This is a genomic window from Melioribacter sp., from assembly GCF_049325435.1.
Classification (GTDB): Bacteria; Bacteroidota; Ignavibacteria; order Ignavibacteriales; family Melioribacteraceae; genus Melioribacter; species Melioribacter roseus.
Window position 1 is genome coordinate 1 of record NZ_JBMOLD010000003.1, and the last position, 57,671, is coordinate 57,671.

47 protein-coding genes and 1 tRNA gene (1 of these 48 running past the window's edge) are annotated in these 57,671 nt (G+C 40.1%); 36 read left to right on the plus strand and 12 right to left on the minus strand.

The window, feature by feature from the left end; translation table 11 throughout:
• The first annotated feature begins 191 nt into the window (after positions 1 to 191).
• The gene (hemB, locus tag ACOYVE_RS03085) at positions 192 to 1,166 is read left to right on the plus strand and encodes a porphobilinogen synthase (RefSeq protein ID WP_422880737.1); all 975 of its coding nucleotides are present in this window, start codon (positions 192 to 194) and stop codon (positions 1,164 to 1,166) included.
• A 1,191-nt stretch (positions 1,167 to 2,357) separates the two neighbouring features.
• Complete coding sequence (locus tag ACOYVE_RS03090) at positions 2,358 to 3,656, plus strand: MFS transporter (RefSeq protein WP_422880738.1); 1,299 nt, start codon at positions 2,358 to 2,360, stop codon at positions 3,654 to 3,656.
• A gap of 19 nt (positions 3,657 to 3,675) precedes the next feature.
• Here the strand turns inward: ACOYVE_RS03090 and ACOYVE_RS03095 are convergent, their stop codons facing one another.
• Positions 3,676 to 4,182, minus strand: a complete 507-nt coding sequence (locus tag ACOYVE_RS03095; RefSeq protein WP_422880739.1) for a PaaI family thioesterase — start codon at positions 4,180 to 4,182, stop codon at positions 3,676 to 3,678.
• A gap of 162 nt (positions 4,183 to 4,344) precedes the next feature.
• Here ACOYVE_RS03095 and aspS point away from each other — a divergent pair, with 162 nt between their 5' ends.
• The 11 genes from aspS (at position 4,345) to ACOYVE_RS03150 (ending at position 20,115) form a co-directional block, all read left to right on the plus strand.
• Positions 4,345 to 6,114, plus strand: a complete 1,770-nt coding sequence (gene aspS / locus ACOYVE_RS03100; RefSeq protein WP_422880740.1) for an aspartate--tRNA ligase — start codon at positions 4,345 to 4,347, stop codon at positions 6,112 to 6,114.
• A gap of 808 nt (positions 6,115 to 6,922) precedes the next feature.
• Positions 6,923 to 7,306, plus strand: coding sequence for a hypothetical protein (locus ACOYVE_RS03105; protein WP_422880741.1), 384 nt, complete (start codon positions 6,923 to 6,925; stop codon positions 7,304 to 7,306).
• Positions 7,307 to 7,382: 76 nt separating this feature from the next.
• The gene (locus ACOYVE_RS03110) at positions 7,383 to 7,769 is read left to right on the plus strand and encodes a hypothetical protein (RefSeq protein ID WP_014855279.1); all 387 of its coding nucleotides are present in this window, start codon (positions 7,383 to 7,385) and stop codon (positions 7,767 to 7,769) included.
• Between the two features lie 86 nt (positions 7,770 to 7,855).
• Positions 7,856 to 9,199: a type II secretion system F family protein gene (locus ACOYVE_RS03115; protein ID WP_422880742.1), complete on the plus strand. Its 1,344-nt coding sequence runs from the start codon at positions 7,856 to 7,858 to the stop codon at positions 9,197 to 9,199.
• 30 nt (positions 9,200 to 9,229) lie between these two features.
• Positions 9,230 to 11,017 (plus strand): GspE/PulE family protein, encoded by a 1,788-nt coding sequence (locus tag ACOYVE_RS03120; RefSeq protein ID WP_422880743.1) that lies wholly within the window; start codon positions 9,230 to 9,232, stop codon positions 11,015 to 11,017.
• Positions 11,018 to 11,045: 28 nt separating this feature from the next.
• Positions 11,046 to 12,272: a type IV pilus twitching motility protein PilT gene (locus tag ACOYVE_RS03125; RefSeq protein WP_422880744.1), complete on the plus strand. Its 1,227-nt coding sequence runs from the start codon at positions 11,046 to 11,048 to the stop codon at positions 12,270 to 12,272.
• A gap of 1 nt (position 12,273) precedes the next feature.
• A complete protein-coding gene (locus ACOYVE_RS03130; protein ID WP_422880745.1) occupies positions 12,274 to 13,827 on the plus strand; it encodes a hypothetical protein in 1,554 nt (517 codons plus the stop codon).
• Positions 13,824 to 14,711, plus strand: coding sequence for a hypothetical protein (locus ACOYVE_RS03135; RefSeq protein ID WP_422880746.1), 888 nt, complete (start codon positions 13,824 to 13,826; stop codon positions 14,709 to 14,711). The genes ACOYVE_RS03130 and ACOYVE_RS03135 overlap by 4 nt, the downstream gene beginning before the upstream one ends.
• Before the next feature lies 1 nt (position 14,712).
• Positions 14,713 to 15,957 (plus strand): type II secretion system protein GspD, encoded by a 1,245-nt coding sequence (locus tag ACOYVE_RS03140; RefSeq protein WP_422880747.1) that lies wholly within the window; start codon positions 14,713 to 14,715, stop codon positions 15,955 to 15,957.
• A gap of 31 nt (positions 15,958 to 15,988) precedes the next feature.
• Positions 15,989 to 19,444, plus strand: coding sequence for an ATP-binding protein (locus ACOYVE_RS03145; RefSeq protein ID WP_422880748.1), 3,456 nt, complete (start codon positions 15,989 to 15,991; stop codon positions 19,442 to 19,444).
• Positions 19,441 to 20,115, plus strand: coding sequence for a response regulator transcription factor (locus ACOYVE_RS03150; RefSeq protein WP_422880749.1), 675 nt, complete (start codon positions 19,441 to 19,443; stop codon positions 20,113 to 20,115). The genes ACOYVE_RS03145 and ACOYVE_RS03150 overlap by 4 nt, the downstream gene beginning before the upstream one ends.
• On the opposite strand, the gene ACOYVE_RS03155 is transcribed toward ACOYVE_RS03150, so the two are convergent.
• Both ACOYVE_RS03155 and ACOYVE_RS03160 read right to left on the minus strand, forming a co-directional pair.
• A complete protein-coding gene (locus tag ACOYVE_RS03155) occupies positions 20,112 to 21,194 on the minus strand; it encodes a hybrid sensor histidine kinase/response regulator (RefSeq protein WP_422880750.1) in 1,083 nt (360 codons plus the stop codon). The genes ACOYVE_RS03150 and ACOYVE_RS03155 overlap by 4 nt on opposite strands.
• 1 nt (position 21,195) lies before the next feature.
• On the minus strand, positions 21,196 to 22,539 hold the full coding sequence (locus ACOYVE_RS03160; RefSeq protein WP_041356225.1) for a sigma-54-dependent transcriptional regulator: 1,344 nt from the start codon (positions 22,537 to 22,539) through the stop codon (positions 21,196 to 21,198).
• A 302-nt stretch (positions 22,540 to 22,841) separates the two neighbouring features.
• Between ACOYVE_RS03160 and ACOYVE_RS03165 the strand changes: the two genes are divergently transcribed.
• The 11 genes from ACOYVE_RS03165 (at position 22,842) to ACOYVE_RS03215 (ending at position 32,371) form a co-directional block, all read left to right on the plus strand.
• A tRNA-Lys gene (locus tag ACOYVE_RS03165) sits at positions 22,842 to 22,913 on the plus strand.
• Positions 22,914 to 23,423: 510 nt separating this feature from the next.
• A complete protein-coding gene (locus tag ACOYVE_RS03170) occupies positions 23,424 to 23,732 on the plus strand; it encodes a hypothetical protein (protein WP_041355786.1) in 309 nt (102 codons plus the stop codon).
• Between the two features lie 297 nt (positions 23,733 to 24,029).
• The gene (locus ACOYVE_RS03175) at positions 24,030 to 24,821 is read left to right on the plus strand and encodes a hypothetical protein (protein WP_014855267.1); all 792 of its coding nucleotides are present in this window, start codon (positions 24,030 to 24,032) and stop codon (positions 24,819 to 24,821) included.
• A complete protein-coding gene (locus ACOYVE_RS03180; protein WP_014855266.1) occupies positions 24,818 to 25,315 on the plus strand; it encodes a type II toxin-antitoxin system VapC family toxin in 498 nt (165 codons plus the stop codon). The genes ACOYVE_RS03175 and ACOYVE_RS03180 overlap by 4 nt, the downstream gene beginning before the upstream one ends.
• Before the next feature lie 298 nt (positions 25,316 to 25,613).
• Positions 25,614 to 26,198, plus strand: coding sequence for a hypothetical protein (locus ACOYVE_RS03185; RefSeq protein WP_014855265.1), 585 nt, complete (start codon positions 25,614 to 25,616; stop codon positions 26,196 to 26,198).
• Positions 26,191 to 26,592, plus strand: a complete 402-nt coding sequence (locus ACOYVE_RS03190) for a hypothetical protein (protein WP_041355784.1) — start codon at positions 26,191 to 26,193, stop codon at positions 26,590 to 26,592. Before ACOYVE_RS03185 ends, ACOYVE_RS03190 begins: the two co-directional genes overlap by 8 nt.
• A gap of 160 nt (positions 26,593 to 26,752) precedes the next feature.
• On the plus strand, positions 26,753 to 27,406 hold the full coding sequence (locus ACOYVE_RS03195; protein WP_014855264.1) for a hypothetical protein: 654 nt from the start codon (positions 26,753 to 26,755) through the stop codon (positions 27,404 to 27,406).
• A 579-nt stretch (positions 27,407 to 27,985) separates the two neighbouring features.
• Positions 27,986 to 29,095: a carbohydrate binding domain-containing protein gene (locus ACOYVE_RS03200; protein WP_041355782.1), complete on the plus strand. Its 1,110-nt coding sequence runs from the start codon at positions 27,986 to 27,988 to the stop codon at positions 29,093 to 29,095.
• Between the two features lie 194 nt (positions 29,096 to 29,289).
• A complete protein-coding gene (locus ACOYVE_RS03205; RefSeq protein WP_041355780.1) occupies positions 29,290 to 30,258 on the plus strand; it encodes a hypothetical protein in 969 nt (322 codons plus the stop codon).
• A gap of 193 nt (positions 30,259 to 30,451) precedes the next feature.
• Positions 30,452 to 31,432 (plus strand): integron integrase, encoded by a 981-nt coding sequence (locus ACOYVE_RS03210; protein WP_014855261.1) that lies wholly within the window; start codon positions 30,452 to 30,454, stop codon positions 31,430 to 31,432.
• Positions 31,433 to 31,642: 210 nt separating this feature from the next.
• The gene (locus ACOYVE_RS03215; protein WP_422880751.1) at positions 31,643 to 32,371 is read left to right on the plus strand and encodes a cytochrome b/b6 domain-containing protein; all 729 of its coding nucleotides are present in this window, start codon (positions 31,643 to 31,645) and stop codon (positions 32,369 to 32,371) included.
• A 303-nt stretch (positions 32,372 to 32,674) separates the two neighbouring features.
• Here the strand turns inward: ACOYVE_RS03215 and ACOYVE_RS03220 are convergent, their stop codons facing one another.
• Genes ACOYVE_RS03220 through ACOYVE_RS03245 form a run of 6 tightly spaced genes read right to left on the minus strand, consistent with a single transcriptional unit; the run spans position 32,675 to position 40,115 of the window.
• Positions 32,675 to 33,571: a cation diffusion facilitator family transporter gene (locus tag ACOYVE_RS03220; RefSeq protein WP_014855260.1), complete on the minus strand. Its 897-nt coding sequence runs from the start codon at positions 33,569 to 33,571 to the stop codon at positions 32,675 to 32,677.
• A gap of 13 nt (positions 33,572 to 33,584) precedes the next feature.
• Positions 33,585 to 34,388 carry a cation transporter gene (locus ACOYVE_RS03225; protein ID WP_041355778.1) on the minus strand — a complete coding sequence of 268 codons (804 nt, stop codon included), beginning with the start codon at positions 34,386 to 34,388 and terminating at the stop codon, positions 33,585 to 33,587.
• 1 nt (position 34,389) lies between these two features.
• Complete coding sequence (locus ACOYVE_RS03230) at positions 34,390 to 34,731, minus strand: P-II family nitrogen regulator (protein WP_014855258.1); 342 nt, start codon at positions 34,729 to 34,731, stop codon at positions 34,390 to 34,392.
• A gap of 44 nt (positions 34,732 to 34,775) precedes the next feature.
• Positions 34,776 to 37,871: an efflux RND transporter permease subunit gene (locus ACOYVE_RS03235; RefSeq protein WP_041355776.1), complete on the minus strand. Its 3,096-nt coding sequence runs from the start codon at positions 37,869 to 37,871 to the stop codon at positions 34,776 to 34,778.
• A gap of 13 nt (positions 37,872 to 37,884) precedes the next feature.
• Positions 37,885 to 38,826, minus strand: coding sequence for an efflux RND transporter periplasmic adaptor subunit (locus ACOYVE_RS03240; RefSeq protein ID WP_014855256.1), 942 nt, complete (start codon positions 38,824 to 38,826; stop codon positions 37,885 to 37,887).
• A gap of 23 nt (positions 38,827 to 38,849) precedes the next feature.
• Complete coding sequence (locus tag ACOYVE_RS03245; RefSeq protein ID WP_422880752.1) at positions 38,850 to 40,115, minus strand: TolC family protein; 1,266 nt, start codon at positions 40,113 to 40,115, stop codon at positions 38,850 to 38,852.
• 740 nt (positions 40,116 to 40,855) lie between these two features.
• Between ACOYVE_RS03245 and ACOYVE_RS03250 the strand changes: the two genes are divergently transcribed.
• The 12 genes from ACOYVE_RS03250 to ACOYVE_RS03305 all read left to right on the plus strand — a co-directional run bounded on the left by ACOYVE_RS03250 (position 40,856) and on the right by ACOYVE_RS03305 (position 54,210).
• Entirely contained in the window at positions 40,856 to 41,428 is a 573-nt protein-coding gene (locus ACOYVE_RS03250) for a TetR/AcrR family transcriptional regulator (protein ID WP_014855253.1), read from the plus strand.
• A 173-nt stretch (positions 41,429 to 41,601) separates the two neighbouring features.
• Positions 41,602 to 41,730: a hypothetical protein gene (locus ACOYVE_RS03255; protein WP_264358293.1), complete on the plus strand. Its 129-nt coding sequence runs from the start codon at positions 41,602 to 41,604 to the stop codon at positions 41,728 to 41,730.
• Between the two features lie 48 nt (positions 41,731 to 41,778).
• Positions 41,779 to 42,672, plus strand: coding sequence for an MBL fold metallo-hydrolase (locus ACOYVE_RS03260; protein WP_081489438.1), 894 nt, complete (start codon positions 41,779 to 41,781; stop codon positions 42,670 to 42,672).
• A 14-nt stretch (positions 42,673 to 42,686) separates the two neighbouring features.
• A complete protein-coding gene (locus tag ACOYVE_RS03265; RefSeq protein WP_014855251.1) occupies positions 42,687 to 43,709 on the plus strand; it encodes an aldo/keto reductase in 1,023 nt (340 codons plus the stop codon).
• Between the two features lie 58 nt (positions 43,710 to 43,767).
• On the plus strand, positions 43,768 to 44,718 hold the full coding sequence (locus tag ACOYVE_RS03270; protein WP_014855250.1) for an SDR family oxidoreductase: 951 nt from the start codon (positions 43,768 to 43,770) through the stop codon (positions 44,716 to 44,718).
• Between the two features lie 21 nt (positions 44,719 to 44,739).
• Complete coding sequence (locus ACOYVE_RS03275) at positions 44,740 to 45,252, plus strand: hypothetical protein (protein WP_014855249.1); 513 nt, start codon at positions 44,740 to 44,742, stop codon at positions 45,250 to 45,252.
• Positions 45,253 to 45,273: 21 nt separating this feature from the next.
• The gene (locus ACOYVE_RS03280) at positions 45,274 to 45,939 is read left to right on the plus strand and encodes an NAD-dependent epimerase/dehydratase family protein (RefSeq protein ID WP_014855248.1); all 666 of its coding nucleotides are present in this window, start codon (positions 45,274 to 45,276) and stop codon (positions 45,937 to 45,939) included.
• A 249-nt stretch (positions 45,940 to 46,188) separates the two neighbouring features.
• Positions 46,189 to 47,394 (plus strand): dicarboxylate/amino acid:cation symporter, encoded by a 1,206-nt coding sequence (locus ACOYVE_RS03285; protein ID WP_014855246.1) that lies wholly within the window; start codon positions 46,189 to 46,191, stop codon positions 47,392 to 47,394.
• Between the two features lie 51 nt (positions 47,395 to 47,445).
• A complete protein-coding gene (locus tag ACOYVE_RS03290; protein ID WP_014855245.1) occupies positions 47,446 to 50,232 on the plus strand; it encodes a glycoside hydrolase family 2 protein in 2,787 nt (928 codons plus the stop codon).
• Positions 50,233 to 50,489: 257 nt separating this feature from the next.
• Positions 50,490 to 52,331, plus strand: a complete 1,842-nt coding sequence (locus ACOYVE_RS03295; RefSeq protein ID WP_422880753.1) for a glycoside hydrolase family 2 protein — start codon at positions 50,490 to 50,492, stop codon at positions 52,329 to 52,331.
• A 15-nt stretch (positions 52,332 to 52,346) separates the two neighbouring features.
• The gene (locus ACOYVE_RS03300; RefSeq protein WP_422880754.1) at positions 52,347 to 53,483 is read left to right on the plus strand and encodes a DUF6544 family protein; all 1,137 of its coding nucleotides are present in this window, start codon (positions 52,347 to 52,349) and stop codon (positions 53,481 to 53,483) included.
• Positions 53,484 to 53,595: 112 nt separating this feature from the next.
• Positions 53,596 to 54,210, plus strand: a complete 615-nt coding sequence (locus tag ACOYVE_RS03305) for a hypothetical protein (RefSeq protein WP_422880755.1) — start codon at positions 53,596 to 53,598, stop codon at positions 54,208 to 54,210.
• A 48-nt stretch (positions 54,211 to 54,258) separates the two neighbouring features.
• Here ACOYVE_RS03305 and ACOYVE_RS03310 read toward each other — a convergent pair whose 3' ends face one another.
• The 3 genes from ACOYVE_RS03310 to ACOYVE_RS03320 form a co-directional block, all read right to left on the minus strand.
• Positions 54,259 to 55,194 (minus strand): T9SS type A sorting domain-containing protein, encoded by a 936-nt coding sequence (locus ACOYVE_RS03310; protein WP_014855241.1) that lies wholly within the window; start codon positions 55,192 to 55,194, stop codon positions 54,259 to 54,261.
• 128 nt (positions 55,195 to 55,322) lie between these two features.
• Positions 55,323 to 57,200 (minus strand): InlB B-repeat-containing protein, encoded by a 1,878-nt coding sequence (locus ACOYVE_RS03315; protein ID WP_014855240.1) that lies wholly within the window; start codon positions 57,198 to 57,200, stop codon positions 55,323 to 55,325.
• Positions 57,201 to 57,262: 62 nt separating this feature from the next.
• Positions 57,263 to 57,671, minus strand: the end of a protein-coding gene (locus ACOYVE_RS03320; RefSeq protein WP_014855239.1) for a TonB-dependent receptor. It continues 1,856 nt past the right edge of the window; the window shows 409 of its 2,265 coding nt (coding positions 1,857-2,265); its start codon lies off the right edge, out of view; its stop codon occupies positions 57,263 to 57,265.

Below are 57,671 nucleotides of genomic sequence, written 5' to 3' on the forward strand. Positions count from 1 at the left end.
TTTTTGTTCCTATTATTTGTATTTTGCATAAGAGACTCCTTTTAGTTTTTTTAGTTGCCTAAACCAAAAATTACTAATTTTTCAGGAGTCTCTCTTTTTTATTTTCAACTAAAAATGAATTTACACCATCATATATTAAATTATGTTAAAAAATTAGAATATTTTAACGCTGTATTCAAAAAGGAGAAGTTATGGCTACCTACCCAATCAAACGTTTAAGACGATTAAGATACAATCCTATTGTGAGGGATTTAGTACGCGAGACCAAAATAAGTAAAGAAGATTTGATTTATCCTTTGTTTGTAGTGCCTGGCGAAAAGGTTAAAAAAGAAATTGGTTCAATGCCAGGTGTGTATCAAATGTCAATCGATATACTTGTTGAAGAATGCAAAGAACTGGAACAACTGGGCGTGCCTGCTGTAATTTTATTTGGCATTCCGGAACATAAAGACGAAAAAGGTTTGGACGCGTACAATCCCGAAGGCATTATTCAACGCGCCGTCCGGGCAATTAAAAAAGAAGTTAAAAACCTTCTGGTGATTACCGACGTATGTCTGTGCGAGTATACTTCTCACGGACATTGCGGACTGCTTGACGGCGAAAAGATTCTCAATGACGAAACCGTTGAACTGTTAGCCAGAGAAGCTCTGACGCACGTTCAGGCGGGAGCCGATATTGTAGCTCCTTCCGATATGATGGACGGCAGAGTGGCCGCTATCAGAAAAATACTCGACGAGAACGGTTTTACTGAAATTCCGATTATGAGTTATGCGGTTAAATACGCTTCGGGATTTTACGGACCATTCAGAGACGCCGCCGAATCCGCTCCGGCATTCGGCGACAGGAGATCGCATCAGATGGACGTGGCTAATGCGCTCGAAGCTCTAAGAGAAGCGGAAACCGATATCGAAGAAGGAGCGGATATCATAATGGTTAAGCCCGCAGGCGCGTATCTCGACATTATATGGCGCGTTAAAGAAAAATTCGGAATGCCGACGGCGGCTTACCAGGTGAGCGGCGAATATTCGATGATTAAAGCCGCAGGAAAAAACGGCTGGCTCGACGAACAAAGGGTAATGCTCGAATCTTTGATCGCGATCAAACGCGCCGGCGCCGATATGATACTTACTTATTTCGCTAAAGACGTCGCCCGTCTGTTGAAGTGATTTTATAATTTGTAAAAATTTTCAGAGATTACATTCGCTGCCCCGGTTTTCAAGCCGGGGTTATTTATAATAAAGGATTCATGAATTGAACATCATTTATTTTACAATATATTAGCAAACTCACAAAAACAAAAATTGATACGGTCATTTTGAGGAATCCCGCTACTGACGGGATGACGAAAAATCTGTTTGTATTTTTTATTAATGCGCATATCTTTTTTGAGATTCTTTACCCGCCGATAGCGGATTCAGAAAGACATATAGTATTAATTTTCCTTTCACCATTGTATTGAATACTGCAAACGCTGTAATTTGTCTTTCTGAGGAGATCCGACGTAGACGGAACGACGAGGAATCCGTATGCCAGATTCCTGAGATACTTCCCCCGCATTCTGCGGGGTCAGTATGACAGATCACTAATCCCTGATCCCTAATCCCTAATCCCTAACTCCGGGGAATTCGACAGAGGCGGTATCGACGAATCTGTATGTCAGAGATTCTTCACCCGTCTGCGACGGGATTCAGAATGACAAAATAGTACTAATTTTAATCCTCACATTTAGAACGACAAACGCTATAAAGTGTCATTCTGAGGAGTCCCGGCGTAGACGGGACGACGAAGAATCCGAGTGACTATTTTGATATACTTAACTAACCAGGAGATGCTTCCCCCGCTGGCGGGACGAAGTAATTTCACCGGCATGCATTTGAGTTTGCTTCGTCGCTCGCTCCTCGCAAAGACGGGTTTTATTCAGATTTGCATTCCCTGCATTCTGCGGAGTCGTACAGACTTCCTTTCGCTATTTGTCATTACGAGCCCCGTTTACAACGGGGCGAAGTAATCTATAGTGACATTAATTAGCGTTTGCTTCCCCCGCATTCTGCGGGGTCGCAAAGACAAGGGCGTTTGTAGCGCTGAAGTGCGGGCGCCTGCCTACCGGTAGGCAGGTTCTTAGTGTAGACGTGCCGGCGTTCTATGTTGTGTAACATTGAACGATAAACCACGAACTCCCAAACGACGAACCCAAAAACTCCTAATCCCTGATCCCTGATTACACAACGAACGTTGAACTCCCAAACTAAGAACCCCGAAACTCCTAATCCCTAATCCCTGGCACCTAATCCCTACCTTCCCAACCATCTCTCCCTGCAATTTATTATTTTTACGTTTTCTTTTAAGAATATTATAGTATGTCTGAAAGTAAAACGGAATATCCAATAATACCGCCGGAAGACGGCAGCGCCAGGAGAATTTTGCCCTCCATAAAAAACAATTTCCGGCTGAAAAATACATTTGCCGCTCTCCGGCACAGAAATTACAGAATCTGGTTCTGGGGGCAAATGATTTCGTTGTTCGGTTCGTGGATGCAGAACACGGCGCTCGCATTCTTTGTATATGAACTGACGAAATCGCCGGCGTTTCTGGGATATGTAGGATTTGCAGGAGGAATACCCGCATGGATTTTAACTTTTTATGCGGGCGTTGTCGCAGACCGTTTCGACAGAAGAAAAATCCTTATTTATACTCAATCTGGTATGATGTTTCTGTCATTGATTCTTTCGCTTCTTACAATTTCGGGAATTATTGAAAGCTGGCATATTTTACTTATATCTGCCGGAATGGGCACGATGAATACATTTGACGCTCCGGCTCGTCATGCTTTTGTAAACGAAATGGTCCCGCGCGAGGATATGGTTAACGCAATCGCTCTCAATTCTACAATGTTTAACACGGCAACTTCTATCGGTCCCGCATTGGGAGGAATAATCTATGCTCTGCTCGGTCCGGCGGCATGTTTTGTAATTAATACCGTCTCCTTTATGGCTGTTTTGATCGGGCTATTGCGTATGAATGTTAAGCCGATAGAAAAAGCAAAAGAGCGCAACTCGGTGTTTAAGGATATTAAAGAAGGATTCGGATATTTGTTTGCTCAAAAGACCATAATGGCTTTTGTCTTGATTGTAATTACCATCAGTCTGTTCGGAATTTCTCTTGTTACTATATTTCCTGCATGGGCGGTAAATATTCTAAATGGCGACGCAACCACAAACGGATTTATGCAATCTGCCAGGGGAGTGGGAGCCGTAACCTTTGCGTTAATAATTGCAACCGTAAATAAATACGTCGTAAGAGGAAGGATTCTATCCTATGCCGCGCTGGCGGTTCCGATTGTAATTATCGTTTTTTCATTCAACAGGTCGTTTGTCATTACGTTGCTGTTGCTGGCGCTGCTGGGCGGCTTAATGATTGTAATATACAATCTTTGTAACGGTCTCATTCAAACGCTCGTGGAAGAAAAGTTTCGCGGACGTATAATGAGTCTTTATACTTTTTCGTTTTTAGCCTTTGCCCCGCTGGGTTCACTTTTAATCGGAAGCGAAGCCGAGCTGGTGGGAATACCGACAGCCGTACAGATTAACGGAATAATTCTGCTTTTGATTTTCTCGTTTATTATCTATCGGTTTCCGCGATTGAAGAAAATTATATAAACATTCGACGAATCCTTAATCAAATTTCAATTTCATCGGGATCGTCTTCTTTTTCTATTATCTTCCATTCGTTTTCTTCCGGATCGAAATCGGCAATTCTTTCGAGCGGAACTTTGAAATATTTGCCGTAAGCCGTAGCCGCCGTTTCGCCGTTTTGCAAATAAATTTCTCCCGTGCCTTCGAAAATTCGGTTGTTTTCTTTTGTTATTCTGCCGACTACTTTCAATTCTTCGTTTAAAGGAATCGGCTTTTTGAATTTAACGTTGAGTTCAATCGTCACGCCCCAAACTTCAGTGTCGTATTTATTCAGGATAGCCCTTCCGATGGTTTCGTCCAGAACCGCGCTGGCTACGCCGCCGTGTAGTCTGCCGGGATAACTCTGATGCTCTTCGCACGGCTTGAATAAAGCAATCAATTCCTGACCTTCGGTAACGTAAAAATGCGCTTTTAGTCCCAGATCGTTTTTCATACCGCACACAAAGCATAACTTTGAATTTTTCTGTTTGCCCACGATTTTATGCTTCATTATTACACCGAAATTTTTTTAGTTCAAATATAAAGAAATAATTGCTATTAATTTAATTTTCTTCAAAAATTACGTGATAACGGTTATACGATTTGTAATAGCATTAATATTTAGTTATTTTTGCCGTAATTTTTTAGGAAGTTAAGGAGACAAAACAGCGTTATGGAATTTAAGAAACGCACGCATACATGCGGAGAATTAAGAGAATCCAATATCGGAGAAAGAGTCGTTCTCAACGGCTGGGTTGCAACGCGACGCGATTTGGGCGGCGTTATTTTTATTGAACTCCGCGACCGCTACGGAATTACTCAAGTGGTTTTCGAACCCGGATATAACTCCGAAGCGCATGAAATAGCAAAAAAATTAAGAAGCGAATACGTGATCTCGATCGAAGGTTTGGTTAGAAAAAGACCCGAAGGAACCGAAAATCCGGCGCTCGAAACCGGTATGATCGACGTGATGGTCGACAAACTTGTTATTCTTAATTCCGCCGAAACTCCGCCTTTCCAGATCGAAGACGATATCGACGTCAGCGAGGATATAAGATTGAAATACAGATATCTGGATTTACGCAGACCCGTAATGCAAAAAAGTCTCCTTCTCCGCCATAAGATGTACCAGATAACCAGAAAATATTTCGATTCGAATAACTTTGTGGAAATTGAGACTCCGTTTTTAATGAAATCGACTCCCGAAGGAGCGCGGGATTTTCTTGTGCCCAGCAGACTTCATAAAGGAAAATTTTATGCATTGCCGCAATCGCCTCAAACATACAAACAGATTTTGATGGTCTCCGGCTACGACAGATATTTCCAGATCGTTCGTTGCTTCCGCGACGAAGATCTGAGAGCCGACAGACAGTATGAATTTACTCAGATTGACGTTGAAATGTCGTTCGCGGATGTGGAAGACGTTCTTGCTGTAGCCGAAGGTTTGATGAAAGAATTTTTCAAAGATATCTGGGGCATTGAATTAAGTACTCCGATACCCCGACTTACTTTCGACGAAGCGATGGAAAAATACGGCAGCGACAAACCCGACCTCAGGTTCGGACTCGAGATGGTTACGTTAAACGAAGTGTTCAAAAATTCGGAGTTTCGCGTATTTAAAGAATCGATTCAGAAAGAAGGTATTATTACGGGTTTGAAAGCCGAAGGCTGCGGTGAATATACAAGAAATCAACTCGACGGTTTGACCGATTATGCAAAAAAATTGGGAGCCGGCGGCTTGATATGGATGCGCGTAAAAGATAATGAACTCGAAGCTCCTATAGCCAAATTTTTGAGCGACGAAGAAAAATCGAATCTTGTAAGTAAAATGGAAGCCAAGCCGGGCGACCTGCTGCTCTTATTGACCGGTCCGCGTTTGAAAACATTGTCGATTATGGGTACGCTTCGCCTCGAAATGGCAAGAAGAATGAATCTCCTCGAAAAGAACGATAAACACGCATTGCTCTGGGTTACGGATTTTCCGCTGTTCGAATGGGACGACGAAACCAAGCGTTATTATGCAATGCACCATCCTTTTACTTCCCCGAGAATAGAAGATATACCTTTGATGGATACCGATCCGTCTCAGGTTAAAGCGCGCGCGTACGACCTCGTGCTCGACGGAAACGAAATTGCCGGCGGCAGTATTCGTATTCACAGTTCCGACCTGCAGGCAAAAATGTTCAAAACGCTCGGCATAAGCGACGAGGAAGCCAGGGAAAAATTCGGATTCCTGATGAACGCTTTCAAATACGGCGCTCCGCCGCACGGAGGAATCGCATTCGGATTCGACAGGCTTGTAATGCTCTTTGCAGGTAAATCTTCGATAAGAGACGTGATAGCGTTTCCGAAAACATCGAGCGGAATTTCGCTTATGGACGACGCCCCTTCGTTTGTAGACGACGCTCAATTGACGGAACTTCATATCCGCGTGAGAAAGTGAGCTAATTTAAATTCGCGATTTTCCTGTGCGTGATTGCGGATGGTTTTGGGGTTCGTCGTTTGGGAGTTCGTGGTTTATCGTTCAATGTTATACAACATAGAACGCCGGCACGTCTACACTCCTAGCGCCCGCACTACCGCGCTACAAACGCCCTTGTCTTTGCGACCCCGCAGAATGCGGGGGAAGCAAACGCTAATTAATGTCACTGTAGATTACTTCGCCCCGTTGTAAGCGGGCTCGTAATGACGAATAGCGAATGGAAGTCTGTACGACTCCGCAGAATACGGGGAAAGCAAATCTGAATAAAACCCCGTCTTTGCGAGGATCGAGCTAAGCGAGCGACGAAGCAAACTCAAATGCATGCCGGTGAAATTACTTCGTCCCGCCAGCGGGGGAAGTTTCTCCTGGTTAGTTAAGTATATCAAAATAGTCACTCGGATTCTTCGTCGTCCCGTCTATGTCGGGACTCCTCAGAATGACACTTTATAGCGTTTGTCGTTCTAAATGCGAGGATTAAAATTAGTACTATTTTGTCATTCTGAATCCCACCGTAGTGTAATTATTTCTGAGTTACTCTGAGTATGACGATAAACCAATAATAGCGACAAACATTTACATGTAATTTTTACAACTCTATATTAAAATACTTCTCCGTTCGAAGAAAAAACTTTGCTTTATTTCCGCCCTTTCTTATATTCCATTGGATATTATCGGAAATTATTACCGATTAAAAATTGGTGCGGTATTTGTTAAAGATTCAGGTAGTAACAGCCGATAATAACAAGTAAAAAATATCGGGGCTTTTTAAGTGGGACAGCAACAACTGCTATTAATAGTACTCGGAATTATAATTGTAGGATTAGCAATTTTTATGGGCATAAACCTTTTCAGAGCGAATGCCATCGAAGCCAAAAGAAACAACGTTACAAATGAACTGGTAAATCTTGCCGCTATGGCGCAACAATATTACCTGAAACCGCGGGCTTTGGGCGGCGGAGCGAGGTCATTCGTCGGTTGGTCTATTCCGGAAGAGCTTAAATTAACCGCTAATGGCAATTATCGGATTGAAACAATCGGACAGGACAGCGTTGTAATTATTGGCACGGGAAATGAGGTGGTTACGGGTAACGACTCTGTAAAAGTAAGAATATCGGTCGGAGCTACTTCTTTTAAAACCATTGTAATTAATTAAAGATTATTGATAAATTTTTCTGAAATATTGTCCTTTACTAATTAACATAACACAAACAAATTAACAGGAGTAAGTTATGGGTCAACAACAATTATTACTTATCGTTCTAGGCGTTATTATCGTAGGTATTGCCGTAGTCGTCGGTATTAACGTATTTACGGCAAGCAGCACACAGGCTAACAGAGACGCTGTTATTGCCGACCTGACAAACCTTGCTTCTCTGGCTCAGCAATACTATCGTAAACCGACAGCGCTCGGCGGCGGCGGAAATACCTTTACCGGCTGGACAATTCCGGCTCAGCTCGATACGACCGGAAATGGAACTTATACTGCCACTGTAGCCGCTCAATCAGTTACTTTAGTAGGCACAGGTACTGAGACCGGCAATGACGGAACGAATAAAGTTAAAGTGACTATGGTGGTCGGTCCAAATGACATAACCTCGACGACCATTAACAACTGATTTTTTAGAATTATTGAAAATGCTGGTAAAACAATTTATTATTGTTTTACCGGCATTCTTGTTATTAAAAGAGCGGAAAAATTCTCATGATCGAAGTCAGATTCAGCGCAATCAAACCGAACGGACAGGCGATTACGGGCACTTTAAACGAGCCTTCCTACGGCGAGGCTAAAAAGAAAATCCATAAACTGGCCGAAAAGCATAATCTTAAAATCCGCTCGATCCAGAAAAAAAATTCTTATATATATAAAATAAGACGCGGCAACGAAAAACCGATTACGGGCGAACAGAGAGCTTTTTCGAAAGAAGAAGTAGTAAACGCTCTCCAAAAATTGGGTTACGACGTAATATCGGTTAATAAAAAATTACTTGAACTCAATTTCAAACCGCCTCAACAGGATATCGTTTCTTTTGTTAAGATTTCAGCCGAACTGCTCGAACAAAAACTGCCTTACAGCGAAATACTTACGCTCCTTATAAACGACATTGAAAACAAAACACTCAGAGAGACCCTAAAACAAATTAACAACGAATTGAAAAAAGGCGCAGACAGCCAAACCACTTTTTTAAGATACCAGTCGATATTCGGCAAGTTTACGGCTTATATGCTCGGACTGGCATCCAAAAGCGGCAATATGGCGGAAATTTATAAAGCCACCGCCAAATTCCTCGAGCGCCAGCAGGAATTTCGTAAAAATTTGAGAAGCGCTCTCATCACTCCGCTGGTTACATTATTTGTCCTTTTTCTGGCTGTTTTGTTTTATGTCGGGTATATTTTTCCTGAGACCGCCAAGCTTTTTGTGAAATTTAAGATCGATTTACCGCCTCTTACAGCCGCAACTCTTAAATTAAGCGAGTTTTTAATCGATAATGTATTATGGGTAACTCTGGCGTCGGTTCTGCCGCCCATTTTTTTGTGGCAGTTTGCCAAAAGCAAGAAAGGCAAAATGATTGTCGACAGGCTGATGTACAAGATACCTATTATCGGTTCTTTGATTCATAAAACTTCGATCGAAGTATTCTGCCGCGTATTTTATACGCTCTACAGCGGCTCTGCCGAAAGTATCGAACCGATAAGAATTGCTGCGGAAGCCACGGGGAATTCGTATTTTGAACATCAGATAAAAAACGTGGCTATACCCTTGATGATTAAAAAAGGCATCGGAGTTACGGAAGCTTTTCAGGCGAGCGGTGTTTTTACAGATACGGCGATATCGCGTTTCCATTCCGGCGAGGAAACCGGAACTATTAAAAATACGGCGCTGCAGCTTGCTAATTATTACGAAAGCGAAACCGTATTCCGGCTAAAAAACGTCATCGAATTGATACAGGTGGTAATTGCAATGATTATTATGATTGTAATGATCGCTTTGACGCTGATTTCCGCAGAAACGGCGACGATCAGTCCGAAATCCCCGATGATGGGGTAACGTATAATTTTATAAAAAAGGTATTTGGTTATGTTGGATTCACAACTCGAAATGGCTGACAAGATCGGTTATCTCCTTCTGAAAAAAGGTATAATCGATTCCAACATACTCGAGCAGGCGCTTAAAATAAAGGAAGCCGATCAGCTCCAGAAAAAACGCAATCTCGCTCAGATACTGGTCGAGGAATTCGGTTTTGAACACGATGTGATTTTCCGCGAAGTAGCTATCCTCTATGCTTTCAAGGAATTGAATATTAAACCCGAAGAGCTGCCGGAAGAGCGGATCAACGAAATTAAGAATATTATGACCAAGCAGGGCGACGAAGTAAAGCGCCTTCTGCTGGAACATCGCGTTATTCCGTTTAAATACGACGAAAAAATCAAAGATAAACTCATACTCGCCGCAGTCGATCCGACAGACAGGAACCTGCCCAAAATAGCATACGCTCTCAACGCCAAAAAATACGAGATCAATTACCTGCGCAAAAAGGACTACGACAAATTGATCAATATGCTGATAACTTCGGAAAACGAATATCTTAAAATGATTCAGGAAGCCGAAGAAGAATTTCAGGTGGCGCAGGACGAAGCCAGCATCGACGAAGAAGAACTCGACGCCGAAATAAACAAAAGCGCGCTGATAAATCTGGTCGAAGCCGCTTTGGTCGAAGGCGTAAGAAAAGGCGTCAGCGATATTCACATTATTCCCAAATCGGCTACCCGAACCGAAATCCATTTCAGAATCGACGGCAAATTGCAATTGTGGCACGTTCAGGAAAATACGATGCCCGAAGCCGTTATGGCAGTTGTTAAAGACCGTTCCAAGGGACTCGACCGCTTCGAACGCGAAAAAGCGCAGGACGGTTTTATTCAAAGGGAAATCGACGGACACATTATACGATTTCGCGTTTCCGTATTGCCCACTGTGGGTACCGAACTCAGAAATAAATTCGAAAGCATTGTAATTCGTATTCTCGACGACAGAAAAGTTATACGCGATTTGAGCAAATTAGGTTTGACCGGCTATGCGCGCACGGCTTTCGAGAAAGCTATCAAGCAGCCGCAGGGTATGGTTATTCTTACCGGTCCTACCGGAAGCGGTAAATCGACTACTTTGATTGCCGCTTTGTATCAGGTAATCGACCCGACGAAAAACGTTCTTACCGTGGAAGATCCGGTCGAATATGTTATCGAAGGCGCGCGTCAGCTTAAGATCGGTCATAAAATGAATTTCGAACAGGCAATCAGAGCTATTTTGCGTCACGACCCGGATATCGTTTTGGTCGGCGAAATGCGCGATAAAGAAACCGCCGAGACGGCAATTAAACTTGCTAATACGGGTCACCTTACTTTTTCAACGCTTCACACAAACGACGCTCCGAGCGCCGTTGCCCGTCTTTATAAAATGGGAATTGAACCGTTCCTTATTGCATATGCAATTAATATTATCGTCGCTCAGCGTCTGATTAGAAGGCTGTGCGAATCATGCAAAAGAAAAGTGGATAATATTGAAGAACATATCAAATCTTCGGGTTTGAATTTGGAAGAATGGCAGGGATACGAAATTTATGAAGCCGTCGGCTGCGAAAAATGCAATAATACGGGATATAAAGGACGTCTTGCCATACACGAAGCGCTCTATTTTACAAAAGAAATAAGAAAAATAATCGTTTCTTCCGGCGAGGAAGTCGACGAAGAAGCCATCAGAAACCAGGCGCGCAAAGACGGTACGAAGAGTTTGCGCGAATCGGGTTTCGAAAAAGTAAGATTGGGCCTTACCTCGATTCAGGAGGTAATCGGCGCAACAATGGAAGATTAATAAGAATAATTTCTTTATTTTAATAATTATGACTGAACAGGCTAAACAATTATTATCGGCGTTTGTATCGAAGATACCCGAAATTTATTTCGGTCCGGAAAGGGTGCGTTTTATCGCCGATCATATCGATAAATTGAGCGAAGAGCAGAAACTGCTTCTGCTCAAATATGCAAATCACATTCTTTCTTTGATGCTTGAGCGTCAGGCTTCCGACGTTGAAATCGGCGGTTTCGGAACCCAGGGTTACGTCTGGTTCAGAATCTTCGGCAATAAAGAACGCGTCGAAGACCTGCCGCAGATGAATCCCGACGAAGCCGGCGTACTGATAATGTCGTTGTTGAATCCCAATCAGCGTCAGATACTTCTGAACGAGCGGAATCTCGATTTCAGTTATACTTTCTTTTATGAAAAAGAAAATGTTAACGTACGGTTTCGCGCCGACGCTTATTTCGACCTCGATACGCTTGCATTGAACATGCGCGCAATTCAGGCTAAAGTGAGACCTTTGAATTCGCTCGAGTTCCATCCGCTCGCGGTTAAAGCAATGAGCCATAATTATATAAAATTCGGGCTTTCGCTTGTAACCGGTATCACCGGTTCGGGTAAATCGACCACGCTCGACGCCATTATCGATTACCATAATCAATTCGATCCGTGCCACATTGTGATTATCGCATCGCCGGTGGAATACGTACATACATCCAAAAAATCAATTATAAAACACCGCGAAGTCGGAAGGGACGTGCTCTCGTTCAAGGACGGAGTTATTCAGGCTTTGCGTCAGGACCCCGACATAATTGTAATCGGCGAAATGCGAGACCCGGAAACGATCATGGCAGCGCTCGAAGTTACAGATACGGGTCATAAAGTATTTTCGACTCTGCATACGTCTTCGGCCGTCGAATCGATCGACCGCATAATAGCGGAAGTTCATCCTTCCGAACAGGAGCGCGTCAGAAACCGATTGGCGGACGTCTTGATATCCGTGGTCTCTCAAAAACTCGTGCCTAGTCTCGACGGCAAACGCGTCCTTGCTAAAGAAGTGCTGATTGTCACTCCGAGCGTTAAAGCCGCCATCAAAAACAACAATACAAGCGAAATTTACATGATGATAAATCAAGGCGCGCAACAGGGCATGATTACTCTGGAACAGGATTTGATTAGACTTTATACCGAGCGAAAGATTTCGAAGGAGAACGCTATCGCGTACGCAAATAACAAAACGCGCATTATGCAGTTACTAAAAGCGGGATAATATGAAATATCTTGTAAGCGTTTATACGGAAGGGAACAATGCAAAAGCGGCATTGCTCGAAAAGGAGAAAGAATCCGTAAAGGTTTTGCGGGTTTTGTCGCTCTCCGTATCCGCGCCCGGCGACGCCGGCTCGAACAATTTCATGCTCGATCTGGAGACTCCCGCCGCAGATAACGATTTGTCGTTCGATGAATTGGAAAACATAGCCGAAGGCGAGAGCGAAAGCGGCGACGCGTCGGATATCTCGCGATTGAATTCGATATTGTCGGGCATTAAACTTTCTCAGGTTCAGTTCATGCCCGTAGTCGGCGAACCGACGGCAAATTATCATTTCTCGGAAATGCCCGCCGACGCAAACAAGAAGAAATTATTACAGGCAATTATTTCCGACATCTACGATTCAAAAGGCGTCAAAGTAACGCCCGATATGCTCGGCTATACAGAATTCGACGAAAAAACAATTCTTAGCGTTTTTCTCGAAGGCGATATACCCGCAGTTAGTCTCATTAACCGGCTGGCTAATTTTAATAAACGTCGCTATCTGAAAATTCCCGCCATTAAACCCGCTGAATTGTCGCTGGCTTATTATGCGGCAAAAAACGGAAACTTTTTTCCGGAAGACAATACGCTTATAATTTATATCGGCAGGGAAACGAGCAAGCTTATATTCCTCGAAGGAAATAAATTGAAACATATCGGAGCCACGCTTGACGTAGGCGTTTCAAATTTGCATACTTACGACGTTTATTTTTCGAAGATACTCCTCGAAATGGAAAACGGCGGCATCTCCAAATTAGACAATATAATTTTGTGCGGCGAAGACCGTTCGGAAAATTTGATCCTTTCTTTTTACGGCACGTTCCCGGAAGCCAACGTCAGCGAGATGAAATTCGAAGATATCGACATTTCCGAATTGAGCGAAGAAAATCAAAGAGACCTGGCTCTCTACTCCATACCGATTTCGGCGGGCGTCGAATATTTCGACGAGCTGGATAAAAAACATAAAGGCGTCAATATACTGCCGCGTTACATTCAGGAGAATCAGAAATTCCTCCAGTTCGGATGGCACAGTTACGCGTTGATGCCTCTGTTGTTCGGCGCTACGTTCTTCTTTACATTCGAAATTTTGTCGAATATGCAGAAGATCAACGAACTCGACATGGAAATTGCCAGACTGAATCAAAAGCAGATACAAAATCAGGCGTTGATTGAAGAAATAACCCCGCTTCAAAACAGAATTAACAGCTTCGACGCGACTCAGTCGATACTCGATTCGGCTACGGTCGATGCGGGAATCTGGAGCGATAATCTTTCGTCGATATCCGACTTTATGGAGCGGCGAAGGAATTTCTGGATATCGAAATTCGAAAATCCCAATCCGGGCGATATTATCATTTACGGTTTTTCGCTCTCGAGAAGCGTGCTTACGGAATTTGCCAGAAATTATCCGGCCGCGGTTGTCAAAAGCATTAATTCGGAAACAATACGCGAAAAGACGGCTTTCTCATATATAATTAACCTGAAACTCAACGAAAAGCAGAGCGACGTTCAATGAGCGCCAAAGTCAAAAATACGGTGATAATTTTTATCATTCTTGTGCTGATAGTTATTGGCGGCGCTCTCTTTAATTATGTCTATCTTAAAGGCAAAATAGAAGACAGACAGAAAAAAATTAAAGATATGACTTTGTTCCAGCTCGACACCGAAACTCTGGAACAGCAGCTTATTCTTTTGAGGGACAGAGTTGCAAAACTCGACTCGATTTTGTCGAACAGAAAATATAACGTTCCGTTTAACCTGCCGCAATCCGATTTCTATGATTTTGTCAACAGAGTTTCGTTCACATTTTCGCCTTACTCCTATGTGAATATCGAATACGACAGAACCGAAACGGGCGCGCAGCTGAATTATTATGTTTATAAATTGAGCGGGGTTGCCGATTTCAATGATTTGAATCGACTGATTTATGCAATCGAAGAGAGCAAGATGTTGAAGAAAATCGGCGATCTTAATATGGCAAACAACGTACAGGTGGACGAAGACGGCGTTCCGCATTATCTGGTCTCGTTTAAATTTACTGCGATGGTTTATTTTTCCAACGACGATCGGTTTTATGTGAAAGATTATAAGGAAAACCGGCTGACGTCAAATCCGATATACGACGTTTTCTATCCGTTAATACGCAATGAAATTCCGCCGAATGTGGAAGGACTTCTGGACGTTCAAACAGCGTCGCTGCTGGCGCTCATACCCGACGGCGCATTCCTTTCCGACGCCAACGGCAATACGTATCTTCTATGGGAAGGCGACAGGGTCTATCTCGGATATTTGACTAAAATCGATTACGACAACAATCAGGTCGATTTCCTTCTGAATAAAGGAGGCATTGTCGAAACGGTTACTCTCAAACTCGAAAAAGAAAATAAAAAGAGTAAATAAAATGAAAAGGTTAATTTTTATATCGGTCTTATTAATTGCCTCGTTGCTGAACGCTCAAGCGGACCTTCAGGAAAAATTGAAAGGCTATGTCAATCCGGAAGAACTGGTAACGCTTTCCGAAAATATTACTTTCAATCAGGCAATCGAAGTGCTGAGCGCGGTAAGTCAGAAAATAACGGGCAAAAAAATCGTATCGACAGTCGATATCAATCAACCGATCGGTATAGAATTGAAAAACATTCAATACAAAAAAGCCTTGTTGATAATCGTTCAGTACAATAATTTGATGTACGAGGAAACCGAATCGACGATAATCGTTAAAAGAAAAGACGACTCGAAAGCCGAACTTTCAAAAGAGATCTATGCGCCGGTCGACGAACGCGAAGTTAAAATTTCAGCGCTCCTCTTTGAAGGTAATGTAGCCGAAATGAGAGAACGCGGTATTAATTGGGAGTTTCTCCTTTCGCGAAGCGGGCTCTCGATCGGAAGTAAACTCGTTACGCTGCAGGAGGAACAACAACAAACCTCCACGACAAATCAGGTGCAGCAACAGCCGCCCGAATTCGGCGTGGAAACGAGCTCTCAATTTACAATGGGAGAATTCGATGGCGACGCTACAGCATTATTCCGTTTCTTCGAAACCGAAAATCTCGGAAAAATTATTTCGCGCCCGACGGTAAGCACGGTCAACGGAGTTAAGGGCAGAACCCAGGTCGGCTCGGATATATCGATTAAAGAGCGCGACTTTGCCGGAAATATAATCGACCGATTCTATTCTACCGGCACGATAATCGAAGTTACTCCTTATATTTATACCGAAGACGGTATCGACTATGTTTATCTTAAACTAAAAGTCGAAAGAAGCTCGGCGAATCCGGGAACAATTACAACCGAGATACGAAAGACCACCGCCGAAACAAGCGTCCTTCTGCTCGACGGCGAAGAAACCGCAATCGGAGGACTCTACGTCAACGAAGAAACTTCCGACAGGCGCGGCGTGCCGATTTTGAAAGATCTGCCCTGGTGGGTTCTGGGACTGAGATATATTTTCGGATACGACCAGAAATCAATAGCCACTAAAGAAATTATCATGCTAATTAAAGCCGATATATTGCCGTCGCTTAAAGACAGAATAGCCGACAAAAAAGGCAAAGGCGTTTTGAAAGAGCAAATGAAAAAGAACGCCGAAGAAATGCGGCAGTATATGCAGGAATCCCAGCGGGATAAAGAGAACAAAGATAAATAATACGGCGACACATTAATTATGTCGGGAAAAGATGAAACTAAATGCCAAGCTGATATTAATATCGCTTGTAATAGCGCTTATTACTATTGCCGCTACTTCAACTATTTATTACTCGCTGACAGACAGGCTTTTTACGCGCTTTAAATCGCAGCTTATTCTGAATTCAACCAACGATCTCGCGTTCCTGTTCGAGAATTATTTACAACAAAACGAATACGACGTAAAACGAATTGCAGGCAACGGTAATTCGTATAATATCGACTCGCTCGACGTCGATTTCATTTTTACCTTGAAAGATAATTCCGTAATCGATCTGCAATCGCTCAAAGTTAAGAAAAATGCCGGCTTGAATTTGAGCCGCCTGGATTTCAAAGAATTTATAAATAACAATCCGGGAATTGTCCTTGGTTATTGGAACGCACCGGATAATAAGATTTATTATTACGGAACGGTAATCGATTCGGACTTCCTGAATAAAATAAGCGAAAAAATCCGGTCGGAAGTGGCGCTCGTGGTCAATAATAGAGTTATGGAAGCGTCGAATTCCTCGAAGAACAAGAATATTATGAGCTATCTCGACAAAGCCGTCGAAAATCTCAAATACAAAAACAACTACGATATTTTCAGCGAAGAATCGGACGAGATCGATTTCAGCGCTTCGATTTACGCTCCCAGACAAATTATTACTCCTTCCGGAAAATTTTCATTTCTTACATTCGACACTTTCGAAGAAGGAGTGAATTTCAGAAATACGCTAAAGAACGTCGTGATTCTGATTGTCGTATCGGGCGGCGCCTTCACGTTCATTATCGTTCTTATTTTTACTTATAAATTCAGAAAGCAGATATCGATACTCGACGAAGCCGCCGAGATTACGGCGCGAGGGGATTTAAATCACAGAGCGCGCATTATTACTAAAGACGAAATCGGAAAACTCGGCGAGGCTTTCAATAAAATGCTCGACGTGATAAACGAAAAAGAAAACGCCGAGAGGGAATACACCGAATTTATTAAACTGATAAACCGTAATCCCACGCTCGATGAAATATGCGACGCAGCGTTGAATAAAATTATCAAAACGACTCAAATCGGTTTCGGAGTAATACATATAGTCGATAAAAACAAATTGGTCGTCGGAGCCTCTTACGGAATCGACAAGGATTCGATCGAAAAGCCCGCCGCCTATCTCAATCAAACAATTGAGAAAGGCGAAACCGTTGAACTTACGTTCGATGAAAATCATCCCGAAATTAAAACCGGACTAAGCGCCATCAAAATTCGTTATCTGCTCTTATACCCGATAATTTATAACGATAAGACAGTCGCCGTATTGGAACTGGCGTCGGAAAAATTGCCGGAAAAAGACATTAAAATTTATCTGAATAATATTCAGGAACAGCTTGCAATCGGGCTGGTAAACGCACGCTCTTTACAACAGCTCGAAAATATTGTCGGCGAGTTGAGACGCCTTAACGAAGAATATCAATCGCAAAACAAAGAATTGAAACAGCTTCATCTGGAATTAAAGCAAAAAGCCGAAGAACTGGAAAAGGAAAGAAAAAAAGCCGTCGAACTTTCCGACATTAAATCGCGCTTTCTTGCCAACATGTCCCACGAATTGAGAACGCCGCTGATTTCGATACTCGGACTGACGGAATTGATGTTAAAAGAAATTCATTCGGAAAAGAGCGGCAAAAAATTAAAGGTGATTTTGAGAAACGGCAGAAAACTTTTGAGACTGATTAATAACATCCTCGATTTTTCCAAAGTTGACGCCGGCAAACTGGAATTGAACAAAGAGAGATTTTTATTGTCGGAATTAATAGACGATATCCTTATCGAGGTCGAACAGATAGCGGACGAAAAAAATCTCAAATTTATTGTTGACTTTCCTGAAAACGTCGATTTTATTGTGGAGACGGACCGTTCGAAACTCGAACAGATCCTTTCGAATTTATTGGTCAATGCATTTAAATTTACCGAAAAGGGATATGTTAAACTGAAAGTGGAACAGACCGGCGAAACCTCGCTCTATTTTGAAGTGGAAGATACGGGCATAGGCATTCCGGAAGAAAACAAGGGAAGGATATTCGAAGAGTTCGGCAGAATCGACGCCGGCGCGTCGCGTAAATACGGCGGAGCCGGTCTCGGTCTCTCGATCGCGAAACATTTTCTGGAATTGATGGATTCGGAAATCGAACTCGAATCGAAAACCGGCGAAGGCTCGCGTTTTTCCTTCCTTCTTAAGGACGTATTAATCGACATAATAGAATCGGAAGCCGAGCCCGTAAAACAGGGGGAAGAAATCCGTAAAAAATGCGCCGTGATAATAACAACCAATAAAAACACCTATAAATTAATTGCGGATTACCTTACGTCGTATGATTACGACGTGAATGATATCAATACCGGGAATTTGTCCGAACTGAAGACGGAGCGCGCTCCCGACCTGTTTATAATCGGCAACATCGACGACCGCGGCAAGGAATGGGAAGCGCTTTTCAAATTGAAGACTGGTGAATACGGAAACATTCCCGTTATAATCCTTACGGTGCTGGAAGACCAAAAAGTAGGCTGGATACCAAACATATTCGATTTTACGGTTAAACCGGTATCGGCTGCGTCGCTGAAAAAATTGACCCAGGAAATTGAAAATTATCTCGGCAAAAAAAACGACGCTCTTATCTGGGTGGATAAAAAGAAAGAAGTATTCGACAAATTGAAAAACGAAGGCTTTCCGGAAATCGAATACAAATCGAACCTCGAGGCGGCAATGGGCGCTCTCGATTTTAATTCTACTCAGATATTTTTTATCGACGTAGAATCTTTCGTTACAGACGCAATATTGTTCGCCGCAATGATTCGGCAAAACGCCTTTACGCGCAATACGATTATCGTATTCGTGCTTCCCGAGGATCTTGAAAAGCTGAATCCGGGCGAATTGTCGCGCGTAATGAATTCGGTCGCTCTCAGAGAAAAAAATCATCCTCTCGATATTCTCAAAGTAATCCGCGACAGAATTAAAATCGACAACGAACAGCTCAAGGAAAAACTGATCGAAACGGATGACGCCGAAAAAGCGGTCGATCAAATTCCGGTTAAAGAAATCAAACCGACGGTATTGATCGTAGACGACGATCAGGACGCGCTTTTTACAATCGGGGAATTCGTCAAGCAGCTCGGATGCAACGCCATCTTCGCTCACAACGGAATGGAATGCCTTTTAACGCTGAATCATGTGGAACCCGATTTGATTTTCCTCGATATAATGATGCCGATGATGGACGGTTTCGAAACGATTAAAAAGATCAGAGCCGAGAGCAGAACGGCTTCGATTCCCGTGATTGCTCTTACCGCCTACGCCATGCTCGAAAACAAAGAAGTAATCGAAAAAAACGGCTTCGACGACCTGATTACAAAACCGGTCGAATTTTCGTTGCTTTCGGCTAAAATGAAAACCATTCTTCAAAGCAAGAGCGTTAAATGAAAAAGATTCTCGTAATCGACGATTATCCCGATAATGTGTTCCTGCTGCAGGACAGGCTCGAACAGGAAGGTTTCGAAGTAATAAAAGCTTACGACGGAAATATGGGCATCAAGAAGGCGATCGAAGAAAAGCCCGATTTGATTCTGCTCGATATTATGATGCCGGGAATTTCGGGCTACGAAGTGTGCAAAACTCTTACGAACAACGAAGAGACGAAACAGATACCCATAATTTTGTTGACCGCGCTTACCGAAGCGGAGAACCTTAAAGAAGGTTTGCAGGCGGGAGCCTTCGATTATATCAAAAAGCCGTTCAACCGCACCGAACTTGTTGCGCGTATAAAATCGGCGCTCCGTTTCAGCGAAACCAACAAATTCCTTATTGAAATCGAAAAAATCAAAACTTACGCGGCTACCGTTGTTACGGCAAATCACGAAATCAAACAGCCGCTGACGTTGATTAATCTTTCCACTGCCGCCATAAGGCGCGAGATGTCGAAAGAAAATTTTTCGAGGGAAGCGGTTCTTAAAAGGATTGAATTTATCGAAAACGCCGCGCGGGATATAATCGCAGTTCTCGAAAAGCTCGGTTCGATTAAAAAACCCGTTATTACGCCTTACGTAAACGATCTGAATATAATCGACCTCGAATCGGGCGAGACGGAAAACTAACCGATTAACTCTCTTACCATTGAAAGAATTTCCTCGAAGTTATAGGGCTTGTGAATCGTTTGGTTGACGATTTCGTTAATGTCCGGATCCGCGCTGTAATCCGTTTGAGAGCCGGAGGCAAGAATGACCGGAACGGTTTTGTTCATCGTTCTTAATTTTCTTACGCATTCTATGCCGTCGATATCGGGCAGTCGCTGGTCGATTATCAGAAGGTCGGGCGGATTGTTGGGATCGTATTTCTTGAACAAACCCTTGCCGTCCGAAGCGGCGGTTATTTTATAACCGTACGACTCGAGCAGCTCGCTCAACAATTCCAGTAGAACGTCCTCGTCTTCGACAAGCAGTATATGCTTTTCTTTCGCTGAAGTTTTTGTTTTCGAATGACCGGAGGAAGGAAATGCAATCAAAAATTCGCTTCCTTTCCCTTTCTCGCTCGACACTTTGATTGTGCCTTCGTAATTATCCACTATTTGCTTGACGATTGCCAAGCCGAAGCCCCTGTTTTTGACTTTCGACTTGGTCGAAAAATTCTCGTCGAAAATAAAAGGAATTATTTCGGGATCAATGCCCGCGCCGTTGTCCGATATTTTGATTTGCACATAAGGCTGCGTGTCGAACAAATCGGACGAACCCGCGCGGTCTGTCATTCCGATATTCGAAGTGGCAATGGTAACGGCGCCCCGATTGCCGATTGCTTCGACCGCATTTACGATCAGGTTCAGCAAAATTCTGTAGAAATCGGAATAACGCCCTTCCAGGGGATAGAGATCGGGCTGAAGTTTGAGATTGAATTTTATTTTGTTTTTAAGGCTGAGGCTTACGGTTGAAACAAGGACTTCGATTAATTTATTGACGTCGATTTTCTTTTTGCGATGCGGTTTCCCTTTCGATTCGGCTTGAATGTCTTCCATTATTTCGGCGGCCATAAACGCGCTGTTCTCGATACTGTTAATTATCGGCGCCACTTCGTCGTAATTGGCTACTTTCTTTTTAAGCGCTTCGAGGCTGTTCAAAATGCGTGTGATAATATTATTCAGGTCGTGCGAAAGGCGCGCCGCCGATAAATTTTGATTAGCCATTTTATTTCAGTTTGTACTTGATAATCTTCGAGTAGAGCGTTTTCTGGCTTATTCCGAGCGCCCGGGCGGTATTTTCCCGGTTCCACTGGAATTTGTCCAACGCTTTTTTGATATGGATTTTTTCGAGTTCTTCGAGCGTAGGAAAGTCGCCGTCGTCTTCCGAAAATTTACTGAAGTCGAAATCGTCTTTCGGTATGTTCAAATCCTTCGGCTCGATAACGTTGCCTTCCGAAAAGATGATTGCTCTTTCGATCATATGTTCGAGTTCGCGCACGTTGCCCGGAAAATTATACCGGAGGAGCGCTTTCCGCGCGTTGTCGGATAATTTTTTGATCGATCTGACGGGCGATTTCTTTCTCAAGAAATATTCCGCCAGCAGAAGAACGTCGTTCTGTCGTTCGCGCAGAGGGGGAATCGTAAGAGTAATAACATTGAGTCTGAAAAGGAGGTCGCGCCGGAAATTTTTATTTTCCGCTTCTTCCATCAAATTTTTGTTCGTAGCGCCGATAACGCGCACGTTCGATTTCAGATTCGAAACGCCGCCGATTCTTCTGAACTCGCCGTTTTCGAGGAATCTCAGCAGTTTGGGTTGAAGCGTAAGACTCAATTCCCCGATTTCGTCGAGAAATAGAGTGCCTCCGTCGGCAATTTCGACCAGTCCCTGTTTGGAAGTTTTGGCGTCCGTAAAAGCGCCTTTTTCGTAGCCGAACAATTCGCTTTCGATCAACTGGTCGGGCAGCGACGCGCAATTGATTGCTACGAACGGTTTGGAAGCTCTTTCGGAATTTTTATGTATAAACTCGGCGAACAATTCCTTACCCGTCCCCGTTTCGCCTTCGAGCAATATATTTGAATCCGAGCGGGCGGCTTTTTCGGCAAGGCGGATTACGTCTTTGATGGCTTCGCTTTCGCCTACGATCGAACCGGCGTATGCCTGACTGACTTTCGAAGACAGGATTTTGTTTTTGACAATTAAATCTTTATGCTCCATGGCTCGTTCGATAGTAACGCAGAGCTGACCGAATTCGTACGGTTTGGTAATGAAATCGTATGCGCCTTTTTTGATGCAGTCGATAGCCGTACGCACGTCGGATTTAGCCGTCAATACGATTATCTGCGTGGAGGGATGATTTTCCATTACGTATTCGAGCACGGTTTCGCCGTGGACTTCTTTCATTTCGAGGTCGAGCAGGATGATGTCGTAAGGAATCGATTTGAGTTTCTCGATGGCAAACTTGCCGTCGTATACGACGTCGACGCGATAGCCTTCGTTTACCAGCTCTTCTTTCAGAAGGTAACACAAAGTTTCGTCGTCGTCGGCTATTAATATTTTGGCGTCTTTCATATTTGCAATCGGGAAAATAAGTTGTTGAACAATATAAAAAAAAATCGGGGATAAAACCATTTGTTAAAAGGGATTGAGCGGCTCCGGCGCTAATTAATGTTCTCTTTGTCACACTTTAAACTTAAAGTCGTTTGCCTGCGAAGTTTTTCCGCATTATTGTTATAAAAATGGAAAAAATTGACGCGGTATAAATTGAAACAGTTGTATTTTATTTTCGTAAACCATATATTTGTTGACTCAAAAAATGATGCATTTGTAAATGCATCCCGCCAAAGGCGGGAAATTTTTTTTGAAATTACGGCGGGCGCGTAGCTCAGGGGTAGAGCATCTGCCTTTTAAGCAGAGGGTCGGTGGTTCGATCCCACCCGCGCTCACTTTTCAAAGCCTTGCAGATTAAAATTTGCAGGGCTTTTTTGTTTTAAAAATTTTATGACCGGGGGCCGGCGGAAAGGCAAAAACAAATTTAAGAACGGCAAGTCCCGTCTTAAGTTTGTGAAATTGAGTAAAAGAAAAAGACCGCTTAAAAAATCCCTTCGGTTTATTTTACATGATAAGCCGGTTTCCGGCGCGCATTCCAAAATATTTGATTGACATTATTTTTAGATTTGGTTAATTTCTCATTAAAATATGTGTATTGAGGGAATCGAGGGGACAATTAATGACCTTCAAAGAAACTAAAGACAAGCCCAAACTTCTTAATCAAGTAAGGATGGCGCTAATAAAGAACCGCTGCGGTCTAAAGACAGAAGCATACATCGGCCGGATTAAGCGTCTTATTTTGTTTAATAATAAATGCATATTGTATGCAGAACCGCCATGCATACTATACGGAATTTTGGCGGGTTAAATAAAAGTTATATGCTTAAAAGTAATTGAGGAATATTATGAACACCGATGAGCTTCTCAAAAAATTTGAAAATGTTAATTATCATTTTCCATTCAAAGATATGAGTATTTTATTCTTTGAAAATCTACTATTGAGGGCTGAGTTGTCGGCACTCCGTAAATATTGTGTCCGTCAATTTTTAGGATTAAATGGCGCAGATGATTTGTTAAAAATTGACGAAAATAAAAAATCAGAACTCGATCAAGAGTACAAAGTAATCGACGAATATTTTGACGAAATATTCCAAGATCTTTTTGCGGATTTTGTTGCGAAATATGGGAAAGTAGAAGATAAAACGAACGATTAGTTCATTGGCTCTCTTAAAATTGTCGTTAATGTTTTCACTGTTCATTTTTATAGCTGAATTTTTATTGTTTATGTGTTTTATGCTCTTTATTTTATCGCATATAACCTGCGCCTCAACAGCGACAGCGTCTTCGATGCGGTTATCGGCATTTGTTTCAATGTAAGGTTGTTGTTAAAATCGAATTAGTGAACAAAGTTTATTTAAAAATTAAAAGGTGGTTTGCAATTGTAGCATTGTAGTTTTGGGCGGAGCTTTAGTTGCAACACCGTTATGTGTTTATTAAAAATATGAATGTAAATGACAGAATTAAAAGACATATTTGAATTAAGATTTGCTGGTGATGATATAAAACCAGAGAACATCCGTGCAAAAGATTTAGCCGAGGTAATCTCTGCTTTTGAAGATTCGTTACTAAAATTAATATTAAAAGATAACAGAGAATTAAATGAAGAAAAAATCATAATTGGTTTAGTAGATGTTGAAAATGGAAGTGCCAAATTAAAATTTAAATCTACCATTCCTGAAATTACATTATCAGCATTATTACTTATCTCTACGTCCATATCTAAAAATGACTTTTCTCAACTTCCATCGAGTTCGATTAGGTCATTAAAGACCATTTCGGATTTTACAAAAAAAAGAAATTGTGTCGCCGAATTTAGAGCAAATCCTTTAGAAGAGAAGCCATTAGCTTCAATAAACAAGGAAACATCTATTGAAATTCCAGATACACACTATATTATTGGCGAAACTTCGATTTATGGACGGGTTGAGAGAGTTGGAGGAGTAAAACCTAAAGTGATGATACGACTTACAGATAACAATCTAATCAGTTGTGATGTTTCTGAAGAAGTAGCTAAAAAACTCGGTCAAAATCTTTATAAAATGATTGGCTTTGTTGGTAAGGCTAAATGGTTAGCTGAAAATTATTCGTTAGAAAATTTTGAAATTGAAGATGTGATCGAATACGAAGAAACATCTTTATTACAAGGGTTGGATGAATTATCTAGTTTAATTGGTGAATATTGGTCGGACGTTGATAATGTTGTGGATGTTATCTCAAGTATGCGTCGGGAAAAAGAATTATGAAACTTGTCTGTCTTGATACGCATATATTAATTTGGGGCATTAAAAATGAAAGCTCTCCCGGACAAGAAGAAATGATTCCCAAAGCAAAAAGGTTTATTAAATGGCTTGATGATAACAAATATCGTGTTATTGTTCCTTCTGTTGTGGTTGGCGAATTATTAATGAGAGTTCCTTTGGAACTTCATCGTGATGTTAACAAATTATTAGAGAAACATTTTATAATTGCTCCTTTTGATTCTTTAGCCGCAAGTCATTTCGCCAAAATTTGGCAAATGAAAGAATCTGAGGAAGTTATAAACCAATTAAAAGAACAATTTGATTTGAAAAGAGAAGCAATAAAAGTAGATTGTCAAATTGTAGCTATTGCTGTTGCTCGCGGCGCACAGTGTATTTATAGTTATGATCCTGGTGTTAAAAAGTTTGGAGAGAAAGTAATTGATGTTTATGAAATCCCTTCAATTGAAGAACAACTTAATTTTTTTAATACAGAATAATCGCACATAACCAGCAACTCAGCCGGACGCCGTAATGTAAGCGGCATTTGTGTGTTCTTAAGTTTTGTGTAATAAACAAACATTGCTGTTCGGCAGTGTAGTAATAAATTAAATCCCGCCAAAGGCGGGCAAGTGTTGCAACCGGCTTGTATCCTTGAATCCGCCTGCGTTAAAACTTCTGCAGACATGTTTACAAACTTGTTGCTAAATTGTTGTTGTTGTTCTTTTATTGGCATCGTTGTTCGGGGCGGTGGGTTAGGCGCAACGCCGTTATACAAATAATTAATTGGAGTATATTATGGAGATAACTATCAATTTTAACTTAAGCGACGACGATGAAATCGAATTATCAAAAATAATAGGTGTTGAACGCCAAGAACTTCCAAGTGCTATTGCTCCTTTTTCTGTTGCTGCAATTGAAGAATTGGTAACTATGTTTCTTGGTAAAAAGGTTTTTAGTCGTGGTAGCGATATTTTGGAATATCGCTTATTTTTATTAATTGTACATGCTTTTAACGGCCAGATTCCAGATGAGCAAGAAGTTAGTAAACTATTTCAAACAACTACAACAGGTAGCCGTTCTCTAATTAGGGCAGTTATGTCGAAATATCAATATCAACTTAAATCTTTTATTGAACGAACATTAATAAATCTTTTAGATAGTGCCGTCGTATCAGAGGAGCGTGATTGTTTATTTCTCTCAGTCCATAATCTGAATTTAGTGGATGAATTAAATCGAGAACTTTCTGAAATAGATACAAATTTGCCACCTGTACAAAAAAAACGTGGAAGTGTTTCAACATATATTGTTTTTCCATCTTCCTATAACAGACTATGTGAACGCTTTGGAGTGACTCCAAAGCAGTTAGTAGAAAATGAGTGATTTATTATCTGCATCAAGCATTTTTTTAGCCGTTTTGGGTTTACTTTATAGCTCTTGGTATTCAGATATCAGAGAAACAATAAATATATCTATTCCTGAATTTAAAGAAGACAGGAAAGCTGTACGTGAAAAAGTTCGAGAAATATATAAATTTAGGATATTGCCAATTGCGGTGGGTTCTTCTATATTAACATTAATATTAATTCCAGATACAGTTAAAATTATTATTTGGTCTTACAGTGCTTACAAAAACCTAAAAATTGATGGTTTCAACAATTATAATGCTGTAAATACATTATTTGTTGCTTTTTTCTTTTTCACAGTTGGGATTTCGATACATACAATCAAGTTAACAATAAAAATTAGACAAAAATACAAAAAAGTACTTAAATAATTTAAATATATAACAAATGACTCAACTTGACCGGTGGGGCTGTGCGTTTTTTCAAGATTTATATCCCACAGAAAGCTCTTTGGTTTATTAAAGTCTGTGCTACGCAAGCCTGCGGCAGGTTAGCCAAAACGTTATACGTATAGAAAAGGGAAATAATATTTTGTTTGATTTTATTAGTAAAAATCCAGAATTAGTTACAGTATTGTTTGGTGTCGCTAATTTTCTTTGGGCGATATTTCTTTATTTCAACAATAAAAAACATCAGCAGAATATTGAATCATTAAAACATAGTCTTAATTTGGACCTTGAACGACGTAAAAAAGTTTTTGAAATGAAAGTAAATCAATTTGAGAAGTATTATCGATTAATAGACGAATTCGGTAAAAAATATTCAGTGGATTTGCCTAAGAAATTACAACCGATTTTTACTGAGTATTACGATAAATTTTTAAAAGCTGAAATGGAGAATAATAAAGAGGAAAGTCGAAAAATTATTGTTTGGTTCGGCGATCAAATTGGTAATCTTATGTTAGATATAAATGAAAACTATGTAAGATTGAATTCTGAAACAAATAGTCTAAAACTAACCTCAAGTGATAAATTGGTAGATATTCTCAATGAATTACAAAAATGTTATGAAGATAGTTTTAATTTATCGAGTGAATTCATTTCGAAATTTCAAGAGATTTTACTTACACAAAACCAAGTTTTACAAAATGATTATCAAAATAGAATGAAAGAATCAGCGATGAAGTTAAAAAATAAATCTGATGAATTAATGGCAAGGATGAGGTTTGAGTTAACAGAAATATAGTATAACCAGCAAATCAACCCGGACGCGTTTTAAACGCAGCCGAACCTGCCCACCGAAGTCTTGACGCAGGTGGTGGATTTGCTAAAGAGAAGTTTAAAAAGAAAATAGACTTTTAAAAATAGAAGTAAATAAATAATTAAGTCGCGCCGATTTCAAAGCATCCTCCTTCGGCGGACAAAATTTAAGCGGCGCTGCAAATTCTCGGCAGTTGCGGCTGACTCGGCGAAGCAGTTTTGGGCGCCGGTTATTTGCAACGCCGTTAAAGTTTTACAAAAAATATTTGATTGACATTATTTTTAGATTTGGTTAATTTCTCATTAAAATATGTGTATTGAGGGAATCGAGGGAACAATTGATGACCTTAAAAGAAACTAAAGACAAGCCAAAGCTTCTTAATCAAGTAAGGATGGCGCTAAGAACGAACCGCTGCGGTATAAAAACTGAAGTATACACCGGCCGGTTTAAACGTTTTATTTTGTTTAACAATAAATGCAAAGAGTATGCAGAACCGCCATGTATACTATAGGGATTTGGGTGGGTTAAATAATAGTTTTTCATAATTTAATTAGAGTTATTCTGATGAGAAATCTGGTCATAATGATAGTATTCTTGGCACTATTCGTAAGTTGTAATGAAAAGGGTACAAACCATGAAACTAAATCATTCAAAGTTTCAGGGAAAATACTGTATAAAAACAAACCTCTTGAAAATGCAACTGTTTCACTCAACGACATGCTTAATTTTACTACTCAATCTGATGTCAATGGCAATTTTCAGATTGATAATGTTCCTCAAGACAGTTATAATCTAAAAGTTCAAAAAACATTTGAAAATGGATCATATTTATCCACAAATTCAACACTTGAAGTCAATAACGATATTTATCTGAATGCTTTAAGGTTACCAACAGGTGTAACGTTGTATCCAGCCCAAAATGTTACTGATTCTGAAGCACTTATATCGTGGTCGCCGACAGATGCCAATGATTTTAGGGAATATAAATTGTTTAGGCACACTTCCCCCGGCATTGATGAAAATACAGGAAGCTTAATATATGTTTCTACATCTATCAATGATACAATATTTACCGATATAAATTTAGAGCCGCTTAAAACTTATTATTATAGAATATATCTTATGAACGAATATGGAAAATTAGGAGGCAGTAATATTATAAGTATTGTCACTGAAAATAGGAATATTATATCAAATGGTGATTTCGAAGAGGTCGGAAATGATTCATTACCAACAGAATGGATTTTCAGAGATAATAAAGACATTTATAAATTGGTACAAAGCGATGAATCATATAGTGGAAATAATTATTTATTAATTAATCCTACAAGATATGTATATGATTTAAGTTGGGGCTCATTGAGATATAGAGTCCCGTACACAGAGCTTGTTTCAGGTTCGCAGTACACTATTTCGTTTTGGTATTTTGTAGAAGAATTAGAAGGTAATTCTCAATTAATGATTGAATTTAAACCAGAACAATTAACATTTATATTTGATACTATAACTGGAGAAGAGAAAGGAATATGGAAGAAATATGAAAGGACATTTACTGCACCATCGAATATTTTTTCTGATTATTATTTAGAGTTTGAGACGCAGGTAAATATACCTTACAATAATGAACTTTGGAAGGTTAGAATTGATGATGTCAGTCTAATTAAAAAAGAATAATAATTATGTATCACCAGCTTTCAAAGCCGACCGCCTCTTCGATGCGGTAGTGTGGTGTGGTTATCGGCATTCGTTTGCAAAATAAGTTTGTATATAAAGTAGGATTATTAAACAAAGTTGATTTAAATATTAAAAGACAGTTTGCAATTGTAGCATTGAATTTTTGAACTTCGCCTTCGCCACTAAGCTGTCATGTGCAACCAAAAAGTGAGAAAAAAGCGGTGCTTTCAATCAAAAGATATCGATTAATAATTGTGTTACCAATTATTCTTTTTCAATATGGATGTTATTCAAATGTTGTTCGTGATTATTTTCAACTTTCTAAAGTTTTAAGTCCAGAAAATAATTTTACTTTTAATGAAACTGCATTTGGTCGCTACCACCAATTCTATGACGACCATAACTTTAAAATCTATTTCGACTTTAGTCGATTGGATTTAGGAATATATATTAGGAATAAAATAGACTCTACAATGGAAATTATCTGGGATAGTTCAAAAGTTATTTCTAATTACGATCTTCTTTATTATCTGATAGATTATAATCCTAAAGGCTTTATTAATGATTATTTTAATATTAACTGGGAAGATAGTTCTAATAAAATCACTTGTGAAATTTCAAAGCGAGTGCAAAAGCCTATGATTATAGATACAACCGATGGTTCCGTAAAACTTGGCGGTAATATTTTTTATGGTTTTGGATTTAATAACTTTAAATTATATTCTGATAAATATATTAATATTAATTGGGAGTTCACTACTGATAAAATAATTATGATAATCGAAAATCGGTCTAATGCTACTCCCATAATTAAGAAAGATAAAGGTATTTTCTTGTTAAGAAGAAAAAAATTATACAAAATTTGTCCATTATCATTACAAAACCAATTATTATCAACAACTGATAAATCAAAGAAGTCTTATTTTATCCCCAACAGTAAAATATTAGGGAAGCAAACATTTTATGATGACATAATTACGAACGCTATCGATGAGGACACTCCATATTACTTCTCAAGTCCCAGAAGTTTTTTCCAATTCACCAAGGATAATTTCGAATGCAAATCAATTCAACTGGAATTGTATCTTAGACAAAAAAATATAGTTAATAAATATGTTTTTATATTTAATATAGAAGACTATCAAGTGTTGAGGAAAGGTTAATTTAATTAAATACACATAACATATTCTTCAAGCTGATCTCATCGTTATACTTAGGCTTTGAAAATGTTCATAATGTTTTTATTGATGTCAGGTTAAACACAACGCGCTATTGTTTTATGTAAAATTTTTATCGAAATTATTTTAGAGCTGATTAAATTCAAGTAGAATAGATTGCGTGTCGGGGTAATAATTAATGATCTTCAAAGAAACTAAAGACAAGCCCAAGCTTCTTAATCAAGTAAGGATGGCGCTAAGAACGAACCATTACAGTTTAAAGACTGAAGAAGCATACATCGGTTGGATAAAGAGATATATTCTTTATCATAATAAACGCCACCCAAATGAAATGGGCGCCGAGGAGATAAAAAAATTTATATCATTCCTTGCAAATGAGAAAAATGTTTCCTCCTCAACCCAGAACCAGGCATTAAATGCAATTTTATATCTTTACAAAAATATAATTAAGAAAGAAATAAATTTTGTTGATGGAATAAGTTACGTAAAACGAATAAGACATTTGCCGACAGTATTTACAAGAGAAGAAGCTCAAAAAATAATAGCAGAGTTAGAAGGAGTAGTTCAGTTATTTGTTAAAATGTTATATGGAACGGGAATGAGACTAAGTGAAGGATTACAACTAAGAGTTAAAGATATTGATTTTGAGGCAAAACAAATTACGGTTCGAGATGGTAAAGGTGAGAAAGACAGAATAACAATATTACCGGAAAAATTAATAGAGCCGCTAAGGGGTCATATAAAAAAAGTAAGGAATTTGCACTTGAAAGATTTACAAAAAGGTTTTGGTTTTACGGTTTTGCCATATGCATTAGAAAGGAAATATCCCAATGCATCAAAAGAATTTATCTGGCAATATGTTTTTCCGGCCAAGAGTTTTATTTATGATAAAGAAAGGAAGTTAAAGTACAGATACCATATACATGAATCAGTTATTCAAAAAGCGGTTCGAAGTGCAATACAAAAAGCAAATATAAATAAACAGGGAAGTGTACATACATTCAGGCACAGTTTTGCAACTCATCTATTAGAAAGTGGAGTTGATATTAGAACAATACAGGAATTACTCGGGCATAAATCTATAAGAACAACTATGGTTTATACTCACGTTATGAATAAATTTAAGGGAATAAGGAGTCCGCTTGATAATATTCTTTAATAGCGTGTAGACTATGTGGAATTTTAAGAAGAAAATGTTTGAAAACAAAGAATTTTATAAGAATAGAAAAGAATATAGTATGCATAACCGCCATGCATACTATACGGAATTTTGGCGGGTTAAATAATAGTTAGGCAAATAATCATCAGAGGCATTAACTTGTTGCTATTTTTTAAAAAATAATTATAATGAAATAACTAGGAGATTAATATGAAGAAAATACTAGTATGGGATATTCCCATTCGACTTTTTCATTGGGCTTTTACACTATGCATTTTGATTGCTCTCATTATAGCGTTATTTGTTGATGATGATTCTACATTATTCAGCTATCATATTTTTTTTGGTCTCTCTGCCGGCTTTCTTTTAGTTATACGACTTATCATAGCCATAATAGGAACACGTTATGCAAGATTATCCGGTCTCTTTTTTAGTCCATCAGAAACTTTTAAATACTTTTTAACTTCAATTAATAAAAATTCACGAAAATATGTTGGACATAATCCGGGTTCAGCAACAGCAGCATTGATTATGTTTATTATGGTTATAGGTTTATTAATTAGTGGATTGAATATTGAATCAGAATTTATGGAGGAGGTTCACCCTATTTTCGCTTATGTTTTACTTGGAGTCATTTTGCTTCACTTATCTGGAATAATATTATATACAATAAATCATAAAGAGAATATCGCTTTAAGTATGATTGACGGTAAAAAGGTCGGACTAGAAGAATTTGGAATAAATAATTCCCAAGGTATAATCGGATTGGTATTAACTATTTTTGTTGGGTTATGGTTTATTGTTTTGGGAAATAATTTCACTTCATCAAATACAACTTTAAAGATACCTTTTGTTAATAAAACAATTAACCTTGGGGAAAATGAAAATGAGAATAGAAGCATAGAAAAAGATGAAGAAGAAAATGAAGACGATGATTGAGAGAAAACTTTAGTGTTAGAAATATTTGCCTAACCAGTGCTTCAACCCGACAGCGTTTTCGCATTCGGCATTTTTATAATTTTAATGTTGTCGTTCCGTTTCGGCTAACTTGTTCAGCTTGGTTTTATTAAACGAAATTTTATAAATCATTAATGTTAGTGCCTCTATTCGGCAGTCTTGTTCTGGGCTGCGGGTTAAGCACAACGTTATACCGCTGCAATTTTCATATGAATTTACGTAAATAATTACTGACTGCAAGCAGACATAATGGGAATTAAGATTGTTGCGTACGTAACTTAATTTTCAAAATTGATTCTGATTACAATTATTATTCTCAATATCCTCTATCTGGATCGTAGTATGAACAATGTTAAATTTATGATATAAATCTTCACTAATATTCTTGATAAAATTGTTTCTTTCATATATGCCAATGTAAACAAGGTGAACAGTCAAAGCAATCTCAGTAGTGCTCATTGCCCAGATATGCAAGTCGTGAACTTCTTTGACTCCTTCTAATGAACTTAAGTAGGATTGAACCTTTTCATAATCAATACTTCTCGGCACCGCGTCCATAGAAAGATGTAATGAATCTTTTAATAAGCCCCAGGTTCCGATTGTAATTACAACAACGATAACAATACTTATAATCGGATCAAAAATATACATTCCTGTAATGTTTATAATCAAACCGGCAAGTACCACGCCAAGCGAAACCCCCGCATCGGCAGCCATATGCAGAAAAGCGCCTTTAATATTTAAATCTTTTTCGCTCCCTTTCAAAAATAGCAATGCGGTCAAAGTGTTAATAAATACTCCAATGCCGGCAACAATTATCATAGTTGTACCGCCGACCGGCTCAGGTTCTATAATCTTTCGAATAGCTTCAATTGTTATGGCTCCCACAGCTATCAACAAAAGAACAGCATTAAATAAAGCCGCAAGTATGGTAGCTTTTCTTAATCCGTAAGTTCTGTTTTTTGTAACGGCAGTTTGAGCAAGGTAAGCTCCACCACATGCTAAAATTAAACCAAGAACATCGCTAAAATTATGTCCGGCATCCGCTAATAGCGCCGTCGAATTAATTATAAGCCCGTATGTGACTTCAACTATGATGTAAATGATATTTAATGCAATACCAAATCCAAATGCTTTGTTATAATTTTCCACGTTGTGCGAATGATTATGTTCATTTGACAATATCTCTTCTCAATTACTTTGCTATTTTTAATATTCTAAAAGCTCCACGAGCAACAACAATAAAAACAATACTTCCGATAATTAAATCCGGCTTATTAGATGAAAGAACGTTTACAAGAAACCCCGCAACTATTACCCCAAGATTAACAACAATGTCATTCGACGTAAATATCATACTTGCTTTCATATGAGCTTCGTTGCTTTTATGCTTTTGTAAAAGATAGAGACAAATAATATTGGCAACGAACGCAAACCCGGCAACTATCATCATTGTTTTATAGTCCGGCAATTCCTCAAATCCTAAAAAACGCCTTAGTACTTCCATAAATCCCAAAACAGCCAGTCCTAATTGAATGTAGCCGCTTAACTTTGCGATATTCTTTTTTCTTGCGACCGCTTTACCAACAGCGTATAGACTTAATCCATAAACCGAGGCATCGGCAAACATATCAAGTGAATCAGCTGCCAGTCCCATTGATTTCGAAATCCAGCCGAACGTCATTTCGATTACAAAAAAAACAGCATTAATTATTAAAACAACCAATAACACTTTTTTTTCATTTCGATTAGCCGATGCGTTTTCGGTTATTGTATTTTCATCATATACTGAAGTTTCAATTAACGTCGAGTCAAGATTGAGTCTGTCAAGTTGTTGTGTAATATCATCGCCTTTATTTTTGTGTATGATAGTCAACATTCTATTTTGAATATCAAATTCAAGATTTTTGATTCCATCAATTTCTTCCAGCTGCATTCTTATTAATTTTTCTTCGGACGGACAATCCATTTTTAAGATTTTGTAAACTGATTTAATCATTTCAGATTGCACTCTCCCCTCTTTCATTCGTTCTAATTTTTACAACTTCTTCCACATCAATTATAAATATTTTCCCATCGCCTATATTTCCGGTATGAGCAGTCTGCTGAATTGTATTTACAACATTTTCAACAAGATTATCTGGCACAACAAGTTCAAGCTTGACCTTTTTTACGAATTCGTGTATTCCTTCGCGTACCGGATCAGTTGAATTCTTTGCCTTCGATTTACCAAAACCTTTTATTTCCGAAATAGTAATCCCGGGCAGCCCTTCTATTTTGTGAAGTTCGGTAATAACATCGTCCAATTTAAAAGGTTTTATTATAGCTTTAATTTCTTTCATAATACCTCCAAATTTTAGGCGGCAATAGATGCCGCCTTTTAAAATTATATTTCTTCATCAACTAATTTAACCTGGAACCATTTATAAAGTGCAGGTAAAACAATCAATGTTAAAATTGTGGATGTAAACAACCCGCCAATTACTACAGTGGCTAAAGGACGTTGAACTTCCGAGCCCGTACCGGTAGAAATTAGCAACGGCAGTAATCCGAGCATGGTTGTTAAGGCTGTCATCAAAACGGGTCTCAGCCTAAGCTTTGCTCCTTCTATTGAGGCTTCGTCAATTGATTTTCCTTCACGAATTAATTGGTTAAGGTAAGTTACAAGTACCATTCCGTTCTGAAGGGCAATTCCGAAAAGAGCTATAAAACCAACGGAAGAAGGCACAGAAAGGTTTAATCCCGTTAACCATAAAGCTATAACACCTCCAACCAAAGCAAGTGGAATGTTAATAAAAATCAGTATGGTATTTTTTAGAGAATTGAAGCTAGAATAGAGCAAGAAAAAGACAATAAGCAAAGTAATAGGAATTACTATAGCAAACCTTTTATTTGCTTCTTGCTGAAGTTTGTATTGTCCGCCCCAAGTAGTGTAATAACCAACCGGAAGATTAACCTGTTCATCAATTTTTTTCTGAGCATCTTCCACAAAGCTGCCAATATCCCTTCCAACAACATTACATTGAATTGTAATAAAACGTTGATTTTGTTCGCGGGTTATTTGTCTGGGACCTTCAATTTCTTCAATATCTGCAATTTGGCTTAGAGGTACCTTCATCCCGTTTGGAGTGGTAATAAGCAATTCTTTAATTGCAGATTCATTCTCTCTGAATTTGGGAGCGAAACGGACAAAAATATCGAACCGGCGAATACCCTCGAAAATTTGGCCTGCTGTTTCTCCACCAATTGCGGTTCTTATTACTTCTTGCACATCGGCTAAGTTTAATCCATAGCGGGCAATTGAATGCCGGTTAACAGTAATTTTAAGCTGGGGCTTGCCACTTATTTGATCCACTTGAATATCGGCAGCACCGGGAACAGTTCTAATAACGGAGGAGATTTCGTCGGCTTTGGATTTTAATTCCGCAAGATCGTCTCCGAAAAGTTTTATTGCAAGTTCAGCCTTTACACCTTCGAGAAGTTCATCTACTGTCATTTGAATTGGTTGAGTGAAGTTAACGAGAACGCCAGGGAAATTTGAAATTTTCTTTCTAATTTCATCTTCCAATTTTTCCTGAGTCATTCCGGGACGCCATTCATCTTCCGGCTTGAGTAGAATATAACTTTCCACGCTATTTATAGGATCTGTATGCGCGCCTACTTCTCCACGACCAACCCTACTTACAGTACCCTTAACCTCCGGCACTTGCATTATTCTTCTTTCTATCTTAAGAGCAGTTCTCTTGCTTTCCTCAAGTGAAATTGATGGAGCTAAAGCCATACGTACAACAAGAGTTCCCTCTTTAAGAGTTGGTGTAAATTCCGAACCAAGTTTGGGAAAGATAATAAATCCGCTTACTAATATTACAATAGATAGAACAATGGCAGCAATTCTATTCTTCACAAAATATTTAATTACCGGAGAATATACTTTTAGTAAACCTCTTACTAAAAAATTCTCTTTCTGCGATTTCTTTTTGTTAGTTCTACTTTTTAATAGATAAGATGAGTACACCGGTGCAAGAAACATAGCAAAAATCAGAGAACCAAACATTGCCAATGCAATAGTGTAGGCGAGAGGTTTAAAGGTTTTTCCTTCAACTCCTTGGAGTGTAAACAATGGAATAAATACAGTAATAATAATAATAATGGAAAATATAATAGGTCTTAATACCTCTTTTCCCGCTCTTGCAACAACGTGAATAAAGTTTTCATCAGGCGAAGATTCTCTTTTTAACCTATCTATGTTTTCTACCAAAACAATGCTGCCGTCAACCATCATTCCAATGGCTATTGCAAGTCCGCCAAAAGACATAAGGTTAATCGATAATCCGAAATATTCCATTCCGATAAATGAAAATAGAACAGAGAATGGAATTGAGAGGGCAACAACTATGCTGGGTCGAAGAGAGCCCATAAATAAAACAAGTATAATTGTAACCAGCAAAATACCTTGTAATAGTGCATTAGTTACTGTACTAACTGCAGCTTCTACCAACGATTTCTGTTCATAGTATGGAACTAACTTAATACCTTCGGGTAAAGATTTATTAATTTCCTCCATCTTTTTTTCAACTGCAGATATAACAGTAGAAGAATTTGTTCCGAAAAGCTTAACAACTTGACCGGCAACAATTTCCGTTAATCCATTTCTTGTTTGAAGACCTCTACGAACTGCGCCGCCAATTTTTATATCAGCTACCTGATTTAAATAAATTGGTGTACCGTCGTTCGTTTTTATCACTATGTTTTCAAGGTCTTCTATTTTTGTTGCTAATCCCACAGAGCGAACAATAAATTCTTCAGCATCTCTTTCAATAAAAGATGCGCCAATATTTAGATTATTCTTTTTTATTATATCTACAATCTCGTTAACGCCAATGTCGTATCTTAATAATTTATTCGGGTTAAGAACTACATGAAATTGCTTTTCGTAACCTCCAATGCCCAGAACCTCTGTAACACCGGGCACGGTTTGAAGCTGATATTTTATTATCCAATCTTGAATACTTCTTAATTCTTCAGCAGAATATTTACCTGTTGTATCATCCAAATAATAGAAGAGAACCAACCCCATACCGGTGGATATAGGACCCATTTGAGGATCGCCAAAACCATCTGGAATTTGCTCACGAGCTTCTTGTAATCTTTCATTTACAACTTGTCTTGCAAAATATATGTCTGTACCGTCTTCAAAATAGATATTAACAACACTTAATCCGAAGTTAGAAACAGAGCGAATGTTTTTTAGGTTTGGCAAACCATTCATTGCCGTTTCAACAGGAAAAGTAACATACTTTTCAACTTCTTCCGGTGCAAGTCCTTCTGTTTCAGTGAACACTTGAACCAAAGAAGGTGATACGTCAGGAAAAGCATCTATAGGCAATCTGTTATAACTCATATATCCGCCTGCAAAAACAACCAAAGCCAATACGGCGAGGAGCAGACGGTTCTTTAGGGCAAAATCTATAATTTTATTCATCATCTCCTCCTTATTAGTGACCGTGGCCGCCGCCGAATGACTCTTTCATTAATTCCGATTTAATGACAAACGCTCCCTCGGCAACATAAGTATCACCGAGATTTAATCCTCTTAATATTTCTGCGTAATGTGAATTTGTTTTCCCGATTGTTACCTGTCTGGGTTCAAAGCCGTCTTTATCTTTTACAAAAACCACTTTTCCGCCTTCAAAATTTTGAATAGCATTTAGTTTTACGGCTTTTTCAACTTTGGTTGAACCTGTTGCTACCTTTGCTGAAATAAACATACCGGGCTTCCAAAATCCGTTTGAATTGTTCAACTTAACCCTGGCCGTGGAAGTTCTGGTTTGTTCATCAACAGTAGGACTTATATAAAATATTTTACCTTTAATCCCATTCTCAGGATTGTCAAAATAGACAATAGCATTTTGCCCTATTTTGATTTTATGCAAATCCTTTTGGTAGATGTTTAACTCTGCCCATACACTATTTAAATTTGCGATAGTCGCGGCATGTTTTTCATCTCCGATTAATTCACCCGGCGTCATGTGTAAATCTAAAATTATGCCGTCAATTGAAGATTTAACTTCATAGGGAACTAAACTTGCATTGCTTTCTATAATTGCGATAACATCGTTTTTCTTTACTCTGTCGCCAATTTTTTTGAATACTTTTTTTACTATTCCGTTAAATCTTGGAATAATATGAGCTGTATTATCGGGAATTAGTACAATTTCTCCCGTTAAATCGGAATGTACCTGAATATTTTGAGGAGCAACCTTATCTAGCTTAATTCCCAATTCTTTGAATTGATTTGCATCTATATTAACTACTTCCGAATGTTTTTCTGTTTCGTTGTGTCCTTCTGTATTAACTGTATCATCATTCTGTCCATCAGAACATCCGGCTATAAAAAACAATAATGATACTGTGAGACATATTACAATTATTTTCATCTTAGATACTCCTTTATTCTTTATCATTTTATAAATGTCTTCCCTGTTAAATTTTCCAGTTCAATTAAAGATTTGTAGTAATCAGCCAACTCAAGCCAGTATTGAGCTTCTGCATCAAATAAAGTTCGTTGCGCATCCAACAGATCTATAAATGCAAACCTTCCCTGCAAATAACCCTGTCTTGTAATTTCATAAGCTTTTTCCGATTGGGGGATAATTTCATTTTTCAATCTTGTAGAATTATTGAAAGCGCTTAATAAATTATTTAAAGAGGAATTTATTTTTGAAATAACCAGAAGTTTGCTCGCTTTTTTTATTTCGTCAACTTGGCGCAATAAAACTTCCGCGGATTGAATGTTGCCCTGGTTTCGGTTGAAGAAAGGAAGAGGTATCGAAATACCGGCGACAAAGGAATGTGTATTAAGTTCTCGTAAATATCTCACGCCGCCGCTAACAGTTAAATCGGGTACCGCTTGGGATTTTTCAAGTTCAAGCCTTGCCGCTCTTAATACTTTTTCGGTTTCAATAATCTTGATGAGCGGGATTTCTTCTAAGCCAGCAATTACATCTTCTCTATCCGGGGGTGAAAAAATATTTTCATAAAAATCAAATACCGGCTCATACCGCTTTGCAGTTGTTCCAAGCAAAGAGCTTAAAGTTGACGAGGCTGATAATGATTCTCTCTGAAGCCTGTCTAATTCAATACGGCTGTTAATCAGGGCTACTTTTACCTTTGATTCTTCAGCCGGTGAAGTTTTTCCCGCCTTAACTTGTTTTACTATTGTACTCATAATATCCTCGTTTAATTTTATGAATTTTTTCTGAAGCTCAATCTGTTTTAATATTCTATAGAGGTTAAAAAAGGTTTCCTTCACATTAGAAATCAACTCTATTTTCCTAAGTTCAAACTCTCCTTTTGCGGCATTAACTTCATTTTCGGCAAGAGCAATCCGGCTGCTTCTTTTTCCGCCAAGCTCAAAAAGTTGACTTGCATATAAAGTGAATTCGCTCCCTTTAAATCCGCTTAACTCTTTTCCGCCGAGAAAATTCTCCGCTTCGAAATTCGCCTCGGGATTTGGAATTAGTCCGGCTTGTATTTTTTGTTTGTCCAGCGATTTAATCTCATATTCGTAAACAGCCAGATTAGGATTATTTTTCAACGCAGTTTCAATCGCTTCATTCAATTTAATTTTCTGACGACCTACTTCTAATGAATCTTTTGCTTGTTGCGCGCTTACGGAATAAATCGCAGTGAACAACAAGAGAATTAATACACTTGTAAAGCGCATAGTATCTCCTTTTGAACTAATAAATTATTGCTTAATTATAATGGAATCTAAAATATGGGTAGTATTAAATAAGTAGCAGAACGGTTTTGTACGAATCTAATTGGGGCGCGCGATCAATATCGTTTTTATTTAGAGCAATAAAATCTTTTTTATCTGCCGAGTAAGATGTGTAATTAATATTCAGAACAGCAGTAGTCAACGAGTTAGTCTTGTTAAGTGTTATTGAATATTTTTCATCACAATTTTCTGAAACCGTTATATCTTTACAAAGACCGCAATCTTCATCAATGTTATTTTCCGTATATTCTACAGTCATCAGTGAACTTGTTGAATTGCAGCAATTCTCTGTATACGAAACGCTTTCAAGTACAACACTGCCATCATTTTCGAAACATAGAACGTAATTTTGAAATACGATGTGAGCAAGCACTAAATGCAGCATAAAAAGAATCAGCACGAAACTTTTGAATATAATTGATTGTGCAAAATTCTTAATCATATTTTTTCTTTTGGTTTTCAATAGTCAAAATATATTAAAGTATCCTATAATATGCAAGCTAATATTACTGCCAAATCCTTATAACAAGAATTATTCTACTACATCAATATTATTCCGTCGGGATATTAAGGCGGTTAGAAGTTCGGCGCAGGATTCCCCGCGCCGCCCGGCTTTTAAAAAAATTAGCAAAAATATTTTAAAAACACTTGCATATAAGTGAATGTTCGTTTATTTTTGTGGCATGAGAATTCAAGACGAAAATAAAAAAGAGGCTATCTTCAAAGCGACGGTAAAACTTGTGAACGAAATCGGGTTTGTTTCGAGTTCCGTCTCAAAAATTGCCAAAGAAGCCAACGTATCGCCCGCTACCATTTATATCTATTACAAAAACAAAGAAGACCTACTGACTTCAACATACCTTCAAATTAAAAGGCGGATGGGAAAGGCGATGCTTAAAGACTTTAATGAAAACGACCCTGTAAGAGATATTTTCTATAAAATATGGATTAACACTTCTGATTTTATATACAAACATCCCGAATTGGCAAATTACGCAGAGCAATTCCAGAATTCTCCGTATTACGATTCGGTCGATTCTAAAGAAGCGGAAAGCAGTTTCGAACCCATGTTGAAGGTAATTAAAAAAGGAATAGAACAAAAAATTATTAAAGACGTAAGTCTGGAAATCATAGGGGCGTTTATTTATTATCCGGTTTTTATATTGTCAAATCCGCGCCGAAACCGTAATAACGCCCTAAGCAGGAAAAACGCGGAGAAAGCTTTCCAACTTGCCTGGGACGCAATTAAATTATAAAAAATTTTTACATAAAAATAAATGAACGTTCATTATATAACGGTATGATAAAGATGAGTCGTAATCGTAAAATAATTGTCATGGTCGCAGGTATAGTTGGGATAATAATAATTTCCCTCTTGGCGCTCGGATGCGCCCACAGCGGCGCCTTATATAATCAAGGAGACTTTGCTATGCAAAAGATAAAAAATTCAAAGCAGTATCGCGATGGAAAATTTTACAATGAAACCCCCTGGGGGCAGCCCGCTGTTACAGGTTATGCGGAATCGCTATGGAAATATTTCTTCAGCGGGGGAGAGTGAGTTCCCCGTCGATCCCTTCCGAGAGCGCAAGCGGATTTGAGCCATTTTATGAGCGGGGATTCGTCACGTCTTTCCGTTACTTGGCTTGGTCATTCCACTTTGCTTATTAATTTGGATGGCTATCGCATAATGACCGACCCGGTGTTGGCAAAACGGATTTCGCTCTTCGGTCCGTCTCGTTATAACGGCGATGCGCCGGTAGAAATAGATCAGATACCTCAACTTGATATCGTAGTAATTTCCCATAATCATTACGACCATCTCAATCGCCGGACTATTGAAAAACTACGCGATCGGGTGAAACGATTTGTTGCGCCACTTGGCGTCGGCGCTCAATTGATTAAATGGGGCGTTCCCGCCGAGAAAATTGTTGAGATGGATTGGTGGGATGAATTGACGATTGACGGTCTGTTCGTTGCGTGCACGCCTTCTCAACATTTTTCCGGACGTGGGCTTTTCGACCGCGATAAAACACTGTGGGCTTCTTTTATTTTGAAAGGCGCATCGCATAAAATTTATTTCAGCGGTGATTCCGGTTATTTCAAAGGATTCGAAAGAATCGGGCAAAAATACGGACCGTTTGATATAACATTTCTAGAGTGTGGCGCTTACGATTCTAGCTGGCATCATATTCATATGTTTCCCGAAGAAACTATACAGGCTCATCTTGACCTTGAAGGCAAAGTTTTGCATCCGATTCATTGGGGCACGTTTAATCTGGCGCTGCACGACTGGTATGAACCGATGGAGCGATTTTTAGCCGAAGCAAACCGGAAAGGAATTCAATATGCGACGCCAATTGTAGGCGAGTCTACTCTATATCCGAATAGGCTGCCTCAAAAAAACTGGTGGAGACTGAAGGAGCCGGAACAAATTAAATATGAGAGCAACGTGGGTTTTCAAAACAAAATAACAATTAGTAAATCGATTAATTCAATATAAAGGGAGAATGAAAAATGAAATACAAACCGTTGGGAAACACCGGTCTTTATGTTTCTGAACTTACGCTCGGAACAATGACCTTCGGTGAAAAAGAAGGACCTTTTGCGCAAATGATCGGCGCAACCGGACAGGAACTTGCAACTAAGATGGTAAATTTATCCTTGGATGCCGGAATAAATCTTTTTGATACCGCCAACGTTTATAACTTCGGCGAATCTGAAATTATGCTCGGAAAAGCGTTGGGTAGCAAGAGAAAAGAGGCGCTTATTGCAACAAAGGTTTATAACCCGTTCGGCAAATCAGCAAACTCGCTTGGCGCAAGCAGACTGGCGATTATGCGCGAAGTCGAAGCCAGCTTGAAACGGCTTGGAACAGATTATATCGACCTTTATCAGGTTCATAACTGGGATACAACAACGCCAATAGAAGAAACATTGCGCGCGCTGGATGATTTAGTCCGCCAGGGAAAAGTGCGGTATATCGGGTTATCTAACTTTAACGCTTGGCAAATCGCAAAAGCCGACGGCGTTTCGAAATTATATAATCTTGAAAGGTTCTGCTCCGTTCAAGCCTATTATTCATTGGTTGGACGTGAATTGGAAAGAGAAATTCTACCCGCGGCAATTGACCTCGGTTTGGGTACTTTAATCTGGAGTCCTCTGGCAGGCGGATTTTTGAGCGGCAAATTCACTCGTGAAAGCGAAGCTGAAGGAAGAAGAAAAAACTTCGATTTTCCGCCGGTCAATAAAGAGAAGGGATTTGCCGTTATTGACAAATTAAAAGAGATTGCGGAAAGCAAAAACGCTTCCGTAGCGCAAATTGCTTTAGCTTGGCTCTTACACAAACAAGGCGTAACAAGCGTAATAATCGGAGCGCGGAGGGAAGAGCAATTGATTGACAATTTAAAATCAGTCGATATTGAATTGACCGACGAAGAAATGAAACAGCTTGACGATGTAAGCGCAATAGCGCCTGAATATCCAAACTGGTTGCCATCAATGAAGCGGGGCGACGATCTGTTTAGCAGATTTACCTAGAGGTAAAATGACTTTATTCGATTGATGTATACGATAAACAAAATAAGGAATAGGAGAATTGAACAAAAATAAATTCGGATCAAAAGGCTGGACGCCTGAGCGAATCGGTTCGCTCATAAGAAAAATATACGTAATCACAGGCGCTACCAGTGGGACGGGTTTTGAAGCGTCAAAAATACTTCTTTCCAAAGGCGCTAAAGTTGTTATGTTGAACCGTAACGTTCAAAAATCCGCAGAGGTAATCGCCGGGCTGAAAAATGAATTGGGCGACGATATAGACGCATTCTCTATTCAAATAGATTTGGGAGACCTGGCTTCGGTGCGAAAAGCCGCGGAGGAAGTTCTGGAAAATGTCCCGCGAATTGACGCTCTGATCTGCAACGCGGCAATCGCACAAGTGCCCAAACGGCAATTGACCGTTGACGGTTTTGAAAGTCAACTGGGAGTAAACCATTTCGGTCACTTTCTGCTGCAAGGTTTGCTTTTCTCGCTCATTGAAAAATCAAAAGGACGCATCGTGACGGTTGGCAGTATGGGTTATAAGTTGGGACTAAAAACTATCAAATTTGACAACTTGAACAGGGACAAGGATTACAATGCGAACGACGCTTACAGCCAAAGCAAATTGGCGCAGATTATGTCCGTCTATGAATTGCAAGACAGATTGAAAAAAGCCGGCAGGAACGATGTGAAAGTTTATGCTTGCCACCCGGGCGCTTCCAGAACTTCATTGATTAAAACAAGCGGCAGCTTGATTATGCGTTTTATATGGTTTTTGATGACGCTGTCTCCTTTTGTACAATCAGCCGTAAAAGGATCATATCCGGAAGTAATGTGCGCTACAGAAGAGGACCTGAACCAAGAAGGGTTTTATGGGCCTACCGGACGGGGTTACTGGACAGGCCCGGTTGGAGAATGCAAATTGGAACCCTTCGCAAAGGATAAAAAGGCAGCGGAGAAATTATGGGATATTTCAGAAAAGGCTGTTGAATTTAAATGGAATTTATAAATTAAAAAAGCAGGAATTAAAATGGATATTTTAAAAACAGCAACGGAATGGGCGAAAGCAGAAGCTTTTTCAACATCATTTTTTATCCTGTTCGGAGTAATGTTCTTAGCTGCAAGCGTAGGTTTTGGGCAATTGGGAAAGACTGAACTAGCCAAAGCATATATACTCCCTACGCTGGTGGCTGGCATCTTGCTTTTAACAATTGGACTTGGATTATTCATTTCAAACAATTCAAGAGCCAAAAGCTTTCCTGCAGAATACAGCAAGGACACATCTGCTTTCGTGCAATCGGAAATAACCCGTGTCGAAAAAACAATGGAAGAGTATCAAACAATTGCTATCAAAGTTTTTCCTGCAATCATTGCCGTGGCAGCTTTGTTAATTATTTTTATCGACAAGCCAATTTGGCGGGCTATCAGTATCACAACAATTGCAATGTTAGTGGTTATTTTACTCGTAGACAGTAACGCTAATGCCAGACTCAAAGTCTATAAAAAGCAATTAGAATCAGTAGAAATAAAAGAAATAAATTAATTTGATAGTTTAATTAGCAGTATGAAAAAAATTAAAGCAATCATAACAGGTGCAACCGGAATGGTCGGAGAAGGCGTTCTGCACGAATGCCTTCTGCATCCTGAGGTAGAATCCGTATTAGTAATAAACCGCAAAACCTGCGGAGTAGAGCGCGATAAATTGAAAGAAATTATTCTCAAAGATTTTTTTGATCTTTCATCAATTGAAAAAGAGTTGAAAGGATATAATGCATGTTATTTCTGTGCAGGCGTTTCATCAATCGGTAAAAAGGAAGAAGAATACAAACACATCACCTATGATTTAACAATCAATTTTGCAAAAAAGTTATTAAAGCTAAATCCGGATATGACCTTTTGTTACGTTTCAGGTTCCGGAACTGACAGCACAGAAAAAGGAAGAATAATGTGGGCGCGTATTAAAGGTAAAACGGAAAACGATTTGCTCAAATTGGGATTCAAAGACGCTTATATGTTCAGACCGGGTTATATTCAGCCTATAAAAGGATTGAAAAACACTAATAAAGCCTATAAATTGTTTGCGCCGCTTTATCCCGTTTGGAAAGCGTTGTTTCCCAAATTTGTAGTTACTCTTGAGGAGCTGGGGAAAGCGATGATAAATGCATCGCTTTACGGATATACTAAAAAAATATTAGAATGTGAAGATATTGCGAAATTAGCTACGGAATAAAGTTGTCGTCCCGCTCATTTTTTATTTCTTACTTTTTAGAAAAACTATTTTCGTAGAAATCTAAATAGTTGCCGCTCGCCAGATTCAAATGGGCTTGGATTCTTGCTAACTTCTCTTCTACTTTATGCCCGTCCCTCTCTTTTTATTATATTGAGATTATAATTTTCCCGGTTAAATATCGGTCTTTGAGTCTGAGGCGAAGGACTGTCGGGAGAACTCTTTTTTCCGTTAAAAATTCGGGGTGTTTTTATGAAGTTATTGAAATCTCTCACTTTCTGGATTTTTGCCGGTTTTGTATTCGGCGTTTTATTCGGCTATCTCTTCAGGGAAAGCATTCTGCCCGTTGCAAATCCGGCGGCTGCGATTTTTATCAATTCTTTGAAAATGATTGTAATGCCGATAATCATCTTTTCGATTGCCAGCGGAATTTTGAATATCGAATCCGGGAAGGAATTGAGGAAACTAGGCGTTAAAACATTCCTTTATTATGTCACCACCACAACGCTTGCCATTATAACCGGGCAAATTCTCGTTACGCTCGTAAAACCCGGTTCGAACGTTACGAATCTCGTATCGGCAAACGTGGAAAACATTCCCGCCGCAGAAGGAAGCATTCTCGATATCCTGATCGACATTATTCCGACCAATCCGATCAGTGCAATGGCGGAAGGCAATGTAATTCAGGTAATCTTTTTTATGATTTTGTTCTCGCTGATCATTATGCGGTTTCAGGATAAATACAGGACGTTTTATAACGACTTTTTCCAGGGCGGATTCAATATAATGATGGAAATGGTGCGCTGGATTATCTGGCTTGCGCCCGTGGGCGTCTTCGGAATTGTAGCCGGCATTGTGGCGGAAACCGGCTTCGATGCGATTATCGGATTGATGAAATATTTCTTTACCGTTCTCGGAGGGCTCCTTTTCCATGCCTTTGTGACTCTCCCGGTAATTCTTTCCATGTTCGGAGGAATGAATCCGTGGCTTCATTTCAAGAATATGCTGCTTGCCATCGAGACGGCGTTTTTTACGAGCTCTTCGATGGCTACTCTGCCGATTACAATGGAATGCGTAATCAATAACGATAAAGTGGAACCGAAAGTTGCTAATTTCGTACTGCCGATAGGAGCCACGGTAAATATGGACGGAACTGCGCTCTACGAAGCCGTAGCCGTTATCTTTATAGCACAGGCATACGGCATAGAACTGACTTTTATTCAATTAATTATCGTATTGTTAACGACGGTTCTGGCTTCGATCGGAGCGGCGGCTATTCCGATGGCCGGCTTCGTTATGATTACGATTATTTTGAAAGCCGTCGGTCTGCCGCTCGAAGGCGTCGGACTTGTTCTGGCAGTCGACAGACTCCTTGATATGGTGCGTACGACGGTAAACGTATGGAGCGATTCGTGCGGCGCTGTCGTGGTAAACAATCTCAGCCGGAAGGAAACATGACGTTAATACGGTATTGTTTTTATTAACTTTCAACAAATACGAACGGGCAAAATGAATTATAAGTTTATTAAACTGTTATTTACAACTTCCCTGATTCTTGCCGTTTTATCATGCGGAAGCGAAAAGCAATTCGTCAGGAATTCAATCGATCTTTCGGGGACGTGGCAATTCGAACTCGATCCGGATAATAAAGGGATTGATGAAAAATGGTACGCCGGGGATTTATCCGATTCCGTTTCGCTGCCGGGCACAACCGACTCGAACAAAAAAGGATACATCAATAACGATACGACGACTCTCCATTTGAACAGGGAATATAAGTACGAAGGCGCGGCGTGGTACCGCAAGAAAATTGTAGCGCCCGATAATTTCAAAGGCAAGCATATAGTACTTACGCTCGAAAGAACAAAACCTTCGACGCTCTGGATCGACGATAAATTCATCGGCAATTCGTACTTGCTGCAGTCGCCGCAGCGCTATGATATTTCAGACGTTCTCACTCCCGGAACTCATTTCATTACGTTGAGAATCGACAACGACCTCAAACTGACTCCTTACGGCAACGCTCATATTTACAGCGACGACACTCAAACCAACTGGAACGGAATTATAGGAAAGATATTTATCGAAGCGACAGAAAAAACATTTATAAAAGGTTTGAGCGTTAAGCCCGATATCGCTAATAAAAAAGCCGCTGTGGAAATCAAACTCGAAAACGGATTGGAGATTCCAGAAATCGAAGTGGAATTAAAGATGTCGTTAATCGAGGACGGAAGAAAAGACGAACTCAAGTCGATCGAATATAAAGTTAGCGCGGACTCCGTAATTCGCGTCGCATATTATTTCGACGAAAGTCCGAAATTATGGGACGAATATCGTCAACCTCTTTACGAACTGACCGCTCTTATCAAAAACGGAAAAATTATCGACGCCAAAACGGTTAAATTCGGGATGAGAGAATTCAAAGCCGAAAGAAAGCAATTCTCTGTAAACGGAAGGAAAACGTTCTTGAGAGGCAAACACGACGCGGCTGTTTTTCCGTTGACCGGTTACACTCCCACGGACGTCGAAAGCTGGATGAGAATATTCGAAATTGCAAAGTCGTACGGGATCAACCATTACAGATTCCACAGCTATTGTCCGCCGGAAGCGGCATTCGAAGCCGCCGACCGCGTGGGGATATATCTTCAGGCTGAACTCCCTTTCTGGGGCGGACTCGAATCCGACTCGGTCGCAGAACGCCTTAAAAAAGAAGGCGTCGGTATGCTGAGCAGTTACGCCAATCATCCTTCGTTTGTAATGTTCGGCGCGGGCAACGAAATCTGGTCGGGACATGAACGCGTTGTGAAGATTATAACTGAATTGAAATCTATCGACTCGACTCTGCTCTATACGACGGGCGCAAATAACAATATCGGGTATCGCGAACCCGAAGAAATTTCCGACTATTATATCGGCGCCAGAACTCCTTACGAACGCGATACAGTATTGACACACCTGCGTCTTTCGCAGGCTTTTGCAGATTCCAGAGAAGGGGGAATTCTTAACGGTTTTTATCCTTCGACTCGAATAAATTTCGACTATCCCGTAAGCAAAATCAAAATTCCGGTTATCAGTCACGAAGTGGGGCAGTATCAGATTTATCCGGACTACTCCGAAATTAAAAAGTACACGGGAGTTTTGAAGCCGTGGAATCTGGAAATATTTCGCAAAAGAATGATTCGGAACGGCTTGGAGGATATGGATAAAGAATTTAGAAGAGCCTCCGGCGCCTGGTCGGCTATCTGCTACAAAGCCGAGATGGAAGCCGCATTGAGAACAAAGAATATGGCGGGGTTCCAGTTGCTCGATCTGCAGGATTTTCCCGGACAGGGTACGGCGCTGGTCGGTATTCTCGACGCGTTTATGGACGGTAAGGGCGTAGTATCGGTAGATAAATGGAAACAATCCTGCAACGACGTCGTTCTGCTGTTGGAATTTCCCGGGTATTGCCGGCGGTCGAACGAGATTTTCGAAGGCAATTTAAAGATTGCAAATTATTCCGATAAAAAAATCGAGGATGATATCGAATGGGAATTGACCGACGGGAAAAATATAATTGAATCGGGAGTTATAAAGAATTACGTATCCGAACAGGGAACGCTGTCGGACGCCGGAAAAATTGAAATTAAACTCTCGGCAGATAAACCCTCCCGTTTTAATCTTAAGTTGAAATACGCTCAATACGCAAACGAGTATCCTCTATGGGTTTATCCTTCCGAAAAAAATAGAATTGATTTTGGGGATATAACCGTCGCCGATAAAATTGACGAGGCAATAATTGAAAAACTCCGCGGCGGAAATAAAGTATTGCTTTTCCCCGATCATAAGACGATTGAGAATAAAAGTTTGGCGGGGCTGTTCACTCCCGATTTCTGGAATTACGGCATGTTCAAAAGCATAAGCGAGAACAACAAAAAGCCCGTATCGCCGGGCACGCTCGGAATTCTTACCGACCCGGATCATCCCTTGTTCGAATATTTCCCGACGGATTTTCATACGAACTGGCAATGGTTTTCGATTATTAAAGCCTCGCGTCCGTTGATATTGAACAAACTAAAGAATTATAAGCCGATTGTAAGCGTTATCGACAATCTCGAACGGAATTACAGACTCGGACTCATTTTCGAATTAAAAGTAGGAAAAGGCTCGCTGCTTGTGTGTACGGCTGATCTGGAAAAAATCACAGATTATCCGGAAGCGTTCAGTCTTTATAAATCGATTGTGAATTATATGAAGTCGGATGCGTTCAACCCTTCGTATAGCGTCGACGAAAGACAATTGAAAGAACTGTTTTGAATCTGCGCGGATTGATAAGATTTAGAAATAATATTTAGATTATGTTTTTTATTGTTGCTTCCAGTATAAATTCGAAAACTAACGCTTAAAAGATTATTCATAATTAAACACCTTAAACAATTGATTACGACATTGTATATGTCTCCGACATTTAAGTAGGATAAGAAATCAAAATCGACATAACCCTCCTTTAAAAGAGGGATAAATTGGTTATATTAACGTTTGTTATTATTCCACAAAAATACAAAGGGGAAAAAATGAGGCGCTTGGCAATCCTTCTGCTTATTTTAACGCTTTCTTCTTCTCTTTATTCTCAAAATGAAAATTCAACTAAGATCGACCTTATAACTAACGTAATCAACAGAAATTTGATTTCGCTCGACGGCAGATGGAATTATATAGTCGACCCGTATGAAAACGGATTTTACGATTACAGACGTCGTCCGTACGACGAGATCGGCGACCGTACGGGCGGGTTCTATTCCAATAGAAAGCCCGCGGATAAAACGGACCGCGTCGAATACGATTTCGAACTCTCGCCGGCTATGACGATTCCCGGCGACTGGAATTCACAGGTAAACGAGCTTAAACTTTATGAGGGAACGGTCTGGTTCAAAAGGGATTTCGACGTAAAGAAAAAATCCGATAAAAGATATTTCCTATACTTCGGCGCAGTCAATTACGAAGCGCATGTTTATTTCAACGGCAAAAAGCTCGGCGTTCATATCGGCGGCTTTACGCCATTCAATTTCGAAGTTACGGATTTATTGGAAGACGGCGAAAATTTTGTGGTCGTTAAAGTCGATAACTCAAGAAGATTCGACGGGGTGCCCACGGTTAATACCGACTGGTGGAATTACGGAGGAATTACGCGGGACGTCTTTTTGATCGAAACCAACGCTACGTTTATCCGGGATTTTAAGTTGCAATTGAACAATAACGACCCCGGAATGATTGAAGGTTTCGTTCAACTCGACGGAGCCAAAGACGAGCAAAACGGGACGATCAGAATAGAAGAAGCAAATATTAATTATAAATTCAAAACCGGCTCGAACGGATATGCGACAATTAAAATACGCGCGGGTAAATTGAATTTGTGGAGCCCCGAAAACCCTTTCCTCTACAATATAAAAATAGAAACGGAAACCGACACGCTTAAAGATAAAATCGGATTCCGGACTATAGCGGTTAAAGGAACGGATATTCTGTTAAACGGCAAACCCGTTTTTTTGAGGGGAATCTGTCTGCACGAGGAAAACCCGTTGAAAACCGGAAGGGCGTACAGCGAAGCCGAAGCTTTGATGCTTCTAAATTGGGCTAAAGAGCTCAACTGCAATTACGTGCGACTGGCTCACTATCCGCACAACGAATATATGGTGAGAACCGCCGAGAAAATGGGTCTTCTGGTGTGGGAAGAAATTCCGGTCTACTGGACAATCCAATGGGAAAACGAATCGACATTCCGCAACGCAATGAATCAATTGGAAGAGATGATAGTAAGGGACAGGAACCGGGCAAATGTGATTATCTGGTCGATGGGCAACGAAACGCCCGTTACCGAAGAGCGAATCCGTTTTATGAGTAAACTCGCAGAAAGAGCGCGCGAACTCGACGGCTCACGTTTGATCTCCGCCGCGCTCGAAGTGCACCGCAAGGAAAACGAACCGTTCACTTATATGGTGGACGACCCGCTCGGCAAATATCTCGACGTTTTGTCGTTCAACGAATATATCGGATGGTACGACGGCAAGCCGGATAAATGCAGTAAAATTAATTGGGAATTCGGATACGACAAACCCGTTGTAATAAGCGAGACCGGAGCCGGCGCTTTGCAGGGTTATAATGCCGACAGCCTTACCGTCTGGTCGGAAGAACATCAGGCGTATTTCTACAAGAAACAACTTGAAATGATCGGCAAACAAAAGCAAATTAAAGGAATGACCCCGTGGATTCTGGTCGATTTCCGTTCGCCGAGAAGGCAGCACCCGGTCTATCAAAATTTCTGGAACAGAAAAGGACTGGTTTCGAGCTCCGGCATTAAAAAGAAAGCTTATTTCGTACTGAAAGATTTCTACGATAAAATCGAAAACCGTAAATAAAAGGCGGACTAAACAATGCGCACTTTTGCTCTGGTTATATTGAGCGTTCACGGAATTATTCATCTGCTCGGTTTTATCAAAGCGTTCGACCTGATGAAAGTCGAAGAACTTAAGAGTTACATTTCGAAGAGAGACGGAATATTATGGCTGCTTGCTACGCTTCTGCTCCTTTCAGCCGCTGTGTTATATTCGAACGATTTTATCTGCTGGTGGGCTGTGTGCGCATCGGGAATTGCAGTTTCGCAATTCCTCATTGTAAAATACTGGCGGGATGCGAAATTCGGTACGATCGCCAATCTTATTTTAATTCTTCCTGTAATAATAACGGCGGCGGATTCTCTTCCTATCGGTTATAAAGAAGAATTAAAGTCGGAAGTTGTCAAAAGAATTTCCGGCGAGGGAGGGCAGGGCGTTGTCGCTTTTGCCGATATTGAACATTTACCCGCTCCGGTACAAAAATATTTGATTTATACCGGAGCGGTGGGAAAACCGCGGGTTTATAATTTCAGAGCAGTCGCCGAGGGAGAAATTAAAACCGCGCCGGATTCAAAATTTCTCAAATACCGTTCAATGCAATACAATTTTATCGACAATCCGGCGCGCTTCTATTATATCCGGTCTTCTCTCTACGGAATTCCGTTCGAAGGTTTGCATACCTACGCCGATTCCGGCGCGGTAATGAGAATTAAACTCGCGTCGTTTTTTACGGTAGCCGAGGCAAAGGGCGAAATTATGAATAAAAGCGAAACGGTAACGATGTTCAACGACATTTGCCTCTTTGCTCCCGCCGCTTTGATCGACCCAAAGATCGAATGGTTCCCCGTTGATTCTCTGACCGTCGATGCGTTTTTCGAAAACGCCGGCAACAGAATCAAAGCTCGTCTTTATTTTAACACAAAAGGCGAACTGGTCAATTTCGAGTCGGACGACAGATACGAATCTGCCGACGGCAAAACATACGTGAATTACAGATGGAGTACGCCTGTTAAAGATTATCGCAATTTCGGCGAAGCAAAACTCGCCTCGTACGGCGAAGCCGTCTGGCATAAACCGGAAGGAAAATTCGTCTATGCCAAAATGCGCCTTAAAGAAATTGTTTGCAATACGAGAGAGTACGTCCCGATAAAAAATGAATTGTTTCTGAATTTTTAGCCCGTCTCGAGCATCTAACCTGTCGAAGTTATAATTTAATTGCGTATAATTACATTCAAAAAAATAGCGATTGATGAATCCGTACATACAAGTTTTAATCGGAAGTTTTTTGTTGAGTCTGGCTCACGCGTTGATTCCGAGCCATTGGCTGCCGATTGTAACTATCGGCAAAGCCGAGAAATGGTCGCGAAACGAGACTCTTAAAATTACCGCGGTGACAGGCTTTTCGCACACTTTAAGCACCGTAATTATCGGAATTATTGTCGGGATTGTAGGTTATAAACTTTCGGAATCGTATCATGTGATAACGCATCTCTTCGCTCCGGCGGTTTTAATTTTACTCGGATTGATTTACCTTGCGCTCGAATATCGTCATAAATTCATTAAACATCCTCACAAGCATCACCATATCGACGTCGATAATATAATCGAAAAGAAAAAGAGCAAGAAGTCGATTGTAATTACTTTGATGATTGCAATGTTCTTCTCTCCGTGTCTCGAAATCGAAGTATATTATTTGACCGCCGGCAGGCTCGGCTGGCCCGGGATTGCCATTGTTTCGGTCGTTTATTTCTTCGTTACGGTTTTCTTCATGATGCTGCTCGTTTATCTCGTCGGAAAGGGAATGAGCAAGCTCAAATGGGAATTCCTCGAACATCACGATAAATTAATCACCGGACTTATACTGATTGTAGTGGGACTGCTCGCTTATTTTATCGAATATTAGAGTCATAGCGCGATTAAAGCGGGTACTGCTTGGAAACCGGATAACACTTCATTTCAGCAACGTCAGTTTAATTGTTTTGAAATAATTGCGCGCCTTGAGTCTGCAGAAGTATACCGACGAAGCCGAACGATTCAAATCGTCGATAGAGAGGGCGTATTTATGCCGTCCCGCATTCTGGTAATCGTTAACCAGTGTCTTTAATTCTCTTCCGAGTATGTCGTAGATTTTAAGTTCTACAAACGAATTTTCCGGCAGGTAATATTCGATTGTGGTCGACGGATTGAACGGGTTTGGGTAATTTTGGTAAAGCAGATAACTGTCGGGTAATTTATCCGTCTCAACTCCGGTAATATAGGTTGTGTCGAGTTTTATAATTCTTAAGGGTTCGGCGTTTATTATACGTCTGTCATTTATTAATATTCCAGCCAAGCTATCTATCGAGTATCCTTGTATTTGCCATGTTTGATTCCAATTGTCATTAATGTAGCCGTCGACATTGATTAAAGTTGCATTTATACTATCCATTAATCCAGCAATATCTTCATAACTTACGTTATTTCTTAATACGACTCTGAGTCGACCGCCATAAAATTTAGGAGCCTTAAATGACGCAGTATCGCTTAGTAAATGCAAAAAAGAGCCGACTATTTTTTGATCTCCGTCTTCAGTTGGAACGCCATGAACTGAAGGATCTATCACCCAGCGCCAAGTTTGAGATTTACCCGGCGGAAAAGAAAATTCGCCGTCGGCGAGAGAACAATTCAAATCCAGACGTACTCCGATATAACTCAATTCAGTTATGCAATACGGATCTGCCCAGAAATTAAATGAGGAGTCTGTATTATTTTGAAATGTCATTTTTACTACAATTTTCTCGCCGTATGAATATTCCGGTTTGTCGGTTGAAACCGTAAATATGCCCTGCCCGTATACCATATTAGAAATTAATAAAAGGAAAATGGCCCACGACATTTTCTCTTTCATTGTAAAGCCCTCACATTCTATTTTTATTGAAGTCGATTTGTCAAAGATTTATTATAATAACTATCATGATACCCTGCAGCTACAAAAGTAATTAGTTTATTTTACTATTTCAATTAAGAGCTTAGTCTTCATTTCAGAAGCGTCAGTTTAATTGTTTTGAAATAATTGCGCGCCTTGAGTCTGCAGAAGTATACCGACGAAGCCGAACGATTCAAATCGTCGATAGAGAGGGCGTATTTGTGCCGTCCCGCATTCTGGTAATCGTTAACCAGTGTCTTTAATTCTCTTCCGAGTATGTCGTAGATTTTAAGTTCTACAAACGAATTTTCCGGCAGGTAATATTCGATTGTGGTCGACGGATTGAACGGGTTTGGGTAATTCGCAATGTAATATTCGTTGTTTATAACGTTCTCATTGACTTCGGTAACTACGTTGTCGGCAATCAATCCGGGAAGTATATCGGGAGGATCTAGTTTATGTTTGTATTCGTAGGGAACTTCGTACTCGCATAAATCGGGAGTAATTATCGAGCTGTTGACGGTAATGTTGTTCTCGATAAACGCATAGCCGGGTTCGGCGCTGTAATCGGACATTACGGCTTTGCCGACATTTTCAAAATAATTGTTTTCAACTCTTACGCACGCGCCCATTCGGGTATTGACCGCCGTATTGCAACCCCTGTAATAATTGTTGAAAATATGTGCTTTTCCGAAGCGAACGCTCGGAAGCCTCGACTCGCAATTATTGAAATAATTGTGGTGAAACGTAACTCGAATTACGGTGTCGGCAATTTGCTGGTCGCCGGAACTGATAAGTATGGTTTTGTAGTGGTCGTGAAAATGAGACCATGAAACTGTAATAAACGACGACTCGTTTTTGATGTCGAGCAGACCGTCGTAATAATCGACGCCGTGGTTTTTATCCGAAAAAAATTCGCAATGATCGATCCAGATGTTTTGAGATTTTCCGTTAATTTCCAATGCGTCCTGAGGGGCGACGTGCGAAACCGTAATATTCCTTATAATTACATTCCGCGCGTTGTTTACGGAAAGTTCAATCCCTTTCAGATAGTTTTTATCTCCGGTTCCGACCAATGTTTTGTCGGAAGTTATTATTATTGCGTCGTTGCCTTCGAGCTTGCCTTCGAACTCAACGTAATAAGGTTCCGGGCTTGCAAGATACTTTTTAAGATCTTCGAGACTATAAGCTTTAACCGTGTCGCCGAGCGAGCCGCCGGTTAAAGTGAATCTTGTCCCTCTGTCGTCCTGAATTCCGGCATATCCGATAAGATTTGTATCCTGAGTAACTCCGTCGGGCAAGAATCGCGCCGTAACTTCGACGTTTCTGTCAATTGTAATTGTGAAGACCGAGTCCGCTGAAGTGTGGCTCCCCGTCCAGCTGTCCAGGAAATATCCGGGATTTGAATGAGCCGTTAGAGTTATCTGCGAGCCGGCGTCGTAATAATCTTTAACCGGAGCGTACGAAACGGCGCCCCATCCTGGATTGTTTGCGTTAACTTTGACCGTGTAGGAAGGAGCGCAGTCGTCCGGCGTTGCGCCGCCTATAATCTTGAAATAATCGTAATTGCCGAGCCCTTTTTCTGACAACGCCTCGATTCTTATTTTGTGGCTCCCGCTTTCGAGATAAACTTTCAGAGTGTCGGACTCGCGCCAATTTTTCCAATCGACGGTAGAAGGGAAGTAGATGGTGTCGAGAACGACGGCTCCGTCGATTACGAGACGCCCGTTCCTGTCGTCGCTGCCGCCAACGGCATAACGCCAGACGAACGAGTACTCTTTATTCTCCGAAACGTATATTTGCCAGCTTATGCTTTTGCCGATGCCGAAATCGGTGTCAGCAAATCCCTCGCCTGTGTATCCGGGTACGCTGTTGTCGATTTTGCCGTCGACGGAACAAAATCCGGTTTCGTTTTCCTGTATAATTATTTCCTGCGCATAAATCAGTTGAAAACTGATAAACAAGAGTATCGGAATCAATTCCTTCATGGCGGTATTAATTTATTATCTGACAGTTAAATTTAATCAGACTGTGGAACTATAACAAACAATTAAAATTCCAGACTGATTCCGATTGAAGGCAAAATGCCGATGGAAGATTGCGCGTCGACTTCTTTTTTTCTGTCGTCCCATCTGATTTCGTTTGAGGCTTTGTTGTTGTAAATGTTTTGTATGTCCAGATAAGTTATCAGGGCAAAATTTTCGAAATGCCATCTTTTGTCGAATCGCAAGTCGAGCGAATGGAATGGCTTAAAACGAAGAGAATTATATTTTTCTACAAGTTGACTGCCGTCGGGTTCGAAAGGCGTATACGGATTTCCGGTTGCGAATCTGAATTTCAAAGAACCTTCGAATGTGGGAGTGAAGATATATCCGCCGCTCAAGTTGATAATCCATTTCTGGTCGTATTTGCCGGGCCTTTCTACGCCGTCCAGCGCGGTGAAGTAAGATTCGTTCCAG

Excerpts from the sequence above, each read along its gene's own strand:
- hemB (WP_422880737.1), top strand. The coding sequence starts at position 192 with ATGGCTACCTACCCAATCAAACGTTTAAGACGATTAAGATACAATCCT.
- ACOYVE_RS03090 (WP_422880738.1), top strand. The coding sequence starts at position 2,358 with ATGTCTGAAAGTAAAACGGAATATCCAATAATACCGCCGGAAGACGGC.
- ACOYVE_RS03095 (WP_422880739.1), bottom strand. The coding sequence starts at position 4,182 with ATGAAGCATAAAATCGTGGGCAAACAGAAAAATTCAAAGTTATGCTTT.
- aspS (WP_422880740.1), top strand. The coding sequence starts at position 4,345 with ATGGAATTTAAGAAACGCACGCATACATGCGGAGAATTAAGAGAATCC.
- ACOYVE_RS03110 (WP_014855279.1), top strand. The coding sequence starts at position 7,383 with ATGGGTCAACAACAATTATTACTTATCGTTCTAGGCGTTATTATCGTA.
- ACOYVE_RS03115 (WP_422880742.1), top strand. The coding sequence starts at position 7,856 with ATGATCGAAGTCAGATTCAGCGCAATCAAACCGAACGGACAGGCGATT.
- ACOYVE_RS03120 (WP_422880743.1), top strand. The coding sequence starts at position 9,230 with ATGTTGGATTCACAACTCGAAATGGCTGACAAGATCGGTTATCTCCTT.
- ACOYVE_RS03125 (WP_422880744.1), top strand. The coding sequence starts at position 11,046 with ATGACTGAACAGGCTAAACAATTATTATCGGCGTTTGTATCGAAGATA.
- ACOYVE_RS03130 (WP_422880745.1), top strand. The coding sequence starts at position 12,274 with ATGAAATATCTTGTAAGCGTTTATACGGAAGGGAACAATGCAAAAGCG.
- ACOYVE_RS03135 (WP_422880746.1), top strand. The coding sequence starts at position 13,824 with ATGAGCGCCAAAGTCAAAAATACGGTGATAATTTTTATCATTCTTGTG.
- ACOYVE_RS03140 (WP_422880747.1), top strand. The coding sequence starts at position 14,713 with ATGAAAAGGTTAATTTTTATATCGGTCTTATTAATTGCCTCGTTGCTG.
- ACOYVE_RS03145 (WP_422880748.1), top strand. The coding sequence starts at position 15,989 with ATGAAACTAAATGCCAAGCTGATATTAATATCGCTTGTAATAGCGCTT.
- ACOYVE_RS03150 (WP_422880749.1), top strand. The coding sequence starts at position 19,441 with ATGAAAAAGATTCTCGTAATCGACGATTATCCCGATAATGTGTTCCTG.
- ACOYVE_RS03155 (WP_422880750.1), bottom strand. The coding sequence starts at position 21,194 with ATGGCTAATCAAAATTTATCGGCGGCGCGCCTTTCGCACGACCTGAAT.
- ACOYVE_RS03160 (WP_041356225.1), bottom strand. The coding sequence starts at position 22,539 with ATGAAAGACGCCAAAATATTAATAGCCGACGACGACGAAACTTTGTGT.
- ACOYVE_RS03170 (WP_041355786.1), top strand. The coding sequence starts at position 23,424 with ATGAACACCGATGAGCTTCTCAAAAAATTTGAAAATGTTAATTATCAT.
- ACOYVE_RS03175 (WP_014855267.1), top strand. The coding sequence starts at position 24,030 with ATGACAGAATTAAAAGACATATTTGAATTAAGATTTGCTGGTGATGAT.
- ACOYVE_RS03180 (WP_014855266.1), top strand. The coding sequence starts at position 24,818 with ATGAAACTTGTCTGTCTTGATACGCATATATTAATTTGGGGCATTAAA.
- ACOYVE_RS03185 (WP_014855265.1), top strand. The coding sequence starts at position 25,614 with ATGGAGATAACTATCAATTTTAACTTAAGCGACGACGATGAAATCGAA.
- ACOYVE_RS03190 (WP_041355784.1), top strand. The coding sequence starts at position 26,191 with ATGAGTGATTTATTATCTGCATCAAGCATTTTTTTAGCCGTTTTGGGT.
- ACOYVE_RS03200 (WP_041355782.1), top strand. The coding sequence starts at position 27,986 with ATGAGAAATCTGGTCATAATGATAGTATTCTTGGCACTATTCGTAAGT.
- ACOYVE_RS03210 (WP_014855261.1), top strand. The coding sequence starts at position 30,452 with ATGATCTTCAAAGAAACTAAAGACAAGCCCAAGCTTCTTAATCAAGTA.
- ACOYVE_RS03215 (WP_422880751.1), top strand. The coding sequence starts at position 31,643 with ATGAAGAAAATACTAGTATGGGATATTCCCATTCGACTTTTTCATTGG.
- ACOYVE_RS03225 (WP_041355778.1), bottom strand. The coding sequence starts at position 34,388 with ATGATTAAATCAGTTTACAAAATCTTAAAAATGGATTGTCCGTCCGAA.
- ACOYVE_RS03230 (WP_014855258.1), bottom strand. The coding sequence starts at position 34,731 with ATGAAAGAAATTAAAGCTATAATAAAACCTTTTAAATTGGACGATGTT.
- ACOYVE_RS03235 (WP_041355776.1), bottom strand. The coding sequence starts at position 37,871 with ATGAATAAAATTATAGATTTTGCCCTAAAGAACCGTCTGCTCCTCGCC.
- ACOYVE_RS03240 (WP_014855256.1), bottom strand. The coding sequence starts at position 38,826 with ATGAAAATAATTGTAATATGTCTCACAGTATCATTATTGTTTTTTATA.
- ACOYVE_RS03245 (WP_422880752.1), bottom strand. The coding sequence starts at position 40,115 with ATGCGCTTTACAAGTGTATTAATTCTCTTGTTGTTCACTGCGATTTAT.
- ACOYVE_RS03250 (WP_014855253.1), top strand. The coding sequence starts at position 40,856 with ATGAGAATTCAAGACGAAAATAAAAAAGAGGCTATCTTCAAAGCGACG.
- ACOYVE_RS03255 (WP_264358293.1), top strand. The coding sequence starts at position 41,602 with ATGCAAAAGATAAAAAATTCAAAGCAGTATCGCGATGGAAAATTTTAC.
- ACOYVE_RS03260 (WP_081489438.1), top strand. The coding sequence starts at position 41,779 with ATGAGCGGGGATTCGTCACGTCTTTCCGTTACTTGGCTTGGTCATTCC.
- ACOYVE_RS03265 (WP_014855251.1), top strand. The coding sequence starts at position 42,687 with ATGAAATACAAACCGTTGGGAAACACCGGTCTTTATGTTTCTGAACTT.
- ACOYVE_RS03275 (WP_014855249.1), top strand. The coding sequence starts at position 44,740 with ATGGATATTTTAAAAACAGCAACGGAATGGGCGAAAGCAGAAGCTTTT.
- ACOYVE_RS03280 (WP_014855248.1), top strand. The coding sequence starts at position 45,274 with ATGAAAAAAATTAAAGCAATCATAACAGGTGCAACCGGAATGGTCGGA.
- ACOYVE_RS03285 (WP_014855246.1), top strand. The coding sequence starts at position 46,189 with ATGAAGTTATTGAAATCTCTCACTTTCTGGATTTTTGCCGGTTTTGTA.
- ACOYVE_RS03290 (WP_014855245.1), top strand. The coding sequence starts at position 47,446 with ATGAATTATAAGTTTATTAAACTGTTATTTACAACTTCCCTGATTCTT.
- ACOYVE_RS03295 (WP_422880753.1), top strand. The coding sequence starts at position 50,490 with ATGAGGCGCTTGGCAATCCTTCTGCTTATTTTAACGCTTTCTTCTTCT.
- ACOYVE_RS03300 (WP_422880754.1), top strand. The coding sequence starts at position 52,347 with ATGCGCACTTTTGCTCTGGTTATATTGAGCGTTCACGGAATTATTCAT.
- ACOYVE_RS03310 (WP_014855241.1), bottom strand. The coding sequence starts at position 55,194 with ATGAAAGAGAAAATGTCGTGGGCCATTTTCCTTTTATTAATTTCTAAT.
- ACOYVE_RS03315 (WP_014855240.1), bottom strand. The coding sequence starts at position 57,200 with ATGAAGGAATTGATTCCGATACTCTTGTTTATCAGTTTTCAACTGATT.